The sequence below is a fragment of the Streptomyces sp. A3M-1-3 genome, from assembly GCF_024213665.1.
GTDB lineage: Bacteria > Actinomycetota > Actinomycetes > Streptomycetales > Streptomycetaceae > Streptomyces.
The window spans coordinates 1-53,856 of the sequence record NZ_JANAVP010000023.1; the positions used below are offsets into that span (position 1 = coordinate 1).

61 protein-coding genes and 2 pseudogenes are annotated in these 53,856 nt (G+C 70.2%); 34 read left to right on the top strand and 29 right to left on the bottom strand.

Annotated elements, in window-relative coordinates; all coding sequences use genetic code 11:
- The first annotated feature begins 181 nt into the window (after positions 1–181).
- Entirely contained in the window at positions 182–733 is a 552-nt protein-coding gene (locus tag NLX86_RS23840; RefSeq protein WP_254373816.1) for an N-acetyltransferase, read from the top strand.
- Between the two features lie 10 nt (positions 734–743).
- On the opposite strand, the gene NLX86_RS23845 is transcribed toward NLX86_RS23840, so the two are convergent.
- The 6 genes from NLX86_RS23845 to NLX86_RS23870 all read right to left on the bottom strand — a co-directional run bounded on the left by NLX86_RS23845 (position 744) and on the right by NLX86_RS23870 (position 8,038).
- Positions 744–2,312 carry a type IV secretory system conjugative DNA transfer family protein gene (locus NLX86_RS23845; RefSeq protein WP_254373817.1) on the bottom strand — a complete coding sequence of 523 codons (1,569 nt, stop codon included), beginning with the start codon at positions 2,310–2,312 and terminating at the stop codon, positions 744–746.
- Between the two features lies 1 nt (position 2,313).
- On the bottom strand, positions 2,314–3,780 hold the full coding sequence (locus NLX86_RS23850; protein WP_254373818.1) for an ATP-binding protein: 1,467 nt from the start codon (positions 3,778–3,780) through the stop codon (positions 2,314–2,316).
- A gap of 31 nt (positions 3,781–3,811) precedes the next feature.
- On the bottom strand, positions 3,812–5,359 hold the full coding sequence (locus NLX86_RS23855) for an SCO6880 family protein (protein ID WP_254373819.1): 1,548 nt from the start codon (positions 5,357–5,359) through the stop codon (positions 3,812–3,814).
- Positions 5,356–6,702, bottom strand: a complete 1,347-nt coding sequence (locus NLX86_RS23860) for a hypothetical protein (RefSeq protein WP_254373820.1) — start codon at positions 6,700–6,702, stop codon at positions 5,356–5,358. The genes NLX86_RS23855 and NLX86_RS23860 overlap by 4 nt, the downstream gene beginning before the upstream one ends.
- Entirely contained in the window at positions 6,692–7,537 is an 846-nt protein-coding gene (locus NLX86_RS23865) for a hypothetical protein (protein ID WP_254373821.1), read from the bottom strand. Before NLX86_RS23865 ends, NLX86_RS23860 begins: the two co-directional genes overlap by 11 nt.
- Before the next feature lie 192 nt (positions 7,538–7,729).
- Positions 7,730–8,038, bottom strand: a complete 309-nt coding sequence (locus NLX86_RS23870; RefSeq protein WP_254373822.1) for a hypothetical protein — start codon at positions 8,036–8,038, stop codon at positions 7,730–7,732.
- A 477-nt stretch (positions 8,039–8,515) separates the two neighbouring features.
- Between NLX86_RS23870 and NLX86_RS23875 the strand changes: the two genes are divergently transcribed.
- The 5 genes from NLX86_RS23875 to NLX86_RS23895 all read left to right on the top strand — a co-directional run bounded on the left by NLX86_RS23875 (position 8,516) and on the right by NLX86_RS23895 (position 11,901).
- Positions 8,516–9,025 carry a hypothetical protein gene (locus NLX86_RS23875; RefSeq protein WP_254373823.1) on the top strand — a complete coding sequence of 170 codons (510 nt, stop codon included), beginning with the start codon at positions 8,516–8,518 and terminating at the stop codon, positions 9,023–9,025.
- Between the two features lie 113 nt (positions 9,026–9,138).
- On the top strand, positions 9,139–9,552 hold the full coding sequence (locus NLX86_RS23880; protein ID WP_254373824.1) for a hypothetical protein: 414 nt from the start codon (positions 9,139–9,141) through the stop codon (positions 9,550–9,552).
- Entirely contained in the window at positions 9,549–10,871 is a 1,323-nt protein-coding gene (locus NLX86_RS34815; RefSeq protein WP_254373825.1) for an alpha/beta hydrolase, read from the top strand. The genes NLX86_RS23880 and NLX86_RS34815 overlap by 4 nt, the downstream gene beginning before the upstream one ends.
- 8 nt (positions 10,872–10,879) lie before the next feature.
- On the top strand, positions 10,880–11,341 hold the full coding sequence (locus tag NLX86_RS23890) for an alpha/beta hydrolase (protein WP_254373826.1): 462 nt from the start codon (positions 10,880–10,882) through the stop codon (positions 11,339–11,341).
- Positions 11,342–11,436: 95 nt separating this feature from the next.
- Positions 11,437–11,901, top strand: a complete 465-nt coding sequence (locus NLX86_RS23895; protein ID WP_254373827.1) for a hypothetical protein — start codon at positions 11,437–11,439, stop codon at positions 11,899–11,901.
- Positions 11,902–11,945: 44 nt separating this feature from the next.
- On the opposite strand, the gene NLX86_RS23900 is transcribed toward NLX86_RS23895, so the two are convergent.
- The 3 genes from NLX86_RS23900 to NLX86_RS23910 are packed head-to-tail and all read right to left on the bottom strand — an operon-like array spanning position 11,946 to position 13,225.
- The gene (locus tag NLX86_RS23900) at positions 11,946–12,185 is read right to left on the bottom strand and encodes a DUF397 domain-containing protein (RefSeq protein WP_254373828.1); all 240 of its coding nucleotides are present in this window, start codon (positions 12,183–12,185) and stop codon (positions 11,946–11,948) included.
- Positions 12,178–12,486, bottom strand: coding sequence for a DUF397 domain-containing protein (locus NLX86_RS23905; protein ID WP_254373829.1), 309 nt, complete (start codon positions 12,484–12,486; stop codon positions 12,178–12,180). Before NLX86_RS23905 ends, NLX86_RS23900 begins: the two co-directional genes overlap by 8 nt.
- On the bottom strand, positions 12,374–13,225 hold the full coding sequence (locus NLX86_RS23910; protein ID WP_254373830.1) for a helix-turn-helix transcriptional regulator: 852 nt from the start codon (positions 13,223–13,225) through the stop codon (positions 12,374–12,376). Before NLX86_RS23910 ends, NLX86_RS23905 begins: the two co-directional genes overlap by 113 nt.
- A gap of 198 nt (positions 13,226–13,423) precedes the next feature.
- Here NLX86_RS23910 and NLX86_RS23915 point away from each other — a divergent pair, with 198 nt between their 5' ends.
- From NLX86_RS23915 to NLX86_RS23930, 4 genes are all read left to right on the top strand, one after another.
- On the top strand, positions 13,424–13,858 hold the full coding sequence (locus tag NLX86_RS23915; RefSeq protein ID WP_254373831.1) for an ATP-binding protein: 435 nt from the start codon (positions 13,424–13,426) through the stop codon (positions 13,856–13,858).
- Between the two features lie 224 nt (positions 13,859–14,082).
- A complete protein-coding gene (locus tag NLX86_RS23920) occupies positions 14,083–14,652 on the top strand; it encodes a Uma2 family endonuclease (RefSeq protein WP_254373832.1) in 570 nt (189 codons plus the stop codon).
- A 93-nt stretch (positions 14,653–14,745) separates the two neighbouring features.
- Complete coding sequence (locus NLX86_RS23925) at positions 14,746–15,756, top strand: bifunctional lytic transglycosylase/C40 family peptidase (protein ID WP_254373833.1); 1,011 nt, start codon at positions 14,746–14,748, stop codon at positions 15,754–15,756.
- A gap of 222 nt (positions 15,757–15,978) precedes the next feature.
- A complete protein-coding gene (locus NLX86_RS23930) occupies positions 15,979–16,698 on the top strand; it encodes a phosphatase PAP2 family protein (RefSeq protein WP_254373834.1) in 720 nt (239 codons plus the stop codon).
- A gap of 80 nt (positions 16,699–16,778) precedes the next feature.
- Here NLX86_RS23930 and NLX86_RS35155 read toward each other — a convergent pair.
- Positions 16,779–17,120: pseudogene (locus tag NLX86_RS35155) on the bottom strand (sortase domain-bontaining protein); the annotation flags it as partial.
- On the opposite strand from NLX86_RS35155, the gene NLX86_RS23935 reads away from it, so the two are divergent.
- Positions 17,007–17,351, top strand: a complete 345-nt coding sequence (locus NLX86_RS23935; protein WP_254373835.1) for a hypothetical protein — start codon at positions 17,007–17,009, stop codon at positions 17,349–17,351. The pseudogene NLX86_RS35155 and the gene NLX86_RS23935 overlap by 114 nt on opposite strands.
- 29 nt (positions 17,352–17,380) lie before the next feature.
- On the opposite strand, the gene NLX86_RS23940 is transcribed toward NLX86_RS23935, so the two are convergent.
- Together NLX86_RS23940 and NLX86_RS23945 are read right to left on the bottom strand one after the other, a co-directional pair.
- Positions 17,381–18,187 (bottom strand): hypothetical protein, encoded by an 807-nt coding sequence (locus NLX86_RS23940; protein WP_254373836.1) that lies wholly within the window; start codon positions 18,185–18,187, stop codon positions 17,381–17,383.
- Between the two features lie 156 nt (positions 18,188–18,343).
- Entirely contained in the window at positions 18,344–18,505 is a 162-nt protein-coding gene (locus NLX86_RS23945; RefSeq protein ID WP_254373837.1) for a hypothetical protein, read from the bottom strand.
- Between the two features lie 124 nt (positions 18,506–18,629).
- On the opposite strand from NLX86_RS23945, the gene NLX86_RS23950 reads away from it, so the two are divergent.
- The gene (locus NLX86_RS23950) at positions 18,630–19,487 is read left to right on the top strand and encodes a hypothetical protein (protein ID WP_254373838.1); all 858 of its coding nucleotides are present in this window, start codon (positions 18,630–18,632) and stop codon (positions 19,485–19,487) included.
- Between the two features lie 117 nt (positions 19,488–19,604).
- Positions 19,605–19,775 (top strand): hypothetical protein, encoded by a 171-nt coding sequence (locus NLX86_RS23955; protein ID WP_254373930.1) that lies wholly within the window; start codon positions 19,605–19,607, stop codon positions 19,773–19,775.
- A gap of 49 nt (positions 19,776–19,824) precedes the next feature.
- Here the strand turns inward: NLX86_RS23955 and NLX86_RS23960 are convergent, their stop codons facing one another.
- The gene (locus NLX86_RS23960) at positions 19,825–20,187 is read right to left on the bottom strand and encodes a metal-sensitive transcriptional regulator (RefSeq protein WP_254373839.1); all 363 of its coding nucleotides are present in this window, start codon (positions 20,185–20,187) and stop codon (positions 19,825–19,827) included.
- 193 nt (positions 20,188–20,380) lie between these two features.
- Between NLX86_RS23960 and NLX86_RS23965 the strand changes: the two genes are divergently transcribed.
- Both NLX86_RS23965 and NLX86_RS23970 read left to right on the top strand, forming a co-directional pair.
- A complete protein-coding gene (locus tag NLX86_RS23965; protein WP_254373840.1) occupies positions 20,381–21,001 on the top strand; it encodes a DUF47 family protein in 621 nt (206 codons plus the stop codon).
- Positions 21,002–21,006: 5 nt separating this feature from the next.
- On the top strand, positions 21,007–22,005 hold the full coding sequence (locus NLX86_RS23970; RefSeq protein ID WP_254373841.1) for an inorganic phosphate transporter: 999 nt from the start codon (positions 21,007–21,009) through the stop codon (positions 22,003–22,005).
- A gap of 233 nt (positions 22,006–22,238) precedes the next feature.
- Here the strand turns inward: NLX86_RS23970 and pstB are convergent, their stop codons facing one another.
- The 8 genes from pstB to mshD all read right to left on the bottom strand — a co-directional run bounded on the left by pstB (position 22,239) and on the right by mshD (position 31,650).
- Entirely contained in the window at positions 22,239–23,015 is a 777-nt protein-coding gene (gene pstB / locus NLX86_RS23975) for a phosphate ABC transporter ATP-binding protein PstB (protein WP_254373842.1), read from the bottom strand.
- 32 nt (positions 23,016–23,047) lie between these two features.
- Positions 23,048–24,121: a phosphate ABC transporter permease PstA gene (pstA, locus tag NLX86_RS23980; protein ID WP_254373843.1), complete on the bottom strand. Its 1,074-nt coding sequence runs from the start codon at positions 24,119–24,121 to the stop codon at positions 23,048–23,050.
- Complete coding sequence (gene pstC, locus NLX86_RS23985) at positions 24,118–25,116, bottom strand: phosphate ABC transporter permease subunit PstC (protein WP_254373844.1); 999 nt, start codon at positions 25,114–25,116, stop codon at positions 24,118–24,120. The genes pstA and pstC overlap by 4 nt, the downstream gene beginning before the upstream one ends.
- Before the next feature lie 96 nt (positions 25,117–25,212).
- Entirely contained in the window at positions 25,213–26,349 is a 1,137-nt protein-coding gene (gene pstS, locus NLX86_RS23990) for a phosphate ABC transporter substrate-binding protein PstS (RefSeq protein WP_254373845.1), read from the bottom strand.
- 422 nt (positions 26,350–26,771) lie between these two features.
- Positions 26,772–27,191 carry an NUDIX hydrolase gene (locus NLX86_RS23995; protein WP_254373846.1) on the bottom strand — a complete coding sequence of 140 codons (420 nt, stop codon included), beginning with the start codon at positions 27,189–27,191 and terminating at the stop codon, positions 26,772–26,774.
- Positions 27,188–28,309 carry a CHAD domain-containing protein gene (locus NLX86_RS24000; protein WP_254373847.1) on the bottom strand — a complete coding sequence of 374 codons (1,122 nt, stop codon included), beginning with the start codon at positions 28,307–28,309 and terminating at the stop codon, positions 27,188–27,190. Before NLX86_RS24000 ends, NLX86_RS23995 begins: the two co-directional genes overlap by 4 nt.
- Positions 28,290–30,524 carry an RNA degradosome polyphosphate kinase gene (locus NLX86_RS24005; RefSeq protein ID WP_254373848.1) on the bottom strand — a complete coding sequence of 745 codons (2,235 nt, stop codon included), beginning with the start codon at positions 30,522–30,524 and terminating at the stop codon, positions 28,290–28,292. Before NLX86_RS24005 ends, NLX86_RS24000 begins: the two co-directional genes overlap by 20 nt.
- A gap of 199 nt (positions 30,525–30,723) precedes the next feature.
- The gene (gene mshD, locus NLX86_RS24010; protein WP_254373849.1) at positions 30,724–31,650 is read right to left on the bottom strand and encodes a mycothiol synthase; all 927 of its coding nucleotides are present in this window, start codon (positions 31,648–31,650) and stop codon (positions 30,724–30,726) included.
- Between the two features lie 161 nt (positions 31,651–31,811).
- On the opposite strand from mshD, the gene NLX86_RS24015 reads away from it, so the two are divergent.
- The 3 genes from NLX86_RS24015 to NLX86_RS24025 all read left to right on the top strand — a co-directional run bounded on the left by NLX86_RS24015 (position 31,812) and on the right by NLX86_RS24025 (position 34,629).
- Positions 31,812–33,635 (top strand): bifunctional UDP-sugar hydrolase/5'-nucleotidase, encoded by a 1,824-nt coding sequence (locus tag NLX86_RS24015; RefSeq protein WP_254373850.1) that lies wholly within the window; start codon positions 31,812–31,814, stop codon positions 33,633–33,635.
- A gap of 137 nt (positions 33,636–33,772) precedes the next feature.
- A complete protein-coding gene (locus NLX86_RS24020; protein WP_254373851.1) occupies positions 33,773–34,219 on the top strand; it encodes a helix-turn-helix domain-containing protein in 447 nt (148 codons plus the stop codon).
- Positions 34,220–34,227: 8 nt separating this feature from the next.
- Positions 34,228–34,629, top strand: coding sequence for a PIN domain-containing protein (locus NLX86_RS24025; RefSeq protein WP_254373852.1), 402 nt, complete (start codon positions 34,228–34,230; stop codon positions 34,627–34,629).
- Positions 34,630–34,635: 6 nt separating this feature from the next.
- Here NLX86_RS24025 and NLX86_RS24030 read toward each other — a convergent pair whose 3' ends face one another.
- The 5 genes from NLX86_RS24030 to NLX86_RS24050 all read right to left on the bottom strand — a co-directional run bounded on the left by NLX86_RS24030 (position 34,636) and on the right by NLX86_RS24050 (position 39,813).
- A complete protein-coding gene (locus tag NLX86_RS24030; protein ID WP_254373853.1) occupies positions 34,636–36,117 on the bottom strand; it encodes a HAMP domain-containing sensor histidine kinase in 1,482 nt (493 codons plus the stop codon).
- On the bottom strand, positions 36,114–36,827 hold the full coding sequence (locus NLX86_RS24035; RefSeq protein ID WP_254373854.1) for a response regulator transcription factor: 714 nt from the start codon (positions 36,825–36,827) through the stop codon (positions 36,114–36,116). Before NLX86_RS24035 ends, NLX86_RS24030 begins: the two co-directional genes overlap by 4 nt.
- 68 nt (positions 36,828–36,895) lie before the next feature.
- A complete protein-coding gene (locus NLX86_RS24040) occupies positions 36,896–37,858 on the bottom strand; it encodes a S1C family serine protease (RefSeq protein ID WP_254373855.1) in 963 nt (320 codons plus the stop codon).
- 104 nt (positions 37,859–37,962) lie between these two features.
- A complete protein-coding gene (locus tag NLX86_RS24045; RefSeq protein WP_254373856.1) occupies positions 37,963–38,985 on the bottom strand; it encodes a LacI family DNA-binding transcriptional regulator in 1,023 nt (340 codons plus the stop codon).
- Between the two features lie 24 nt (positions 38,986–39,009).
- Positions 39,010–39,813: a response regulator transcription factor gene (locus tag NLX86_RS24050; RefSeq protein WP_254373857.1), complete on the bottom strand. Its 804-nt coding sequence runs from the start codon at positions 39,811–39,813 to the stop codon at positions 39,010–39,012.
- Between the two features lie 330 nt (positions 39,814–40,143).
- Here NLX86_RS24050 and NLX86_RS35160 point away from each other — a divergent pair.
- From NLX86_RS35160 to NLX86_RS24080, 8 genes and pseudogenes are all read left to right on the top strand, one after another.
- A pseudogene (locus tag NLX86_RS35160) lies at positions 40,144–40,225 on the top strand (alpha/beta hydrolase); the annotation flags it as partial.
- Between the two features lie 103 nt (positions 40,226–40,328).
- On the top strand, positions 40,329–40,583 hold the full coding sequence (locus NLX86_RS24055; protein WP_254373858.1) for a MoaD/ThiS family protein: 255 nt from the start codon (positions 40,329–40,331) through the stop codon (positions 40,581–40,583).
- Positions 40,584–40,591: 8 nt separating this feature from the next.
- Positions 40,592–41,671, top strand: coding sequence for a hypothetical protein (locus tag NLX86_RS24060; protein WP_254373859.1), 1,080 nt, complete (start codon positions 40,592–40,594; stop codon positions 41,669–41,671).
- Between the two features lie 76 nt (positions 41,672–41,747).
- Positions 41,748–42,497: a DUF2993 domain-containing protein gene (locus tag NLX86_RS24065; RefSeq protein ID WP_254373860.1), complete on the top strand. Its 750-nt coding sequence runs from the start codon at positions 41,748–41,750 to the stop codon at positions 42,495–42,497.
- Positions 42,498–42,733: 236 nt separating this feature from the next.
- Entirely contained in the window at positions 42,734–42,841 is a 108-nt protein-coding gene (locus tag NLX86_RS35165) for a putative leader peptide (RefSeq protein ID WP_374213951.1), read from the top strand.
- Positions 42,842–43,018: 177 nt separating this feature from the next.
- Positions 43,019–43,858, top strand: coding sequence for a sulfurtransferase (locus NLX86_RS24070; protein ID WP_254373861.1), 840 nt, complete (start codon positions 43,019–43,021; stop codon positions 43,856–43,858).
- A 47-nt stretch (positions 43,859–43,905) separates the two neighbouring features.
- Complete coding sequence (locus NLX86_RS24075; RefSeq protein ID WP_165330787.1) at positions 43,906–44,193, top strand: DUF1416 domain-containing protein; 288 nt, start codon at positions 43,906–43,908, stop codon at positions 44,191–44,193.
- 706 nt (positions 44,194–44,899) lie between these two features.
- Positions 44,900–45,157, top strand: a complete 258-nt coding sequence (locus NLX86_RS24080) for a DUF3099 domain-containing protein (RefSeq protein WP_254373862.1) — start codon at positions 44,900–44,902, stop codon at positions 45,155–45,157.
- Positions 45,158–45,170: 13 nt separating this feature from the next.
- Here NLX86_RS24080 and NLX86_RS24085 read toward each other — a convergent pair whose 3' ends face one another.
- Positions 45,171–45,533: a DsrE family protein gene (locus NLX86_RS24085; protein ID WP_254373863.1), complete on the bottom strand. Its 363-nt coding sequence runs from the start codon at positions 45,531–45,533 to the stop codon at positions 45,171–45,173.
- Positions 45,534–46,003: 470 nt separating this feature from the next.
- Here NLX86_RS24085 and NLX86_RS24095 point away from each other — a divergent pair, with 470 nt between their 5' ends.
- The 5 genes from NLX86_RS24095 to NLX86_RS24115 all read left to right on the top strand — a co-directional run bounded on the left by NLX86_RS24095 (position 46,004) and on the right by NLX86_RS24115 (position 50,116).
- Positions 46,004–46,816: a hypothetical protein gene (locus tag NLX86_RS24095; protein ID WP_254373864.1), complete on the top strand. Its 813-nt coding sequence runs from the start codon at positions 46,004–46,006 to the stop codon at positions 46,814–46,816.
- Positions 46,813–47,679, top strand: a complete 867-nt coding sequence (locus NLX86_RS24100; protein ID WP_254373865.1) for a hypothetical protein — start codon at positions 46,813–46,815, stop codon at positions 47,677–47,679. Before NLX86_RS24095 ends, NLX86_RS24100 begins: the two co-directional genes overlap by 4 nt.
- 340 nt (positions 47,680–48,019) lie before the next feature.
- Positions 48,020–48,592, top strand: a complete 573-nt coding sequence (locus NLX86_RS24105; RefSeq protein ID WP_254373866.1) for an FABP family protein — start codon at positions 48,020–48,022, stop codon at positions 48,590–48,592.
- A gap of 78 nt (positions 48,593–48,670) precedes the next feature.
- On the top strand, positions 48,671–49,111 hold the full coding sequence (locus NLX86_RS24110) for a transcriptional repressor (protein ID WP_254373867.1): 441 nt from the start codon (positions 48,671–48,673) through the stop codon (positions 49,109–49,111).
- Between the two features lie 21 nt (positions 49,112–49,132).
- On the top strand, positions 49,133–50,116 hold the full coding sequence (locus tag NLX86_RS24115; protein WP_254373868.1) for a folate-binding protein YgfZ: 984 nt from the start codon (positions 49,133–49,135) through the stop codon (positions 50,114–50,116).
- A 20-nt stretch (positions 50,117–50,136) separates the two neighbouring features.
- On the opposite strand, the gene dtd is transcribed toward NLX86_RS24115, so the two are convergent.
- Positions 50,137–50,574, bottom strand: coding sequence for a D-aminoacyl-tRNA deacylase (gene dtd, locus NLX86_RS24120; RefSeq protein ID WP_254373869.1), 438 nt, complete (start codon positions 50,572–50,574; stop codon positions 50,137–50,139).
- A gap of 157 nt (positions 50,575–50,731) precedes the next feature.
- On the opposite strand from dtd, the gene NLX86_RS24125 reads away from it, so the two are divergent.
- From NLX86_RS24125 to NLX86_RS24135, 3 genes are read left to right on the top strand one after another with little or no spacing between them, the layout of a single operon-like run.
- Positions 50,732–51,316: an ABC transporter substrate-binding protein gene (locus NLX86_RS24125; protein WP_254373870.1), complete on the top strand. Its 585-nt coding sequence runs from the start codon at positions 50,732–50,734 to the stop codon at positions 51,314–51,316.
- A 41-nt stretch (positions 51,317–51,357) separates the two neighbouring features.
- The gene (locus NLX86_RS24130) at positions 51,358–52,329 is read left to right on the top strand and encodes an asparaginase (RefSeq protein WP_254373871.1); all 972 of its coding nucleotides are present in this window, start codon (positions 51,358–51,360) and stop codon (positions 52,327–52,329) included.
- Between the two features lie 24 nt (positions 52,330–52,353).
- Positions 52,354–53,598: a GNAT family N-acetyltransferase gene (locus NLX86_RS24135; protein ID WP_254373872.1), complete on the top strand. Its 1,245-nt coding sequence runs from the start codon at positions 52,354–52,356 to the stop codon at positions 53,596–53,598.
- 18 nt (positions 53,599–53,616) lie between these two features.
- Here NLX86_RS24135 and NLX86_RS24140 read toward each other — a convergent pair whose 3' ends face one another.
- The gene (locus tag NLX86_RS24140; RefSeq protein ID WP_254373873.1) at positions 53,617–53,805 is read right to left on the bottom strand and encodes a hypothetical protein; all 189 of its coding nucleotides are present in this window, start codon (positions 53,803–53,805) and stop codon (positions 53,617–53,619) included.
- Between the last annotated feature and the right edge of the window lie 51 nt (positions 53,806–53,856).

Genomic DNA, 53,856 nt, shown 5'->3' on the forward strand with positions numbered 1-53,856 from the left:
GAAGCTAAGCCTTTCAGCGCCGATGGTACTGCAGGGGGGACCCTGTGGGAGAGTAGGACGCCGCCGAACAATCATTGTGGGAAAGCCCCGCACCTTATGGTGCGGGGCTTTTCTGCGTTCTGGGGTCGGGCTCGGGGCGAATTCTGTTGCGTGCGGCGGCATGCCGGGGTTCTATCGGCTTATGGAACACGTCATACGAGCCGTCAGAGCCGAGGAATGGCCCAGGGTCAGGGAGCTGCGGATCGCCGCGCTGGAGGATCCAGCCGCGCCGGTCGCTTTCCTGGAGACCCGCGAGCAGGCCGTCGCGCGGCCGGATTCCTTCTGGCAGAAGCGGACGGCCGGCGCGTCGCACGGCAGGGACAGTCGGCAGTTCGTGGCCGAGGGCCCGGACGGTACGTGGGATGGCTCGGTCGTTGTCCTCGTGGAGGAGGCGGGCACCCGCGGCTTCTTCGGTGAGGAGATTCCTGTGGCCCAGGCGCACCTGGTCGGCGTCTTCGTACGTCCGGAACAGCGCGGCAGCGGGCTGACCCATGCGCTTTTCGACGCCGCGGTCCATTGGGCCTGGTCGTTGGAGGAGCCGAGGATGGCCCGGGTGCGGCTCTATGTCCACGAGAGGAATGAACGCGCCCAGGGGTTCTACCGGAAGTTCGGCTTCGTACGCACCGGGGAGTCCGTCCCCGTTTCGGGTGACCCTGCAGCTCTGGAGCTCGAGCTGGCCCTCGCGCGCCCCTGACGAGCGGAAGCTACGCCACCGGCAGGGCGCCGTGTGGCCAGCGGGCGCGGGCCTGTTCCTGCGAGCGGAGCAGGGCGAGGGCCGGCAGCCCCTGGGCCGGCCCGGCCGTCAGCAACTCCGGGAGCTGGGGAAGCGGAGCGACGGCCGCGATGTCGTCGAGGACGAGCGTGAGTGGTGGGTCGAGCCGACCGTCGGATGACCGTGCGGCCATGTGGCGGCCGTGCTCGACCACGCTTGATGCGAGTGCGGTGAGCAACGGCATCGCGCCGGGACGCGACCGGGGATCCTCGATAGCTTCACCCACCAGGTAAAGAGTGCCCCCCTCGTCCACGAATGATTCCAAGGTGAGCGAATCAGTTCGGTTCGGTGTGCAAGCGTCGCGGATATGGATCGAGGAGAGGGCGGAGAGGGCCCGGGCCGTCAACTCCTGGGCGATCTCGCGGCGTTCCGGATGCGCGGTGAGTGCCGACTCGAGTTCACCCGCCGACCCGGACGCAGCCTTGGGGTGCGTGCGGAGGATGCGTACGGGTTCATGCGCACTGTTGCCCTGCGCCCACCGGTGGACCAGCTTGAACGGCCGGTCGTCGACCGCCGCGGCGTGCAGCCAGCACCGCAGGAGCGTTTCCGCCGCGTCCGCCACCGCGGCGTCGAGCCGGGCCGACGGGCGTACTGGCGCGAGCAGCGCGACGGCGCGTGCGGCGGCGACCTCTCGGGTCTCGCAGCCGGCGCTGGGCGACCAGTGCAGGCGGGCAGGGGTGTCGCACAGGTGCGAGGGGTCGTAGACGAGTACGGGGCCGAGTTTGGCGCGGGCGTCCTTCGTCTCTGCCCAGAGGGTGGGGTCGGAGGTGACGACGAGCGCCGGACCCTCCGCGTCCGCGATGGCCCGCAGCGCGCGGGGCCGCCGGTCGCCCGCCGGGCCGTACAGCACCACTGCTGGGCGGGGCGCGGGTACGGCGACAGGTGCGGGGGCGGGTGCCGGGGCGCCTGCGGCGCGGGGCTGCTCCCACCCGACCGGCCCCTGCGCGGTGGCCGCCGGGTGCGGCTCGGCCTCCGGCGGGACCGGGGCCGATACCGGGTCCGGCAACGGCACCGGCACCGGTGCCTGCCGCTCCCGTGCGACCAGTCCGGCCGCCTCGACCGGTGCGACCGCTTCGGCCGGTGCGACCCCCGCATGCGCCGCCGGCGCGGTATCCCCGTACGTATCCGCATCCCCCGCGCGGCGGTTCGCCCGTACGACCCTCCAGCGCGCCAGCACGCCCATCACGAACACCGTCGCCACGACCAGCACCATCAGCTCGCTGATGAAGATGCCCCAGAACAGCCCGTACCCCGAGAGCTGTTCCGCGGCCGTGTCCGGCCACGCCCCCGCTATGTCGCGCGGCTGCGCGACCAGTGCGCGCATCGCCGCCGGCGTACGGGCGAACGTGACCGTCGACGGCCAGGCGCCGCGCGCGAACTGCGCCGCGAGGCCCGTGGCCGTCCAGACCAGCAAGGTCAGCCCGAGCAGGAAGGCGAGCAGACCCACCAGCAGCGAGTCCGGGATGCCGCGTTCTCCAGGGCGGTTGTCACGGTGGGGCATGTCAGGCCACCGTTGATTCCGAGGACTCGTTCAGCTGCTGCTCGATAAGAGCGGCTCGGCGCTCCGCCTCCAGTTCCGCGGCGCGTACGTGCTCCGGTACGTCCTCCGGCCCGTCGTGCAGCCTGTCGTGCAGCCCGTCCTGCAGATGCTCGGGGAACTCCGGGGCCGAGTTCTCCGTCATCGCGCGGTCCGTGAAGACCAGCGGCCGTTCCGCCTCCGTGATCAGGTGTTTGACGACCTGAACGTTTCCGTTGACGTCCCAGACCGCGATACCGGGCGTCAGGGTCGGGATGATCTCGACCGCCCACCTCGGCAGCCCCAGCACCCGTCCCGTCCCCCGCGCCTCGTCGGCCTTCTGGGCGTAGATCGTCCGGGTGGACGCCATCTTGAGGATGGCCGCCGCTTCCCGCGCCGCCGCGCCGTCCACCACGTCCGACAGGTGGTGGACCACGGCGACGAAGGACAGACCGAGCCGTCGGCCGAACTTCAGCAGTCGCTGGAACAGCTGGGCCACGAAGGGCGAGTTGATGATGTGCCAGGCCTCCTCGACCAGGAAGATGCGCTTCTTCCGGTCCGGACGGATCCAGGTGTGCTCCAGCCAGACGCCCACGATCGCCATCAGGATCGGCATCGCGATCGAGTTCCGGTCGATGTGGGAGAGGTCGAAGACGATCAGCGGCGCGTCCAGGTCGATGCCGACGGTCGTCGGCCCGTCGAACATGCCCCGCAGGTCACCGTCGACCAGTCGGTCCAGCACCAGCGCCACGTCGAGGCCCCACGCCCGTACGTCGTCTATGTCGACGTTCATCGCCTCGGCCGACTCCGGCTCGGGGTGGCGGAGTTGTTCGACGATGTCCGTGAGGACGGGCTGCCGCTCGACGATCGTCTCGTTGACGTACGCGTGCGCGACCTTCAGCGCGAAGCCGGACCGCTCGTCGAGCCCGTGCCCCATCGCGACCTCGATGATCGTACGGAGCAGGGCCAGCTGGCCCGTCGTCGTGATCGCCGGGTCGAGCGGGTTGAGCCGGATTCCGCCGTCGAGCGCGGCCATCGGGTCGAGCCGGATGGGAGTTATTCCCAGCTGCGCCGCGATGAGGGCCCATTCGCCGACCCCGTCCTCGCCCTGCGCGTCGAGGACGACGACCTGCCGGTCGCGGAAGCGGAGCTGGCGCAGGACGTACGTCTTCTCCAGCGCCGACTTGCCGTTGCCGGACTCGCCGAGGACCAGCCAGTGCGGGGCCGGCAGCTGCTGTCCGTACAGCTGGAAAGGGTCGTAGATATAGCCTTTGCCGCTGTAGACCTCGCGCCCGATGATCACGCCGGAGTCGCCGAGGCCGGGCGCGGCGGTGGGCAGGTAGACGGCCTGCGCCTGGCCGGTCGATGTGCGTACGGGCAGCCGCGTCGTCTCCACCTTCCCGAGCACGAAGCTGGTGAAGGCGTCCGTCAACGCGGACAGCGGATCTCGCATGCGGCTCTGCCCCAATCTTCTCGGTCTGGAGTCAGCGGCGGATGCCGGTGGCGAACGGCAGGGTGTTCACGAAGGCGCGGTGGTGCTCGCGGTCGCACCACTCCAGCTTGAGATACGACTTGCCGGCCGATGCTCTGATCGTCCGCTTGTCGCGAGCCAGCGCCTCCGGCGAACGCGAAGACACCGTGATGTACCCGACAAGGTTCACTCCTGCCGCACCGCTGGCGAGATCTTCACCCCTCTGGTCGAGTCGCCCGTAGGCCGCGATGTCGCGCGGGTCGACGGTCCGGTTCATCTTGGCGGCGCGGCTCGCCTCCGCCTCGTCGTTCGTCTTCTCGGTCAGCATCCGCTCGATGGCGACCTCGGTGGGTTCGAGGTCCATACAGACGGCGACCGTGCGGATGACGTCGGGTGTGTGGACGAGCAGCGGCGCGAGGAAGTTGACGCCCACCGGGGTCATCGGCCATTCCTTCACCCAGGCCGTCGCGTGGCACCAGGGCGCGCGCGTCGACGACTCGCGCGTCTTGGCCTGGAGGTAGGTGGGCTCCATCGCGTCCAGCTCGGCGGGCCACGCGTTGCGCTTGGTCATCGCCTGGATGTGGTCGATGGGGTGGTCCGGGTCGTACATCGAGTGCACGAGAGAGGCGAGCCGGCCCTGGCCGAGCGGCTGCCGGACCCGGATGTCGGCCTCGGCGAGGCGCGCGCAGATGTCGGTCAGCTCGCGGGCCATGACGACGGCGAGGCCGGCGTCCTTGTCGAGCTTGCGCCCCGCCCGGGGGACGGCGCGGGCCATGGCGTCCGCCTCGGCGGCCAGTTCGCGGGTGTAGTGCATGCAGGCGACGAGGTACGCGCGGTGCTGCTCGCTGGAGGTGGACACCATCGACTGGAGCTGGTCGTACGAGTCCCGGAGCCAGCCGGGGGCGTTCTGGTCGCCGCGCTGCCCCACGTCCTTCGCGTGGGCGTCGGGGTCGGCGGGCAGGGTGCGGGCGAGCATCTGAAGGCGCGTCACAAAGCCGTCGCCGTTGGCGACGTGCTTGAGGAGCGTGCCGAAACGGTCCACCAGGGCTTCCTGGTCCTCGCTGTCGCGCAGTCCGACGCCCGGGCCCTCGATCTCGATGGCGGCAGTCACGGTCCGCCGGTCCGCGTGCAGCAGTACGGCGATCTCGTCCGGGCCGAAGGGCGCGGCGAGCCAGTTGATCCGGCCGATGCCCGGCGGTGGCCCGACCTCGACCTCATTGCCGTCGGCGCGTACACCGGCCTCCATGGCGCCGGAACGGTAGGCGGTGCCGCGGCGGAGACTGCGCTTGTAGCTGCGGTTGACTTCGAACCACTTGTAGAAGGTGCGGTGCTTGTACGGGAGGTACACGATGGCCAGCGCCACCATCGGGAAGCCCATCAGCAGCACGATGCGCAGGGAGAGGACGGGGACGATCAGCCCGCTCATCATGCCGAGGAACGCGCCGCCGATGATCAGCGCGATCTCGCCGGTCTCGCGGTTCTTGCCGACGATCGCGTTCGGCCGGGCCCGGCCGATCAGATACGTACGGCGGGGCGCGACCGGATGGGACTGGGTCGTCAACGCCCTTCACCTCCCGTGGTGCTGGTGCTGGAGCTGGAGCTGGAGCCGGATGTACGGGGCGGGGGTGCGGCGGAGGGGACAGTTCCGCCGCCCACCCCGTTTCCCGGATTACGGGAACTGTGCGCCGCCACGCCGCCCGAGAGCGGGTTGGCCGGCCGGGACTGTGCCCCCTCGCCGCTGTTGCCCCGGTCCTGGCCGCCGCCGCCACGACTGCTGTGCGTCTTGATGCCCTGCGAGACGAGGGCGGCCGGAGAGCTGATGACGGCGGCGGCCTTGGAGCCGTCGGTGGCCTGCTTGCGGTTGGATCGGGCGGAGGAGATCTCGTCTCCGAAGCCGGGCACGAAGCGGTAGATCATCGCCGAGGCGAAGATGGCCAGCAGGATGATGGCGAGCCCGGAGACCACGGCGGAGAAGGCGTTGGGGCCGTCGTCGGCGGAGAGGGCTCCGGCGAGCCCGAGCACGATGACGATGACCGGCTTGACGAGGATCACCGCGATCATGATCCCGGCCCAGCGCCGGACGTGGCCCCACATGTTCTTGTCGACCAGACCGGCGTAGACGGCGGTGCCGAGGAGGGCGCCGACGTAAAGGAGGGCGGCCCGGATGACCAGCTCCAGCCAGAGCACGCCGGCGGCGAGCACGGTCACGAGCGCGACGACGATCAGCATGATCGGCCCGCCGCCGATGTCGTCGCCCTTCTTGAGCGCCTCGGCGAACGATCCGAAGAAGACGTCGGTCTGCCCGCCGGTGCCGGAGGAGATGACCTCGGTGACGCCGTCCGTGGCCGAGACGATGGTGTACAGGATCAACGGGGTGAAGGCGGACGCGAGAACGGTCAGCCAGAGGAACCCGATCGCCTCGGAGAGCGCGGTGGCGAGCGGCACGCCGCGGATGGCGCGCTTGGCGACGGCGAGCAGCCAGAGGACGAGCGTCAGCACGGTGGAGGCCGCGAAGACGACGGCGTACTGGCGCAGGAACGCGGCGTTGGTGAAGTCGACGGTGGCGGTGTTCGTCACGGCGTCGGACAGCTTGGTGACGATCCACGCGGCGGCGTCGGCGCAGCCCTTGGCCAGCGAGGAGAGCGGATCGAGCTGCTCCATGGGATCCCCGGGCGCGCGGCGGGCGGGGCCGGTTCCGGCTTCGCCGCTGTCGCAGTATTCGCGCGCGGGACCCGCGATGAGTTCGCACGGATCGCTGCTCTGGCCGGGAGTCGGCGTCGGAGTGGGCGTGGGCGTCGGGGTGGGCGCGGCGCCAGCTCTGGCTGCGAAGACGAAGGCCACGGTCTGGAGAGCCACCAGTGCGGCGGCGATCCTGCGCATAAGGTGTCGGGGGCTACCGGGCATATGTGAACCCTCCGAATTCGTTGACCGCGCCGCTGATCTCATCGGATCCGGACACGGCGTTGTCGCCGGTGACCGGAGTCGGTCCTTCCTTCTGACTGGTGTCCAGGACCTTCCAGTCGGACCCCACCCACTTGAGCTGCACCGTCACGGTGAACCAGCCGCTTGTCACGGGCTTGGTCGACTTGTCGCCCGTCAGTCCGAAGAGGCCCGCACACCAGACGTCGACCTTGGCGCTGCCGCTGCTGTAGTTCTGGACCTTCGTCCCGGCGGGAATCGTCCGGCTGACGAACGTCGACCCGGTGGGCGCTCCGCCAACGGCGCTGAGGCCGATCTGGGCAAGGAACGACGGAGAGTAGTCGGCGTCGAAGCCGGCCTGGAGCCTGCTCAGCGCGCTGGGATCGGCGATCGTCTGCACGATCTTGTGCCGACGGGATGTGTTGAACATGCCGTCAGAACCCAGCGCCACCGCGTAATTCGCGGCGGCGGACTGCGCCCCCTGCTCATTCCTCGCGAAGCCCGACGCGATCGTGCCGTTCTTGCCCTCCACCGGCTTTACGCCCGTCGCCGCCGTCGGGCCGCTTTCCGCCCGCTTCGTGCCGGCACCCTCCGTGGCGGCGGTGTCGTCGCCGCCACCACGGTTCGCGAACGCGATAGCCGCGATCAGCAGCGCCACCACGCCCACCACCGCCGCCATGCCCCGCGAGTTCCGTACCGGGCGGCGGGCACCGCCGTACACATCGCCTCCGGGCGCCTCGGGGAGGCGCGTGCGGGTCTGGCCGGAGCCGCCCACCCTGTCCATGCGGTCGCCGAAGCCGTGCTCGTCGTCGTGGCTCATACCGCGTGGGCCCCCTCAGCCGTGTTCGGTTTCGCGTCGTAGTACGACGGTAGCCGCGCTGGTTTCCGCGCGGGCGCGGAGTGGTGACTCGACATCAGGGAGACGCATCCTCTGCCGGTGGGCACGACGGACGGGTGGTGTTGGGGTGGTCCGGGCGGGAGCCCGGTGAGGACAGGCAGGGACTCGCCGGGGCTAGACGGCCATCCCGTACACGATGGTGAAGAGGGTGCCGAGGGATCCGATGATGAAGACGCCGGTCAGGCCGGCGACGATCAGGCCCTTGCCCTGCTCCGCGCTGAAGGTGTCCCGCAGAGCCGTCGCGCCGATGCGCTGCTTGGCGGCGCCCCAGATCGCGATACCGAGGCAGAGGAGGATCGCGACGGCCATGACGACCTCGATCATTACCTTTGCCTCTGCACCCAGGCTCCCGAACGGCCCCCAGTTGGGGGCGATTCCGCCGATGATGGTGGTGATGTCGCCCTTCTCGGCTGCCAGGATCATGTAACTCACCGCCCCTGTTGGGTAGTTCCGTAGCCCCGTGCCCGACGGCAGGGGTCACGACTATCATCGCTGATGAACCGCGCTCGCATGTCGACTTGGCGGCTGTCTTTACCCGATCCCGTGTGTGTCGCCGGTCGCACGACCCTGACCGGGCGCGTACCGGCGGATGCGGAGCCGCCTATGGTCACTCTGTGTATCACGCGGGGTGACGCCGGGCAATGATTGGCGGGAGGGGGAAAGATGTCGGCCGCGTGGGGGAGCCGTTCGGGTTGCCGCGTGTCCCGAGGGACGCGGGTTGCGTTGTACGGGGGTTGATGACCCGGGTCCTGGGCCATCCGTGGCCTCGTTGGACCAATGCGCTGACATATCCGCGCCACTCGGCCTCTTCTCCCGATGAAGCGACAGGCAACGAGGGATGCTCCCCATGGCCTCCGGTCTCCGGAGCAGCTAGCGATTCGGTTCGACAGAGGAGCTTCTATGGGTCCTGAAACCAGGACTGGTCGGCGCGCGCGGCTGGTCGGCGCTGTTGTCGTGCCGCTCGCATTCATGCTTGCCGGGATCTCGAATCCCGCCCTGGCCGTCGCACAGCCCGCCGACAGCCCCGCCGACTCGGCTCCCGCCAGTGAAGCGGGGGCGCCGGTGACGGGAGGCCCTCCCGCTCCTCCCGCTCCACCGGCTGCACCGTGCAACGACATCGACTCCATCGTGGTCTCGCGCTTCGAGGAGTTCACCGCCGTGATCAACCGCGGCAGGGTCTTCGCCGGCCGCCGGACGCTCGTCCCCCGAGGGCCGGTCTTCTGGCAGAACCTCAGCACGAATCCCCGATTCCCCCGAGGCGCGTGCAACGTGACCGTCCTGGCCCAGGGCAACGACGTGTGGGTCCGAGTCCTGACCACCGCCGGCCGCTTGTACGAGACGCACTGCGACGCGCCTGGGCTGACGCTCTACTGCGGCGAGCGCTGGGGCACGGTGAACCGGCCGATCTAAGCCGGCCCCGTGCCTGAGCCCCTCGTCGTGGGCTGTTCTGTCGAATTCGACGGGTCGCCGTCGCCTCGGCTAACTTCGCGGAAGCAATGGTCCACATAGCGGGGGAGAGGCGCGTGGCGCTCAACGCGAAATGGGGGGAGCTGTTCGGCGACGACAGCCCCGGCGCCAGGATGACTCTGGCTTCGACCGACGGACCGCCAGGCGCCGGGAACACCGGAGGCGGACCTGACCTCGAGGTCAGCGAGGGTCCCTGGACCACAGCTGCCGGTGTCGCGAACGCCCTGAACACCTCCTCCGCCTCCGCCCTCACTGAACTGGACACTGCCTCGGAAGGCATAGCCGGAGGTGCGGCGGGCTTCACCAGCACTCCGGCGCTGGAAGAGGTCCGTACCTCCTGGAAGGGCCGCCTCGCCTCCGTACGCGACGAGTGCCTTCGCCTCGAGGGTGCCCTCAAGTCCGCGGGTAAGGAGTTCGGCGAGCAGGAGATCAGGAACAAGAAGCGCTTCGAGGGGCAGGCTTCGAAGTGACCACATGGCAGCACTTGCGCGATGTGAAGCTCTCGGAGTACGAGGACGCGGCGGACGGCTGGGGCAAGGTCTCGACTCGCGCCAACGCGGCCAAGGACCGAGTCGACAACGAGATGCTCGGCAAGCTCCGCGAGACGCAGACGGGCGACACTGCCACCACGGCCATCGGCAATCTGGCCCGGCTCAGCCGCAACTACCAGTACATCCATACTGAGTGCGGACTGATCCGCACCGGCCTGAACGGACTGGCCGCCGAACTGGCCGCGCCTCAGAAGAAGCTGAAGCAGGCTCTCGAGGACGCCGAGAACCTCAAGTTCTTGGTAAACCCCGACGGTTCGGTCGAGTACCCCGCCTCCCCCCTTACGCCAGTCCCACTCGCCCCCACCGGCACTGCCACCCCCGGCGCCCCCGTCCCGCTCCTGCCCGGAAAGGCGGAGGGCGGCGCCGACCCCAACAAGGGCAAGGCCGAGGACATAGCCGAGCGGATCGCCGGCGCGGTCCGGGAAGCCGTCGAGATCGACGGCCGGTACGCCGGGGTTCTGCGCAAGCTGAAGACCACCGACGGGCTCGAGGTCTCTAACGAGATGCTCGCGGACGCCGCCCGGGATACCAGGGACCTCCAGAAGGCAGCCGGCAAGTACGCCGACGACTCGAAGATACCCAAGGACAAGTCGGCAGCCGAGAGCGCCGAGTGGTGGAAGGGCCTCACCCAGGAGCAGCGGGACGAGTACGCAACCCTCTACCCCGCTTCCGTCGGCGCCCTCGACGGCATCCCGTCGACCGTCCGCGACGACGCCAACCGCATGGTGCTGGCGGAGACGCGGGCCCAGGCGCAGCTTGATCTGGACAGACTGGGCCCTGAGCCCTCCAAGTACATCCAGAACCCGAACGGCTCCTACCCGGCGGCTCTCAAGAATCCAGCCTGGGACAAGTGGGAGAAGGACGGCGGAACACGCCTTCGGGTGGAGCTCAAGGGCATGGACGCGATCCAGAAGCGGTTCGATGCGCCGCCTTCGGCCAACCTGCCCGAGGCGTACCTCCTCGGCTTTGACTCCCAGGGCACCGGCCGCGCGATCATCGCCAACGGCAACCCGGACACGGCCGACCACACCGCGGTGTACGTACCCGGCACCACGACAAAGTTGGAGACCATCAACGGGGACATCAACCGGATGACCGAACTGTGGCGCGAGGCCAACTCCCAGGCTCCGGGCGAGACCACCTCGACCATCACCTGGCTCGGTTACGACGCCCCGCAGAGAGCATCGTTTCCGACGCGACGGAGAAGCGGTGGGCGTACGACGGCTCCCCCAAGCTGAACTCCTTCATGGACGGTCTCGAAGCCGCCCAGGGCGGCGCCGACAATAGCCACACCACCGTCATCGGCCACAGTTACGGCTCCACGGTGGTCGGTGATGCCTCCAACAAGGGAGATCTGTCCGCCGACGACATCGTCGTCGCAGGCAGCCCAGGCATGATGGTCGGCGACGCTGACGACCTCGACGTCGGCAGGGACCATGTGTGGTCCGAGGCAGCCTGGAACGACCCGGTACCGGCCGGCGGCAAGGTGGCCGAGCTCGGCGGCTACAAGTGGACTGTCCCGACCTGGAACGGCATCCCCTTCAATGCGGGGTACATCCAGGTGGTGCCGTCCGACGAGGCCTTCGGTGCCCACCGGATGGACGTGGACACCAGCGGACACAGTGACTACTGGAATCGCGACTCCCTGAGCCTGAAAAACCAGGCCTTTGTAGTCACCGGGAAGTACAACCGAGTGGAAGAGGACTAGTGACCCGGATCGGCAGCAAGGGTAGGCGCCGCGCATGTGGCGCTCTCACTTCCGCTCTCGCCCTGGCAATCATCGCGACGGGATGCTCGAAGGACATGGACGATCTCGGCTACACCCCCACCACGCTCGGCGTCGAGGAGGCGCGGGCGAAGACCAAGGCTGTCTCCAGTCAGATTTTCGACATGATCGGCATTAAGCAGGGCAAGACAAGCGAGCCTGGCCCCGGCGTCTCGACCTGCGCCGAAGACCCTGAGCGCCTCTTCATGTCGCGTCACCCGTGGTCGATCTATGGAGTCTCGGAAGACGAGCTGAAGCGGGGCTTTGCGCGACTCAAGGAGAGCCTGCCCAACAACGGCTGGAAGATCGTCGAGTACGGCCCGAACAGGAGCGCTGCCAAGACCCTGGAACTCACTGCAGACTCCGAGAAGGAGCGCTTCTCGATCAACGCGGAGCTGCATGTCAGCGGAGACTCGCGAGAGAAGCAGCCTCTGATCCTGGTGCACGTGGTCTCCGGCTGCTACCGCGCACCCGAGGGCACGGACCTCAACGGCATCTACTGAGCCTGACGACGTGTGCCGTGCCGGGTGCCGCTCCGGCACGGCCTCTATGCGACCGCGCCCTGGCCATCGAGTTCCGCGAAGTGGTCGAACTCGCCGGCCAGCACGCCCTTCACGAACGCGTCCCACTTGCGCTGGGTCGTCGTGACGACGTTGTCCGGGTCGCTCGTCTCGCGGATGTAGATCAGCCCGTCCGGCCCGGCGGCGATCTCGATCCACGGCCCGGGCCCGTCCTCGCCCTCGGGCGCGGCCCTGGTCCAGGTGAGGTCTGCGGGGATCTCAGACATGGTTCTCCTTGATGGCGCGGAGGAGGGCGGACCAGGTGTCGGGGTCAGTCAGGAGTATGGACCCTCTGGGGTCGCTGCTTTCAGTGAGTCTGACCGTCCGGTCGGGCGCTGCGGCGACGTGTACGCAGGATTCGCCCTCTCCGCAGTAGGACGACTTCTGCCAGCTGTCGGCGAACACTGGTCTCCCTTCACAGGCTCTTGGCGATGGTGTGGATGAAGTCTCGTGATTCCGCCGCGTCGAGAGCGATCGCCTCCAGGCGGGCGAGGACTTGGCGGTACTTGTTGAGCTGCGCCTCGGCATCGAGCAGCGTCATGCCGTGGGACTGGTCCAGCTGGACCGTGTCGAGCTGCGGCACCGGGCCGTGTACGTAGTAGACGGGCTGGCCGGCGCCGGGATACGCACCCGCGTCGAACGGGATGACCTGGATGGTGATGTGATCGCGCTCCCCCATCGCGAGCAGTTGGAGCAGCTGGTTCCGGGCGATGGCCGGGCCGCCGAACTTCATGCGCAGTGCCGCTTCGTGGATGATCGCCCGGTACGGGGCGGGGTCCTCCCGGAAGAGAACCACCTGCCGCTTGATACGGAACGACATCCGATGCTCGGCCTCGGGCGGTGACAGATCGGGAACGACCTGGCGGAAGACCTCGCGGGCGTGGTCCGCGGTCTGGAGCAGGCCAGGGATGCCCGAGGTGTGGGCGGTACGCAGCTCCTTGCCGTGATGGTCCAGTTCCGCCAGGTCGAGCAGACCGGCGGACAGGATTTCCCGGTACTCCTCCCACCAGCCGCGCTTGCGATCGCCGGTCATGGCGGCGAGGGCCTCCACGAGCGCGGGGTCCGGGCACGAATAGTTACAGGAAAGGGTGCGTACGCGGTCGGCGCTGACTCCGTAGCGGCCGGCTTCGATGTTGCTGATGCGCGCCTGGTTGCCGCCCAGCAGTGCGGCTGCCTCCGTGGCGTTGATCCCCGCACGCTCACGCAGCTTGCGCAGCTCGGCACCGAGCCGTTGACGGCGGGCCGTTGGCGTAGAGCTGGACGTCATCAACCCCTCCCTGGACAGGTCACCCACACGAGGGTACCTGGCATGCAAACCAGCAGAATCGTGGAATTCATTCCATGAAGCGCTCTAGCGTGTGAACCAGGCCACCCGCCTGGAAGAACCCCGCTCGACGGAGCGACCTGGTCACCGGGCAACGCAGTGCACACCACAGCCAACTTCCCTCCGTGATCGGAGACTTCCATGGCAACCGTATCCCCGCCCTGGGCCTACACCCTCCAACTCCCGCACGATCCCCGTGCGCCCCGCATCGCCCGCACCACCCTCCGGGCGGTCCTGCGGACCCACGGCATGACCGAACTCGCCGACACCGCCGAGCTGTTGGCGAGTGAACTGGTCACCAATGCCCACCGGTACTCCGACGGTCCGTACATGCTCCGCCTCCGGGCGATGGAGTACGGCCGGCTGCGGGTGAGCGTGTGGGACAGCAACCCGGACATCCCGGCCCCCTTCGGGGACGGGGTCCCGTCCGGTCCGCCGGGCGATCTCGCCGAGCGCGGGCGAGGGCTCCACCTCGTACGGCTGTGCGCCGACAACTGGGGCGCGTACCGGCTCGGGGACGCGGTGTCCGGCCGGGCGGGGAAGCTGCTCTGGGTGGAGTGTGATCGTCACGCGTAGGCCGTTGTCAGTGCGGCCGCCTATCGTGACTGTGTGTAGTGGAGTGGTCGCCTGTGAGGGGAGTTGGAATGGCAGACAAGGAACAAGGGCTGCGGGTGAGGCCCTGCAGCCGTCCGCATGCGTCGGCAGCCCAGTACGGTGGAATCACCCCTGCGCGGGATGCGGGACCTCCCCCCGAACCCGCCCGCGCAGCTCCTGAGTCGCAGAGACGGAGGCCACGAACCATGCACGTTCCTGTCTTGCGTCCGCGTCCGGGGAATCTGCGCGAGGTCGCCGAGAAGATCGAAGAAGCGACGGGCCTGCGCGTGCAGGTCCTGGGAGGAAGCCTCGTGATGTCCCCAACCCCGCGCGGCAAGCACGCGGGTGTGATCCACCGGCTTGAGCAGGCGATCAGGCCTTCGCTGCCACCGGCGCTCGTGGCGGTCGAAGTGGCGTCCATTGAGATGCCCGACGACCCTGACGACTACGTGACCCCCGATCTCACCATCTGCCCGGCCGACTTCCTCGAGTCCGACGACTGGTTGATCGACCCGCGCGACGTCGAGCTCGCCGTCGAGGTGATCTCCAAGTCCGAGAAGGTCCGCGACATCACGAGCAAGCAGGACTGGTATGCCGTTGCCGGAGTGAAGGCCCTGCTCGTCATTGACCCGCGCCAGGGAACATGGGCTCTGCACACCCGGCCGGAGGACGGCCGCTACGAAGAGGCCCTGCGTGGGAAGTACGGCGAGACCGTCCCGCTTCCCGCACCGCTCGCGCTCGATGTGGAGACCGGACGCTTCCCGCTGTACGGATGACGACTCCCACTGGTCACCGGCCAGGCCGAAGGGGCCGACACGACCAGGGGCGAAACGGCAGTGAATCCGGCCCGGATGGGGGAGGGTTGAGGGGTGCGGAAATTCTGGGTTGGCGGTGGGATCGGGATCGGGTTGTGCCTGAGCTTCCTCGGGCTGCTCGTCGTCGGGACGTACTCCGCCGCCGCGAGCCTGGCCGCCGGGGGTGGCGGGCGGGCCGTCGGGCTGGCCAAGGGGGCCGTGCCCGCGTTGTACCAGCCGCTCGTACAGAAGTGGGGCAATCTCTGCCCCGCCATCAATCCCGCGCTGCTGGCCGCGCAGTTGTACCAGGAGAGCGGCTGGAACCCGAAGGCCAAGAGCCCCGCCGAGGCCCAGGGCATCGCGCAGTTCATTCCGGGGACCTGGGCCGTGCACGGCCTCGACGGGGACAACGACGGGGACCGGGACGTCTGGGACCCGGCCGATGCGATTCCGTCAGCCGCTTCGTACGACTGCAAACTGGCCGGATACGTCGAGGATGTGCCGGGCGATCAGACCAAGAACATGCTGGCCGCCTACAACGCGGGCGCGTACGCGGTCATCAAGTACAAGGGCGTGCCGCCCTACCGCGAGACCCAGAACTACGTCAAGGTCATCACCACCCTGGAGAAGAGCTTCGCGCGGCCCGTCGGGCGCGTCGCGCCCTCTCGGCAGGCCGCCGGGGCCATCTACTTCGCGCAGAAGAAGCTCGGAACGCCGTATCTGTGGGGCGGGAACGGGACCACAGATCAGGGCGGGCGGTTCGACTGTTCCGGGTTGACCAAGGCCGCGTACGAGACGGTGGGAATCGAGCTGCCGCGCGTCGCCAACGACCAGTACAACGCCGGGCCGCATCCGTCGCGGGACGAGTTGCTGCCCGGTGACCTCGTCTTCTTCTCGGACGACCTGAACAACTCGCGCGCGATCCGGCACGTCGGGCTGTATGTCGGTGGCGGGTACATGATCAACGCGCCGTACACCGGGGCCGAGATCCGCTTCGACAAGATCGATACGCCGGACTACTTCGGCGCCACGCGGGTCACCGAGGATGGCGCGAAGGCGCTCCCGAAGACCTTCCCCGCCGCGTGACAATCCGGGTGACATGGCTTGAACTCTCCGTAAAACGGTGGCCCTGAGCTGCGGCGATGTATCTCTCTTCGATAACGTCTGAGTGATCGTTCGGTGGAGAGCGGAACGTACCCAGCAGGCCGGGCGTTCCCTGGTACCAGTGACCGGCACGACCACGGGGGTTGATGGAGAGGGCGCACGCCGGAGTGCGCCCGCAGGCGACAAGGCAAGGGGCCGCAGCAGATGGCTGGACTCGCGACAGATGGGTCGAACCCCGACGTCAGCCTGCTCTACGACATCAACGGACTGGCGGTGGACGCGCCCCGCTGGTTCGACCGCGTGATGGAGTTCGCCGGCGAGTACGGAATCCTGCTCGCCCTGGTTCTGCTGGTGCTCTGGTGCTGGTGGAGCGTGCGCCGGCGGGAGGACGAGGCCCAGGCGGTGTCCTCGGTCGCCGGGCTCGTCTGGGCACCGCTCGCGGCGGGTCTCGCCGTCCTCGTCAACATTCCGATCCGCGGATTCGTCGAGCGGCCCCGGCCGTTCGTCGGACACCGGGGGCTGGAGGTCCTGGTGTCGGGGAAGGCGGACTACTCGTTCGTCAGTGACCACGCGACGTTGGCCATGGCCATGGGTGTCGGTCTCTTCGTCGCCAACCGGAGGTTCGGCCTCGCCGGGATCGCCCTCGCGGTCGTCGAGGGCTTCTGCCGCGTCTACCTGGGCGTGCACTACCCGACGGACGTGATCGGCGGCTTCGCGCTCGGCACGGCCGTCGCGCTGCTGCTCGCGCCGCTCGCCATGGCGCTGCTGACGCCGGTCGTGTCGGCGGTCGCGCGGTCCGAGCGGGTGGGACGGCTCGTCCGGGCGAAGGGCGCGGGCCGGTCGGACGAGTCGGAGGAGCCCGGGCGGGCGACACCGCTGGACATCCCCGAGCCGAGATCCGAGGACAACGACCTGGCCGCCTGAGCCGGCGTCACCACGGCGGTCAGCGCCGCGCTGACGACGATGTTCGAGTCCCAGTGGCCGCCCGGGCCGATGGCGCCGCCGCAGGTGATCAGCCGTAGCTCCGGGCCGGGGACGGGACCGTAGACCCGCTCCGTCGGGAACCGGTCCGTCCGGTACGTCTCGACGCCGGTGACCGTGAAGCGCATACGCTGCCCGTCCCCGCGCTCCGCCTCGATCAGATCCCCCACGCCCACCCGTCCCAGCCGTGCGAAAACGGCGTTACGGAAGCCGTCCCGGTCGCCGGTGCCCTCCGCCGACGGGGCGTCACGGTGACCCACCAGGACCGCGGGACCCGGCCCGCCGGGGGGTGGGCCCAGGCGGTACCAGCCGACCTTCATCGCGTCCTCGAACTCCGGTACCTCCAGCGTCCCGTGGTCGTCCAGCCCGAGCGGCAGGACCGGCGCGTCGAGGCCGAGGGCGGGGATGCGCAGCCGCACCGGGGCGGTGGGGCCGGCGGCGGGGACGGCGCCGCGTTCCCCGGGCGGGTGCGTGGCGTAGAGGTTCAGCAGCAGGGCCGCCAGCGCGCACAGCGCCGAGGCCGTGAACACCGCCCGCACCGCCCTGCCGCCCCTGCCGCGCCCGCCGCCGGCGCTGCCGCCCGGCCTGCCGCGTGACCTGTGGCCCGGCCTGCGGCGCTTGCGCTTCAGCGGTGCTCGCCGGCCCTTCGGCGGTGGTGGGCGCGCAGCCACAGTCCGGTGCCGGCCGCGGCGGCCGTGGTCGCGCCGATCGCCAGCGTGAGGTCGGCCGTGCTGTGCCCGGTACGGATGGCCGCGCCGTTCGCCGAGTGGTCGGCTCCGCCGCCCACCGCCCCGGAGGGCGTGGCCCGCAGTGCGCCGTCGGGCGGGGAGGTCTGCCCGGAGTCGGCGGGGGGCTCGCTCGCCGGGGCGGTGGGCGGCGCCGTGGTGGACCCCCTGGCCGCGGTCGAGGAAATCGTGGGCAGCTGGGAGGCCGCCCCGCCGGGGGCATCCCCGGCCGCCGTGCCGGCCGGTGCGGGCCTCAGCGCGCTGCCGTCGGCGGCGACCAGGCTCCAGCCCGGCACGTCCTGGCCGGTGGGCCGGCCCGGCCGGTCGTCCCGGTGGTAGTACAGCGGGTGGGTGTTGTAGATGACCTGCGGCTGGTCGGCGCCTTCCGCGTCCGTGACGGTCTGCGCGGTGTCTCCGGTGATGCCGGCCGCCTTGGTGGGATAGCCGATCGCCGCCGGCCAGGTCCTCGCGCACCCGCCCGCGCAGCCCGGCAGGTCGGGCTGGTCCGCCTCCCGCAGGTAGAGCGGGTTACCGTCCCGGTCGGCCAGCGCCATGCCGTCGGGGATGCTGATCAGCGTCAGCTCTTCCGGCTCGGTGGGCTTGTCCACCGCCGCTGCCGGTCCGCTGCCCACCGCCAGTACGCCCATCGCCAGTACGAGCGTGGTGGCCGTGGCCGCGGTGAGCACGGCTATTCGGGGTTCTTGCATCGGCTCCGCCCTTGCAGGTTCGGGTCGTCCCTCTCCCTACAGGGCATCCGTACCGGGGCCGGTCGGCCAGCGGGCGTGGTCCGTATGGGCTACGCCGGCGCGGCGGGGGTGTGTTTCGGCCACTTCTGCCGGTCGCCGCGGAACGGCTTCGCGCGGTCAGGCCTCCGTGCTGTGGACCGTCGCGTCCTGGCGGGCTCTTTCGCGGGAGCGGCGAGCCGGGCCCTTCCAGCCGCAGGTGCAGTGGGCGATGCAGAACGCGCCCCGCTCGCTGGTGCTGGTGCGGTGTTCCGGGGCGTTCGGTGGGGCTTGGGGAAGCACGTCTTCACCGTACCTGGACGGGGGGGTTCTCCGGAGCGGGCGTGACGACCTCAGGCAGTAGTCGTTAAGCGGAACGGGTGGGGACTCGGGCAGGCAGCGGTTCGGAGTTGGGGGTTGGCAGGCGATGGTGGTGCAGCAGCACAGGCGCAGAGGCGGGGCTCTTGCCCTCGTGGCCGTGGCCGTGGCGGGGGCGGTGGCGACCGCCGGATGTTCGGTCGGCCCTGACGCCTCGGCCGAGGACCGGAGCGGCGCGGACGCCGTGGACGCCGTACGCCGGTCCGCCGATGTGCTCACCGGGACGGGGAGCGCCAAGGCCCGTACGTCCATGGAGATGGCGACCGGCGGGACGCGGGTCACCATCCGGGGCGAGGGCGGCTTCGACTTCCGGCAGCGGATCGGGCAGCTTGCGGTCATGCTCCCGAAGGATCCGAGCGGCAAGGAAGGGCACCGGCCGATCACGGAACTGCTGGCTCCTGGTGCGCTGTACATGAAGAACCGGGGAGCGGGCGTGCCCGCCGACAAGTGGGTCCGGGTGGACACGACCACCCTGTCGGACGGGAACCTGGTGACCGGCGGGGCCACCGATCCGCTCGCCGCGGCCGAGCTGCTCCGGGGCGCGCAGGCGGTGACGTACGTCGGCGAGACCGATCTGGCCGGGGCCAAGGTCAGGCACTACCGAGGGGTCACCGACATCGCGCGGGCCGCTCGGGCCGCGTCACCGCAGGCGCGGGGCGCGCTGGCGGCAGCGGCGAAAGGGTTCAGCAAGGACACCGTGCCGTTCGACGCGTATCTCGACGAGCAGGGGCGGCTGCGCAAGGTCCGGCACCAGTTCAGCTTCGTGAGCGGGAACGGGAACGGGAAGGGGAAGGGCGCCGGTGCGGTGGCGGTCGCGTCGACGACGCTGCTGTACGCGTTCGGGGCGCCGGTGAAGGTGCAACTCCCCGCGGCCCGGGACATCTTCGCCGGGAAGATCGCTGACTGACCGGGGAGCCCGGCATGGCCGGCCGGACACCCCCTAAATGGTCCGTCCGTGCCATGCGCGGTGTGTGTCCCGCTCCCTACGCTAGGAAGTCGACGACGGCAGGAAGAGGTGATGCACGTGACTCCGGCACGCGGTACGGCAGTTCAGGATCACGTGGCCCTCGCCGAGATCGAGCTGTGCGGTGAGTTGATCATCGCGGCGTCCGCGGCGGACGAGGAGCGGCTCAGCGCGGACCGTATCGACGAGGTGCTGAAGGTCGCCGCGGAGCAGGCCGACCATCGGTTGTAGGGCTGCGGGGGGCGCCCCGGTTCCGGCTTCGCCCCCCGCCCCGAGGTCGTCAGGTACGCAGCAGGCGGGCGATGGCCTTCGTGGCCTCCTCGACCTTCGCGTCGATCTCCTCGCCGCCCTTGACGGCGGCGGCGGCGACGCAGTGGCGCAGGTGCTCCTCCAGGAGCTGGAGGGCGAAGGACTGCAGTGCCTTCGTGGACGCCGATACCTGGGTGAGTATGTCGATGCAGTACACGTCCTCATCGACGAGCCGCTGCAGCCCGCGGATCTGGCCCTCGATCCGGCGGAGCCGCTTGAGGTGCTCGTCCTTCTGCTTGTGGTAGCCGTGCACCCCCGCCTCGTGCGCCGAGGGCGCTTCGTGCCCGGAGGGCGCTTCGGTCGTCGTCGCGCCGGCCGCTTCGGTGGTCGTCATCGCGTCCTCCCGTTGTCTTTCAAGGGGTTGCATACCCCTCGTGGGTATATGGTAACGAATGGTGCGGATCGGTCGGGGGCCCCTGCCTACAGCGGCGTCCCATGGGCGACACTGGGGTCTTGCCGGTTAGCCGTGGCCGGATGATGCGCCTAGCATCACCCTGACCAAATCCAATGCACCCCGAGGACCCCACGTGCGCTTTCGTCTGACCCCCAGGGAGACGAGCTTCTACGACATGTTCGCCGCGTCAGCGGACAACATCGTCACGGGCTCCAAGCTCCTGATGGAACTGCTCGGGGCGGACTCCTCCGCCCGGGCCGAGATCGCGGAGCGCATGCGGGCAGCGGAGCACGCGGGGGACGACGCCACCCACGCGATCTTCCACCAGCTGAACTCCTCCTTCATCACGCCGTTCGACCGCGAGGACATCTACAACCTCGCTTCTTCGCTCGACGACATCATGGACTTCATGGAGGAGGCCGTCGACCTGGTCGTCCTGTACCAGGTCGAAGAGCTGCCGAAGGGTGTCGAACAGCAGATCGAGGTGCTGGCGCGGGCGGCGGAGCTGACCGCCGAGGCGATGCCGCATCTGCGGACCATGGACAGCCTCACCGAGTACTGGATCGAGGTCAACCGGCTCGAGAACCAGGCCGACCAGATCCACCGCAAGCTTCTCGCGACCCTGTTCAACGGCAAGTACGACGCCATCGAGGTGCTCAAGCTCAAGCAGATCGTTGATGTGCTCGAAGAGGCTGCCGACGCGTTCGAGCACGTCGCGAACACGGTGGAGACCATCGCGGTCAAGGAGTCCTGAACCTCGTGGACACCTTTGCGCTGATCGTGACCATCGGCGTCGCGCTCGGCTTCACGTACACCAATGGCTTCCACGACTCCGCGAACGCCATCGCGACCTCGGTGTCCACGCGGGCGCTGACCCCGCGCGCGGCGCTCGCGATGGCCGCGGTGATGAACCTGGCCGGTGCGTTTCTGGGCAGCGGGGTGGCCAAGACGGTCAGCGAGGGTCTGATCGCGACCCCCCAGGGCGCGAAGGGGATGGGAATCCTCTTCGCCGCGCTGATCGGCGCGATCGTGTGGAACCTGGTGACCTGGTACTTCGGGCTGCCGTCGTCCTCCAGTCACGCGCTCTTCGGCGGCATGGTGGGTGCGGCGATCGCCGGCGGGACGGATGTGATCTGGACCGGGGTGCTTGAGAAGGTCGTCATCCCGATGTTCGTATCGCCCTTCGTCGGGCTGATCCTGGGCTATCTGGTGATGGTCGCGATCCTGTGGATGTTCCGCAGGTCGAACCCGAGCAAGGCGAAGCGAGGCTTCCGGATAGCCCAGACCGTTTCGGCGGCGGGCATGGCGCTCGGCCACGGTCTCCAGGACGCCCAGAAGACCATGGGCATCGTGGTGATGGCGCTGGTCATCGCCGATGTGGAGGACCAGGGAGACGCGATCCCGGTCTGGGTCAAGATCGCCTGTGCGGTGATGCTGTCGCTCGGAACGTACGCGGGCGGCTGGCGCATCATGCGGACGCTGGGCCGGCGGATCATCGAACTGGACCCGCCGCAGGGCTTCGCGGCGGAGACCACGGCCGCGTCGGTGATGTACACGGCGTCCTTCATGTTCCACGCGCCGATCTCGACCACGCATGTCATCACCTCGGCGATCATGGGTGTGGGCTCGACCAAGGGGTCGCGCGCGGTGCGCTGGGGCGTGGCCAAGAACATCGTCATGGGCTGGTTCATTACGATGCCGGCGGCCGCGGTGGTCGCCGCGCTGAGCTTCTGGGTCGTGAACCTGGCGTTCGGCTGACGTGTCGCGGTGCGGTTCGCGGTGCGGTTCGCGGTGCGGTTCGCGGTGCCGCCCCCGGCTGGGGGTCCGGGGGTCGCCCCCGGGGGATGCAGCTGGGTCGTGAACCTGGCCTTCGGGTAGCCCCCTGCAGACCCCGTACGAAAAGTGGGCCCGCCCCCTGGGAGAGGGGGCGGGCCCTTCGTCCTGCGGTGGCACCGCCATGCAGCACCGCAGGACGGCTCTGAGCCGACTGCTTATCCGAAGCGGCCGGAGATGTAGTCCTCGGTCGCCTGGACCGAGGGGTTGGAGAAGATCCGCTCGGTGTCGTCGAGCTCGATGAGCTTGCCGGGCTGGCCGACCGCCGCGAGGTTGAAGAACGCCGTGCGGTCCGAGACGCGGGCCGCCTGCTGCATGTTGTGCGTCACGATGACGATCGTGAAGCGCTCCTTCAGCTCACCGATCAGGTCCTCGATCGCGAGGGTGGAGATCGGGTCGAGAGCGGAGCAGGGCTCGTCCATCAGCAGGACCTGCGGCTCGACCGCGATCGCGCGGGCGATGCACAGACGCTGCTGCTGGCCGCCGGACAGGCTGGAGCCCGGCTTGTTCAGGCGGTCCTTGACCTCGTTCCAGAGGTTGGCGCCCTTCAGGGACCGCTCGACGATCTCCGCGAGCTCGCTCTTCTTGTACGAGCCGTTCAGGCGCAGCCCCGCCGCCACGTTGTCGAAGATTGACATGGTGGGGAACGGGTTCGGGCGCTGGAAGACCATGCCCACCGTACGGCGCACGGCGACCGGGTCGACGCCCGCGCCGTAGAGGTTCTCGTCGTCCAGCAGGACCTTGCCCTCGACGCGGCCGCCCGGGGTGACCTCGTGCATCCGGTTGAGGGTGCGTAGGAAGGTGGACTTGCCGCAGCCGGACGGCCCGATGAAGGCGGTCACGGAGCGGGGCTCGACGGTCATGGAGATGTCGTCGATGGCGAGGTGGCTGCCGTAGTAGGCGGAGAGGCCGCTGACGTCGATTCGCTTGGCCATGAGGTTCACATCACTTTCTTGTAGCCGCGGTGTCAGCGACCGGTCTTCGGGGCCTTCCAGCGGGCTATGCCGCGGGCCACCAGGTTGAGGATCATGACGAAGGCGATCAGGACGAGGGCTGCCGCCCAGGCCCGGTCGACGGAGGCGTCGGTGCCGACCGCGTACTGCTCGTACACGTACAGCGGGAGCGACGACTGGGCGCCTTCGAAGGGGTTCGGGTTGATCAGCTTCGTACCGAAGACGAGCAGCAGAACCGGGGCGGTCTCGCCGGTGATACGCGCCACCGCCAGCATCACACCGGTGGTGATGCCGCCTATAGCGGTCGGCAGGACGACCTTGAGGATCGTGCGCCACTTGGGGACGCCCAGGGCGAGGGATGCCTCGCGCAGCTCGTTCGGGACGAGCTTGAGCATCTCCTCGGTGGAGCGGACGACCACCGGCATCATCAGGATCGCGAGGGCCATCGCGCCGGCGAATCCGGAGGGCCCGAAGCCCAGCATCAGATTCCAGGTGGCGAGGATGAACAGACCCGCCACGATCGACGGGATGCCCGTCATGACGTCGACGAAGAAGGTGACGGCGTGCGCCAGCCTTCCGCTCCCGTACTCGACCAGGTACACCGCGGTGAGCAGACCGATCGGCGCGGCGATCAGGGTCGCGATGCCGACCTGCTCCAGGGTGCCGAGCAGCGCGTGGTAGACGCCGCCGCCCGCATCCGTGTCGAGCAGACCGCTCATGGAGTGCGTCAGGAAGTACGGGTCGAGGACCTTCACACCCTTGCTGATCGTCACCCAGGCCAGCGAGAGCAGCGGGATGACGGCGAGGATGAAGCTGACCCAGACGATGCTGGTGGCGACCCGGTCCTTGCCCTGGCGGCTGCCCTCGACCTTGGTGGTGATCGCGTAGGTCGCGAGCACGAAGATCAGCGCGGAGAGCATGCCCCACTGGACCCGGCTGTGCCAGCCGGCGGCCAGGCCGAGGCCGCAGCCCGCGGCGACGGACCCGACGGCGATCGCGGCCGGGGCCCAGCGCGGGAGGCGGGCGTGGGAGAGGGACGTCGGGCGTACCGGGGTGGCGGGGCGCTTGTCCTGAAGGGTCTGGCTCATGCGTTGGCCCCCGAGTACTCCTTGCGGCGGGCGATGATCCACCGCGCTGCGCCGTTGACCAGCAGAGTGATGGCGAAGAGTACGAGGCCGGAGGCGATCAGGGCGTCGCGGCCGAACTCGTCGGCTTCGTTGAACTTCGCCGCGATGTTCTGCGCGAAGGTGCCGCCGCCCGGGTCGAGCAGGTGGCCGGAGATGAGGAAGCTGGGGGAGAGCACGACGGCGACGGCCATCGTCTCGCCGAGCGCGCGGCCCAGGCCCAGCATCGAGGCGCTGATGATGCCCGAGCGGCCGAACGGCAGGACCGACATCCGGATGACTTCCCAGCGGGTGGCACCGAGGGCCAGTGCGGCCTCTTCGTGTGCCTTCGGCGACTGGAGGAAGACCTCACGGGTGACGTTAGTGATGATCGGCAGGATCATGATCGCCAGCAGGATGCCGACGGTGAACAGGTTGCGGGCGACGCCTTCGCTCGTCCGCTCGAAGATGTACGTCCAGCCGAGGTACTCGTTCAGCCACTTGTTCAGGCCGTCCAGGTACGGGACCAGGAAGACGGCACCCCAGAGGCCGTAGATGATGCTCGGTACCGCGGCCAGCAGGTCGACGATGTACGCGAGCGGACCGGCCAGCTTGCGCGGCGCGTAGTGCGAGATGAAGAGCGCGATGCCGATCGCGACCGGCACGGCGATCGCCATGGCGATGACCGAGCTGACGACCGTTCCGTACGCGAGGACGGCGATGCCGAAGATCGGCGGGTTGCCGGCCGGGTTCCACTCGGAGGTGGTCAGGAAGTTGCCTGAGTCCTTCGAGATGGCGAGCGAGGCGCGGTAGGCGAGAAAGGCCGCGATGGCGGCCATGATCACCAGCAGGGTGACGCCGGAGCCCCGGGACAGGCCCAGGAAAATCCGGTCACCGGGACGCGTCGCGGCCCGGCTCTTGCGCTTGGCGCGCGGTTCCGCCGGCGGCGGGGCTGCAGTGGTTTGGGTAGCTATATCCATCGGTCTTCTCCGGTCTGCGGAGCCGGGGAGGCTCCTGGCGGCGGTGCACCGGAAGGCGCGGCCGGCCTCGGGTTACGGGGCCGGCCGCGAATCGGATCAGGACAGGGTGGGAACGACCTCGCGGACCTTGGCCGCGATCTCGGCCGGGATCGGCGCGTAGCCGGCGTCCGAGAGGACCTTCTGGCCCTCGTCGCTGATGGCGTAGTTCAGGAACGCCTTGACGGCGGGCAGCGTCTCGGCCTTGTTGCCCTTGTCGCAGGCGATCTCGTACGTCACCAGGACGATCGGGTAGGCACCCTCGGCCTTGGTGGCGTAGTCGAGTTCAAGGGCGAGGTCGTTGCCGGTGCCCTTGACCTTGGCGGCGGCGATCGCCTTGGAGGCGTTCTCCGAGGTGGCCTCGACCGGGGCGGAGGCGCCGGTGCTGATCTTGACCGCGTTGATCTTGCTCGCGGTCGCGTAGGACAGCTCGAAGTAGCCGATGGCACCGTCGGTGCCCTTGACGCCCGCGGCGACACCGGAGGAACCGCTGGCGGCCTGGCCACCGGCGGCGAGCCACGACTTCGACTTCGGGTCGTGCTTCCACTCGGCCGGGGCGGCCTTGCTGAGGTACTTGCCCAGGTTCTGGGTGGTGCCCGACTCGTCAGAGCGGTGGAAGGCCTGGATCGCGGTGCTCGGGAGCTTGACGCCCGGGTTGAGCTTGGCGATCGCCGGGTCGTTCCACTTGGTGATCTTCGAGTCGAAGATCTTGGCGAGGGTCGGGGCGTCCAGGACGAGGTTGTCCACGCCGCTCAGGTTGTAGCCGATCGCGACCGGGCCGCCGACCATCGGGAGGTTGATGCCCTGGCCGCCCTTGCAGATCTTCTTCGAGTCGGCGACCTCGGTGTCCTTCAGCGCGGAGTCGGAACCGGCGAAGCCGACCTGGCCCTGGTTGAACTTGGTGATACCGCCACCGGAGCCGATGGGCTGGTAGTTGATCTCCACGCCGGCACAGGCGGCCTGGAAGTTCTTGACCCACAGGTCCATGGCGTTCTTCTGCGCGGACGAGCCGGCCGCGAGGAGCTGGCCCTTGGCGTCGTCGCACTTGATGTTGCTGGCGGCCTTCGTGTTGCCGCTGCCCGTGCCGCCCGTGCCGGTGTTGTCGTCCGAGCCGCACGCCGTGAGGACCAGGGCGCCGGAGACGGCGAGGGCGCCGAGCGCGGTGGCGCGAAGCCGGTTCTTGCGCTGAAGCTTCACTTTCGGGTGTTCCTTCCAGGAGCCGCCGGTCTCTGTCGGGCGGCGTGCGAAGAGTCGTATGCGTCGGGCTTGTATGCGTCGTGCCCGGCTGGAACCACTGTGTGCCTGCGGCTCGCACCGTGCACTGCCGAAACTAGGCAGAACAGGTGAAGCGGCCGACGGGGGTGAGTGAACGGAGGGTGAACCGTGGCGGACGGCCCGGTGCGTCCGCCAGCAGGCCGGCTCGACGGAGACGCAATTGGCGTCGGACGACGGACTCCCAGACTGGTGAGCCCACGATCGGGGACTGGGACCACGCCGACGACGCCGACGAGTGCACCTACGAAATGTGGAAGTGCATCATGACCGACGTCCAGGCGAATCGTCTGCACAGGGGCATGAGGCAGGAGCAGGCGCGGCAGCCCGAAGGGGAGATGCCAGGCTCAAGGCGCCAGGTGAAGGGCGTTGAGTAGAGCTGTGACCAGTTCCCTGTCTCTGTTCTGCGTGAGGCGGCTACGCGCCGCAGCGGGAGCCAGCCACAGCATCTGGTCGACCTCTCTGTTCGGCACGAACTCACCACCCGTGGCTGCGGCAGCCCAGTAGCGGACTTCCTTGGGGCGGCCCTCGACCAGGTACCGGGCGGTGGGCAGCTCCGACCCCAAGTCGCACGTCATGCCGGTTTCCTCCAGCACCTCGCGCAGGGCCCCGTGCCGAGCGTCCTCCTCACGCTTCAGCTTGCCTTTCGGATGCGACCAATCTGCCCACTTTGGTCGGTGGACCAGGGCGAGTTCGATCCCGTCGCCAGAGGGGGAGCGTCGCCAGAGAACGCATCCCGCCGCGAGAACCACTGAGTCGCCGTTCATGTCGCCGCCACCGTGCTCCGCTGCCAGAGCTGCTGGAACGCGAAGCGCGCCGCCTCCACCTCGTGGCGCTGGTCCGCGTGGAGCACGCCCAGCGCGTACGCCGTCGCCGGGGCGATGCGGGGCGTACGGGCCGCCGCCGCGGAGGCCGCCGCGGCCTCCGCCGCGTCGCGGTGCCGGTCGAGTGCCTCGCTCGCGCCGGCCAGCCGGGCCGCGTCTGTGCCCAGCACCTCCTGGGCGTACCGGTGCAGCCGGAGCAGCAGGCGGACCTGGTGCCAGGGCGCGTCCTGCTGCTCGCTCGCGGGCGCGGAGGCGAGGCCGTGGACGAGCGCCTCGGCGTTGTACGGGTGCGCGGCGCGGCCCAGCGGCAGCGTGGCCACCGCCTCGGCGAGGCGCGCCTCGACCCGTGCGGCGAGCGGCGGCAGCGCGTCGTACGGGTGCGTGGCCTCCGCCGGGGCGAGGGGCACCTCGGAGGCCAGTACGGCCACCGCGTCGGCGACGGCGTGGAACCGGGACGAGCCCAGCGCCTGCAAGGCCGCCGAGTGCGCCCGGGTCCGGGCCAGGGTGAGCTGCCGCTCCAGCAGCGCTCCGGCTCGGGCGGCCCCGACGGTGAGCGCGCCGGGCTTCCCGCCGGGGGACGGGCGCCGGGTTGTGCCGGGCTCGTCGGCCGACGAGCCCGGAGGGGTGCCGGGGCCGCCGGGCCCGGGTGCCGGCCGGTCGCCGCCCCGGGCGGTCGGGGCGGGCAGGACCGCCCACGCGTCCGGCACCTCGGTACGGGCGGGGGGCAGGTGCTGGGCGCCCGAGAGGCGGTGCAGTGCTTCCAGGAGCCGGTCCTGGCGTGACGCGTAGGCGTGTTCCAGCGCCAGGGTGCCCGAGAGCCAGGCGAGCTCCGTGCGGAGGCCGTCCGCCCAGCCCTGGTCCGTCAGGGGCCGGAACGTGTGCAGAGTGCCGCTGATACGGCGGGCGGCGCGGCGCAGCGCGCGGGCCGCCTCCGAGGCCTCCGCCGCGGCCACTCCGCTCTCGCCGTGGAGGCGCAGGCTGCGGAGGAACTCCGTGGCCTGGCTCTGCAGGTATTCCGTAAGCGCGTCACCTGCGGTGGAGTCATGGTGTTGCTGAGCCACGCCGGCGCCTCCGGGCGTCAATGAGCATCTCCTGTACGTGCCGCAGCGGCTGACCGTCCGCGTCCGAGCCGTGCCGGTTCCAGCTGCCGTCCGGGCCGAGGTGCCAGGACGCCGTGGAGTCGGACATGCCGGTTTCCAGCATCCGGTCGAGTGCCGCGCGGTGGGCCGGGTCGGTGACCCGGACCAGTGCCTCGATCCGGCGGTCGAGGTTGCGGTGCATCATGTCGGCGCTGCCGAACCAGACTTCGGGCTCGCCGCCGTTGCCGAAGGCGAAGACCCGGGAGTGCTCCAGGAAGCGGCCGAGGACGGACCGGACCCGGATGTTCTCCGAGAGCCCGGTGACGCCGGGGCGCACCGCGCAGATGCCGCGTACCCAGATGTCGACGGGGACGCCGGCCTGCGCGGCGCGGTAGAGCGAGTCGATGACGGCCTCGTCGACCATCGAGTTGACCTTGATCCGTACGTACGCGGGGCGGCCCGCGCGGTGGTGCTGGGCCTCCTTGTTGATCCGCGAGATCAGGCCGTCCCGGAGGGACTTGGGGGCGACCAGCAGCCGCCGGTAGGTCTCGCGGCGCGAGTAGCCGGAGAGCCGGTTGAAGAGGTCGGAGAGGTCCGCGCCGACCTGCGGGTCGGCGGTGAGCAGGCCGAGGTCCTCGTACAGCCGGGCCGTCTTGGGGTGGTAGTTGCCGGTGCCGACGTGCGAGTAGCGGCGGAGGGTGTCGCCCTCCTGGCGGACCACCAGGGACAGCTTGCAGTGCGTCTTCAGGCCGACGAGCCCGTACACGACGTGGCAGCCGGACTCCTCAAGCTTGCGCGCCCACTTGATGTTGGCCTGCTCGTCGAAGCGGGCCTTGATCTCGACGAGTACGAGGACCTGCTTGCCGGACTCCGCGGCGTCTATCAGGGCGTCCACGATGGGCGAGTCGCCGGAGGTCCGGTACAGCGTCTGCTTGATGGCCAGGACGTCCCGGTCGCTCGCGGCCTGCTCCAGGAAGGCCTGGACGGAGGTCGAGAAGGAGTCGTACGGGTGGTGCAGGAGCACGTCCCGTTCGCGCAGCGCGGCGAAGATGTCGGGCGCCGAGGCGGACTCGACCTCCGCCAGGTCGCGGTGGGTGCCGGCCACGAACTTCGGGTACTTCAGCTCGGGCCGGTCCAGCGAGGAGATGCCGAAGAGGCCGGTCAGGTCCAGCGGGCCGGGCAGCGGGTACACCTCGGCGGCGGAGACCTTCAACTCCTGGACGAGGAGGTCCAGTACACCGGGGTCGATGGACTCCTCGACCTCCAGGCGGACCGGCGGGCCGAAGCGGCGCCGCATGAGCTCCTTCTCCAGGGCCTGCAGGAGGTTCTCGGCGTCGTCCTCCTCGACCTCGAGGTCCTCGTTCCGCGTCACCCGGAACATGTGGGTCGCCAGCACCTCCATGCCGGGGAACAGCTCCTCCAGGTGCGCCGCGATGACGTCCTCCAGCGGGACGTACCGCTGCGGCGAGGCCTCCAGGAAGCGGGACAGCAGCGGCGGCACCTTGACCCGCGCGAAGTGGCGGTGGCCGCTGACCGGGTTCCGTACCACCACGGCCAGGTTCAGCGAGAGCCCCGAGATGTACGGGAAGGGGTGCGCGGGGTCCACGGCCAGCGGGGTGAGGACGGGGAAGATCTGCTGGCGGAAGAGCGTGAAGAGGCGCGCCTGCTCCTTCTCGGTCAGCTCCGGCCAGCGGATGAGGTGGACGCCCTCCTCGGCCAGTGCCGGGGCGATGTCCTGCTGGTAGCAGGCGGCGTGCCGGGCCATGAGCTCGCGGGACCGGTTCCAGATCAGTTCCAGCACCTCGCGGGGCTGGAGGCCGGACGCGGAGCGGGTGGCGACACCGGTGGCGATACGGCGCTTGAGGCCGGCCACCCGGACCATGAAGAACTCGTCCAGGTTGCTGGCGAAGATCGCGAGGAAGTTCGCCCGCTCGAGGAGGGGGGTCGCCGGGTCCTCGGCGAGTTCGAGCACCCGCTCGTTGAACGCCAGCCAGCTGCGCTCCCGGTCCAGGAAGCGGCCCTGGGGGAGTTCCGCGCCATCGTTGTCGGCCTCTTCGTACCCGTCCAGGTCGGCGTCGAGGTCGGGCTCCAGGTCGGACACGACCGCCGCGACGGTATGCGGGCGGTGCGCGGCTATGGAGCCGACGGACGGCTGGGCGTGCTGGATCGGGACCTCGGCGCTGGGCTGCTGGCTCATATGTCCATTGTTCCGCGCGCGGGGCGGTACAGGCGCGTCGGAGGCGGCCGGGGTGAGGTGAAAGCTCCCGTTGGGTGGGGTGACAGCGGGCTGCATCCACCGAGGTTCGCAAGCGCGTCTGAATGGCCGGTAACGGCGACATGACATGCAGGAAGCGTTGCCCCGTCTCCCCGAGGGCCTGATCCGGCGGATCGGGACGTCAGGATTCGGTGCGGTACATCAGGTCCGTCTCGTGGGTGGCGAAGCCGAGGCGTTCGTACACCGTCAGCGCGGCCGTGTTGTCCGCGTCGACGTACAGCATCGCGGCCGGCAGGCCCTGCGCCGCCAGGTGGCGCAGGCCGACCGAGGTGAGGGCCTTGCCGAGGCCGCCGCCCTGCGCGCCGGGGCGGACCCCGAGGACGTAGACCTCGCCGAGCTGCTCCGCGGCGTGGATCTTCGTCCAGTGGAAGCCGACGATCTCGCCCCCGCGCTCGGCGAGGAAGAAGCCCTTCGGGTCGAACCAGGGCTCCGCCTTGCGGTCGTCGAGGTCGCGCTGGGTGAGCGAGCCCTGCTCGGGGTGGTGCGCGAACGCGGCGGCGTTCACGGCGAGCCAGGCCGCGTCGTCCTCGCCCGGCACGAAGGTACGGATGGTGACGCCGGGCGGCAGCACCGGCTCCGGGATCGGCCCGCCGTCGTTCAACGGGCGGCGCAGCTGGCGCAGTTCGCGGAAGAGGGTGAGGCCGAGGACCTGGGAGAGGTGCCGGGCGGCCGACTTGCCGCCGTGCGCCCAGACCCGCAGCCGCTTGCCGGAGGCGGCGAGCAGCGCGGCGCCGAGCGCCCGGCCGTGGCCGCGGCCGCGGGAGGAGGGGTGGACGACGAGCTCGGCGGCCGGGGCCTCGACCGGGTCGGTGTCCTCCAGCTGCGCGTACCCGGCGAGCCGGCCGTGCTCCGTGAGCAGGAGGTGCCGTACGCCTTCCCGCCTGCCGCCGCGGAGCTGGAGCCTGCCCTGCTCGGAGACGGCCTGCATGCCGTCGCTGCGGGCGGCCTCGGCCAGCAGGTCCAGGACCGCCTGTGCCTGTTCGGCGGTGAGCTCGTCGAGGGTCTGGATCTGCCGGCCGGGCTCCAGAGCTGCTGCTGCGTCAGTCATGAGTACGAGCCTACGGCGAGAGAGCCCCGGCCCCCGCGCCCGGCGTCACACCTTTCCCGCAACCTCCTCGTAACCCTTGACCCCCTGTCGCGCTACGCGCGTTGACCATAGGCTGCGCAACGCAATTCCATAGTTGTCTCGCTGTCCGCAAAGGGGAACTGATGTCAGCGACACCACAACGGCCCGGCAGAATGCGCCGGTTGACCTTCGGCGCAGTGGCGGTCGCAGCCACGGCCGGCGCCCTGGCCGCCGCCGCTCTTCCGGCGGGGGCCGACAGTGGTGACCGCCACGGCGGGGGATACCACCACAAGCCGTCGCGGACCGTCGATGTGCAGCTGCTGTCGTTCAACGACCTGCACGGCAACCTGGAGCCGCCGGCCGGCTCGGCCGGCACGGTCACCGAGAAGCAGGCCGACGGCACGACCAAGGTGATACCGGCCGGTGGCGTCGAGTACCTGGCGACCTCGCTGCGCAAGGCGCGCGTGGACCACCCGTACTCCGTCACCGCGGCCGGCGGCGACATGGTCGGCGCGAGCCCGCTGCTCTCGGGGCTCTTCCACGACGAGCCGACCATCGAGGCGCTCAACAAGCTGAAGCTCGACGTGTCGGCCGTGGGCAACCACGAGTTCGACGAGGGCGCGGTCGAGCTGGCCCGCCTGCAGAACGGCGGCTGCCACCCGGTCGAGGGCTGTTACGAGCAGGGCAAGGAGTTCGAGGGGGCCGACTTCCCCTACCTCGCCGCGAATGTGACGAAGGAGAAGACCGGCCGGCCCGTCCTCGCGCCGTACACGGTCTGGAAGAAGAACGGCGTCAAGATCGGCTTCATCGGAGTGACGCTCGAGGGCACTCCGGACATCGTCACGGCCAATGGCGTCAAGGGCCTGAAGTTCCACGACGAGATCGAGACGGTCAACAAGTACGCCAAGAAGCTCGACCGCATGGGCGTCAAGTCGATCGTCGCGCTGATCCACGAGGGCGGCTCGCCCGCGTCGACGGCGTACAACTACGACTGCGACTCGCCGGGTGCGGGCGACGGCATCTCCGGTCCGATCGTGGACATCGCCAAGGGCATCACGCCGAAGGTGGACGCGCTGGTCACCGGCCACACCCACCAGGCCTACGTGTGCACGGTCCCGGACCCGTCCGGCCGGCCGCGCATGGTCACGTCGGCGTCGTCGTACGGCAAGCTCTACACGGACACCACGCTCACCTACGACCGCCGCACCAAGGACATCGTCCGTACGTCCGTGAAGTCGGCGAACCACGTGGTCACCCGCGACCAGGAGAAGGCCGCGGACATGACCTCGCTCATCGAGCGCTGGAACAAGCTGGCCGCGCCGATCGCCGGCAGGCCGCAGGGCTTCATCTCGGCCGACATCAACGGGCGCGGCTCGACGGCCCCGGAGAAGCCGCTGGGCGACCTGATCGCGGACGCGCAGCTGGAGGGCCTGGCACCGGCGGACAAGGGCGGGGCGCAGCTCGCTCTGATGAACCCGGGGGGCATCCGCTCGGACCTCGTCTACAAGGCGAGCGGCAGCGAGGGCGACGGGGTGGTGACGTACGGCGAGGCGTTCACCGTGCAGCCGTTCACCAACATGATGAACGTCGTGGACCTGACCGGCGCGCAGCTGATCACCACGCTTCAGCAGCAGGTCAGCGGCTCGAACGAGGCCTCGCCGAAGATCCTTCAGGTCTCGAAGGGCTTTACGTACACGCTGGACCTCACCAAGACGGGCGCGGCCCGGATCGTGGACGGCTCGGTGAAGCTGAACGGCGCCGCGATCGACCCGGCCAAGACCTACCGCGTCGCGGTGAACGAGTTCCTGGCGGGCGGCGGTGACGGCTTCACCGTCCTGAAGGAGCACAAGAACAAGCTGGTCGGCGCGTCCGACCTGGAGCTCTTCAACGCCTACCTGGCGGCTCACTCGACGGCGTCCGCGCCGATCGCGCCGCCGGCGGCGGACCGGATCACCGTCGTGAAGTAGGCACGTCGTACGGCGGCGGGGCGGCAGGCACGATGCCTGCCGCCCCGCTTTCGTGCGCATCCAGCGGGATCCGCCACGGTGACTTGCGTTTCTTTCGAATTCTGCCATGCTGGGAGTCATCCATCAGGGAGGACGCCATGCGCAGCACAGTCGAGGACACGACGCTCCTGCCCCAGCACCGGGCTGAGATCGCGGAGTTGCGTGCGTTCCTGGACAAGGCGCCCCAGGTGTCCGAGCCTGCCGTCCTGCGCGGCCCTGATGGCACTGCGAGAGCGCTGCCGGCAGAGGTGTACGAGGCACTGCTCGTCGTCGTCCGGGCGCTGTCCGAGGGCAAGGCCGTCACCGTTGCCCCGGTTCACACCACGCTGACGACGCAAGAGGCGGCGGATCTGCTGGGAGTCAGTCGCCCGACCTTCGTCAAGATCCTCGACCAGGGCGGGATCCCGTTTTCCCGGCCCGGTCGCCATCGCCGTGTCAGGCTCGCTGATGTCCTGGAGTACCAGAAGCTACGCCGCACCAAGCGGCGTAGCGGCCTGGACGAACTCGTAGATCTGACCGAGGAGTCCGGCCTCTACGGCAACTGAATACCCGGATGGTTGACGAGGCCGCCGCGAAGCGGCTGGTCGACGTGATGGCAGCGGCGTTCCCCGACAGCGCGGTGACTGGCTATGACGCGCTGGTCCCCGACATGCGGAATGACCACAAGGATCGCCATGTGCTGGCCGCGGCGGTGAGGGGAGAGGCTCACGCCGTTGTCACGCTCAACGTGCGCGACTTCCCGGACGAGGCCACCGGTCCGTACGAGGTCGAAGTGCTGTGCCCCGACGACTTCCTGCTCGATCTCCTCGACCTCGCCCCCGCGGAGGTGCTGGCCGTGCTTCGTCGGCAGGCCGCAGGCTACCGGCGGGAGCCTCGTGATCTGCACGGCCTGCTCGACCGCGGCGCCTCCGGAGGCGCCGCCCAGTTCGCGGCTGAGGTGAGGCGCCGCCTCTGACGCCGGTCAGTGCGGCTCCGGCGCGGGCGGTCGCGTCGGCGCTCCCGGCAAGGTGATCACCGCCCGCGTGCCGCCGCCGTTCGCCGGGCGCAGCGCGACCGCGCCGCCGGCCTGCTGGACCGTACGGGCCACGATGGACAGGCCGAGCCCCGAGCCGGGCAGGGCGCGGGCGGACGGCGAGCGCCAGAACCGCTCGAAGACGTGCGGCAGCTCCTCGGCCGGGATGCCGGGGCCGTGGTCGCGTACGGACAGCTCGCCACGGCGCAGGGCGACCTCGACCGTGCCGCCGGGCGGGCTGAACTTCACCGCGTTGTCGAGGACGTTGACGACGGCGCGTTCGAGGGCGGCCGGCTCGGCCCGTACGTACCAGGGCCGCAGGTCCGCCGTGATCGTCAGCTCCGGCCCGCGCAGCCGGGCCCGCTCCAGCGCGGCCTGCGCGATGTCGTGCAGCGCGACGACCTGGAGGGGACCGGGGCCGGCGGCGTCCGGGCGGGCCAGCTCCTGGAGGTCGCCGATCAGCGAGGCCAGCTCGGTCATCTGCGCCGTGACGGACGCCATGAGCGCCCGGCGGTCCTCGGGCGGGAGGGCCCGGCCGGTCTCCTCGCTGCGCGCGAGCAGCTCGATGTTCGTACGCAGAGACGTCAGCGGGGTGCGCAGCTCGTGCCCGGCGTCCGCGATCAGCTGCGCCTGGCGGTCGCGGGAGGAGGCGAGGGCGGCGGTCATGGAGTTGAAGGACCGGGAGAGGCGGGCGATCTCGTCCTCGCCCTCGACGGGAATCCGGACGGTCAGGTCCTCGGTCCGGGCCACATGCTCGACGGCCCCGGTCAGCTCGTCGACGGGCCTGAGCCCGGTCCGGGCGACCCAGAGGCCGGTGACCCCGGCTCCGCCGACTCCGAGTCCCGAGACGACGAGCAGCAGCAGCGCGAGGTCGTTGAGTGTGTTCTGAGTCTCCCTGAGGGAGAACGCGATCATGACGGCGGTGTCCTCGTACACCGCGGACCCGGGCACGGCTGTCGCGGCGACCGTCAGCACCCGCACGGCGTTGCCGTCGCGGTCCGTGCCGTTGCGGAACGCCGCGACGGACGGGTCGCCGTCGGCCGCCACTTCCCGGTCGCCGTCCTCGACCTGGATGACGGGGCCGGCGGAGTCCACGAAGACACAGGCCTTCCCGCTCGCCTGCACGAGCTGGAAGTAGTAGACGGTCCGCGGTGGGCCGAACTCGGGCTTGGGCGCCGGGGCCTGGCTGCAGTCCGTCAGGGTCGGGCGGATCTGGCTGAGCTGATGAAGCGGACGGTTCTGGCCGGCGAGTTCCGCATCGATCTCGCCGTACAGCTTCCCTCGGACGATGAGCCAGCAGACGACCGAGACGACGGCCACCGCCACCGCCACGGCCGTCGCCACCAGCAGCGCCAGCCGGGAGCGGATCGGCAGTGCGCGGAAGCGGCGGAGGGGGCGGAGGGGGCGGAGAGGGCCGAGGGGGCCTCTCACTCGGCGCCGCCCGCTCGCAGGGCGTACCCGACGCCCCGCACCGTGTGCACGAGGCGCGGCTCGCCGCCCGCCTCCGTCTTGCGGCGCAGATACATCACGTACACGTCCAGCGAGTTCGAGCTCGGCTCGAAGTCGAAGCCCCACACCGCCTTCAGGATCTGCTCGCGCGTGAGCACCTGCCGCGGATGCGCCAGGAACATCTCCAGCAGCGTGAACTCGGTCCGGGTCAGCTCCACCGGCCGCCCGCCCCGGGTGACCTCGCGGGTCGCCAGGTCCATGCGCAGGTCGGCGAAGGTCAGTACGTCGGACGGCGGCCCGCCGGCCACCGACCCCGCGTACGAGCTGCGCCGCAGCAGGGCCCGGATCCGGGCGAACAGCTCGTCCAGCTCGAACGGCTTCACCAGGTAGTCGTCCGCGCCCGCGTCCAGACCGGTGACCCGGTCACCGACCGTGTCGCGCGCGGTGAGCATCAGTACCGGCGTGGTGGACCCGGCGGCGCGCAGCCGGCGGGCCGCGGTCAGGCCGTCCATCCGGGGCATCTGGATGTCCAGGACGATCAGGTCCGGCTGGTACGCGGCGGCCTTCTCCAGCGCATCCAGACCGTCGGCGGCGACCTCGGTCCCGTACCCCTCGAAGGCGAGACTGCGCTGCAGGGCCTCCCGCACGGCGGGCTCGTCGTCGACGATCAGGATGCGCTCGGCGGAGCTCATGGGGGTCTTCCTCGGATTCGTCGCGAGTCGGTGCTTACGTGTTCTCAGCCTCGCACGAGGCCGGTAAATCAGGTGTTCGAGCCGCCGCGCAGGGCGTCCAGGTCGGCCTTGACCGTGTTCACGGGGATCGCGAAGCCGAGGCCGACGCTGCCCGCGGTCGAACCGCCGGCCGAACTGGGCGAGTACATGGCGGAGTTGATGCCGATGATCTCGCCGTTCATGTTGATCAGGGCGCCGCCGGAGTTGCCGGGGTTGAGCGAGGCGTCGGTCTGGATGGCCTGGTACGTGGTCTTGGACGACCCGGTGTCGCCGTTGAACTCCTGGCCGTCGAACTCGAACGGCCAGCCGCCGCCCTGCTGCTGTTGCTGCTGCCTGCCCGGGTCCTGCTCCTTGGCCACGGTCACATCCCGGTCCAGGGCGGAGACGATGCCGCTGGTGACGGTGCCGGTCAGGCCCTCGGGCGAGCCGATCGCGACGACCTCGTCACCGACGTTGACGTCGTCCGAGTCGCCGAGGGTGGCCGCCTTCAGGCCACTCGCACCCTTCAGCTTGATGAGGGCGAGGTCCTTGCCGGGGTCGGTGCCGACGACCTCGGCGTCGTACGTCCTGCCGTCGCTGAGCCGCACCTTGACGGAGGACGCCCCGGCGATCACATGGTTGTTGGTGATGATCTCGCCGTCGCTCGTGATGACCACGCCCGAGCCGGTGGACTGCCCGGAGCCGGAGGTGGCGTTGATCTCGACGATGCTCGGGCCGACGGCCTGCGCGACTCCGGCGACCGTTCCGTTGCTGCTCTGCGCCACGTTCGTACCGCTGATGCCGGTGCCGCCGGCGTCCTGCCGGCCGGCCAGCTCCTGCACGGCGGCGGCCGTACCGCCACCGACTGCCGCCGCGGCGATCGCGACCGCGGCCAGGAGGCCGACCGGCCGCCTGGCGCGCCGCCGGCGGCCGGGCTGGGCGGGTGGCGCGGGGGCGTACGCGGGGGGCGGCGGGTAGTACGGCTGCTGCTGGGGGTACTCGCTCTCGGTCATGTACAGACTGTCGCGAGGCTTGATGAGAGCTTCCTGAGCGCGCGCTGAGAAGCCCGACAGAACCCTGTATGCCCGATATAAAGACGATCAGGTGTGCGGGAAGCTCAGGCGCAGCCGCACGAGCGGCGGACCACCAGCGCCGACGGGAACTGCTTCAGCCGCTCCCGGCGCGAGCCCATCACCCGCAGGCCGTCGTCCAGCACCAGGTCGACCGCCGCGCGGGCCATCGCCGGGCGGTCGGACGCGACCGTCGTCAGCGGCGGATCGGTGAGCGCCGCCTCCTTCACGTCGTCGAAGCCGGCCACCGCCAGTTCGCCCGGTACGTCGATCCGCAGCTCGCGCGCCGCCCGCAGGACGCCGATCGCCTGGTCGTCGGTGGCGCAGAAGATGGCCGAAGGGCGGTCGGGTCCGGCGAAAATGCCGAGCGCGACCTGGTAGGCGTCGTAGCGGTTGTACGGGGCCTTGAACAGGCGGCCCTCGGTCGTCCGCCCGGATTCCCGCATGGCGCGGCGCCAGCCTTCGACGTGGTCGGCCACCGGGTCGCCCACCGCCGGGGTCGACTCGACGCCACCGAGGCAGGCGACGTACGGGTGACCGTGCTCCAGGAGGTGGCGGGTGGCGAGCTGGGCGCCGCCGATGTCGTCGGTGACAACGGCAACGTCGTCGATCGCCTCGGGCCGCTCGTGCAGCAGGACGACCCGGGCGTCCCAGGCCTCGATCTCCGCGGCGGCGCGCTCGCTCGGGCCCTGGCTGACGAGGATCAGCCCGGAGACCCGCATACCGAGGAAGGCGCGGAGGTAGTGCACCTCGCGCTCGTCCCGGTAGTCGGAGTTGCCGACGAGCACCATTTTCCCGCGCTCGGCTGCGGCCTGTTCGACCGCGTGCGCCATCTCCGCGAAGAAGGGCTGCCGCGCATCCGGGACGATCATGCCTATGAGGTCGGTGCGCCGCGATGCCATGGCCTGGGCGACCCGGTCGGGCCGGTAGCCCAGGTCCTTGATCGCGGCGAGGACACGCTCGCGCGTGGCCGGGGCAACCGGCCTGGGTCCGTTGTTGATGACATAGCTGACGACCGCGGTAGAGGTACCCGCCAGTCGTGCCACATCATCCCGCGTCACCTTGGCCACGCGCGGCAGTCTACGCGGGGTGACCTACCTCTGGGCAGGGCGTACTGCCGGTTCGAGCTGCTCGGCTCTGTCCTCCGTCCGGGGGACGGGCGAGGCCGCCGGGGAGGAAGTGGCGGATGCGGCCTTCGCGCGAGCCTCCTCGGCCGCGCGTTCGACCTTCTCCGGCGCGACGAAGCGGTACCCGACGTTCCGCACGGTGCCGATCAGCGACTCGTGCTCGGGACCCAGCTTCGCGCGCAGCCGCCGTACGTGGACGTCGACCGTCCGCGTACCGCCGAAGTAGTCGTAGCCCCAGACCTCCTGGAGCAGCTGGGCGCGGGTGAAAACGCGGCCCGGGTGCTGCGCGAGGTACTTGAGCAGCTCGAACTCCTTGAAGGTCAGGTCCAGGACCCGGCCCTTGAGCTTCGCGCTGTAGGTGGCCTCGTCCACCGACAGATCGCCGTTGCGGATCTCCATCGGAGAGTCGTCGGAGGTGATCTGCTGGCGGCCCATCGCGAGCCGCAGCCGCGCCTCGACCTCGGCGGGCCCTGCGGTGTCGAGCAGTACGTCGTCGATGCCCCAGTCGGCGGTGACGGCGGCGAGGCCGCCCTCCGTCACGACGAGGATCAGCGGGCAGCCGGGTCCGGTGGACCGCAGCAGCTGGCACAGCGACCGGACCTGCGGAAGGTCGCGGCGGCCGTCGATCAGGATGACGTCGGCACCAGGGGTGTCGACGAGAGCCGGCCCTTCGGCGGGGGCCACCCGCACGTTGTGCAGAAGCAGGCCAAGAGCGGGCAGCACCTCCGTCGACGGCTGGAGGGCATTGGTCAGGAGCAGCAGAGAGCTCATCGACGGCCACCTGCCCAGGTCATGCGGTCATGCACGGTTCGCTCGCCCATTACGTCGGTTCCTCCTCCTCGGTCCCTGCGAGTGGGGGCACCACCCAGGCGGAGCCTGGGGGAGTATGTGGCACTGCTTAGTAGGAGTACGGTCCCCGCGCCCTGGGGTCCGCCACGCTTACGACTGTTCGTGCTCTGTTCAACGTACTGAATGCACAAAAGGACCCGGGGGCAACGTTGCCCGGATCCTCTCCCCAGCAGAATAGCCCACATGAGTTCCGGCGCAGAGGGCGAACTCCCCGGATCACCTGTCGGCTCGATCACTCCGCATGGGGAGCGCGGGGGGCGCACGGAAGCGCGTACCGATGCGGTGGCCGCAGTGAGCGCCCCCGCCCGCTGGTACTGACCGGGGCACGGCTCCCGGCGGAGGCGGTCCCGCTGATCGCGGGCTGGCTGGTCCGGGAGTAGCTCCTCGCGTGGCCCATCATGGAGGACGGCACACCCGCCGACGAAAGGAACGAGTCCATGGCAGCGGGAACCATCCGCTACTGGGCGGCGGCCAAGGCCGCCGCCGGGACCCATGAGGAGCCGTACGCCGCGCGGACGCTCGCCGAGGCGCTCGACGCGGTGCGCGAGCGGCACCCCGGGGAACTGACGCGGGTGCTGATGCGGTGCTCGTTCCTCGTCGACGGTGACCCCGTGGGGACGCGCAGCCATGAGACGGTACGGCTGGCCGAGGGCGGCACGGTCGAGGTGCTCCCGCCGTTCGCAGGAGGGTGACCGCGAGCATGAGTAACGAGCAGCAGCATCATCAGTACGACGGCTACGACCCGTACGGTCAGCAGGGCCAACAGGATCCCTACGCCACCCAGACGTGGCAGGCCGACACCTGGGACACCCAGTACCAGCCCGTGGCCGACGCCACGTATCTGCCGCCGCAGGGCTCCCACCCGCTGCCGCCGGAAGCCCCGGCGCCCGTGGCGTACCAGCACTACCAACAGTACGAGACGTACCAGCGGTACGAGCCGGCCCCCGAGGCAGCCCCCGAGCCCGCTCCCGCGCCCGTCGCCGACCCCTCGTACACGCCCCCCACCACCGCCGGCGACGCCCGGATCACCGACGCGCAGCGGGCCCGCGCCGAGGGGCGCTCGCCGATCATCGACCCGGGCATGCAGCCCGCCGGGCTGACCGCCGTGCTCGCACTGCTGCTCGCCGGCGCCGCCGCCATCGGCTCGTACGCCCTGCTCGTACCGCTCGTGCTCCTGCAGGCCGTCACCGCCGCCGGCTGGTTCCGGCTCAACGGCATGTGGCCCGCCCGGCAGGGCATCGCGCTCGCCTTCGCGGGCGGTGTGACCGCGGACATCGCCCTGCTCGCCGTCTCCGAGCAGTACGCGCCCGCCGCGCTCATCGGGACGCTCGGCGTGTGGGTGCTGCTCACGCTCGTACTCCAGCTGCGCAACCGGGCCTCTGCGGACGAGCGCATGTACGGCCTCACGGCCACCATCACCTCGGCCGCGCTCGCCGTCGTCGCGGCCGGACATCTGGCGGCGAAGCCGGACGCGGTGACCGTCGGGGCCGTGGCCGTCGCCGTGGCCACCCTCGCCCGCGCCCTGCCGCTGCCGACAGCGGTCTCGGTCGTCGTCTCGCTGCTCGCCGCGGCGGGCTCAGGCATCGCGACCGGCGGGCTCACGAGCATTGGCGCGCCGGGCGCGCTGCTGGGGCTCGCGGCCGGTGTGTGCGCGCTGATCGGGCTGCGCGTGGCCGCGTACGACTACCCGTCCCGGTTCGTCCACATGACGGCGGGCGTGGCGCTGCCGCTGGCCGCCGCGGCCCCGGCCGTCTACCTGATCGGCCGGGCCATCGCATAGGTGACCGGGTTAGGCTCGCGGTCACAGGAGGCTCGGGGCCTGGGGCCCGAGCCGAGAGGGTGGGGGAACGAGAGCAATGCGCGCACTGCGGATACTGCTGATCCTGGCTGTGGTGCTCGGCGGCATTTTCGTCGCCGCCGACCGTTTCGCGGTCAACTTCGCGGAGGACGAGGCAGCCGGCAAGATCCGGTCCAGTCAGGGGCTCGGTGCCCAGCCCGAGGTGTCCATCAAGGGCTTCCCGTTCCTGACCCAGGTCCTGAGCTCGTCGCTGGACGAGGTCGACGTGAGCCTCGACGGCATCACCGCCAGCGCGGACGGCCACGCGGTCCAGGTGACGGAGGTCCGGGCCGAGCTGCGGGATGTGCGCATCGACAGCAGCTTCTCGTCCGCGACCGCGGGCCGGGCCACCGGGTCGGCGCGTATCTCGTACGCCGACCTGGCGAAGTCGGCGCCCAAGGGCGCGACCGTCAGCTACGCCGGGCCCGAGCGGGCCGGCCGGGGCGAGGTCAAGGTCTCCGGTCCGCTGAAGGAAGTCCTGGAAGGCGCGGGCATCGAGGTTCCCGAGGTGTTCCAGGGAGCGCTGAAGGGCCGCACCTTCACCACGTACAGCAAGGTCTCCATCGAGGGCGGCGACACGGTCCGCCTGCGCTCCGAGTCCCTGCCCGCTCTGCCGCTGCCCGGCCTGAAGGACAAGATGCGGGAGGTCGTCGACTACGACCTCAAGATCGACGGACTGCCGTCGACCATCGCGCTGAACACCGTCACCGCCTCGGAGGACGGTCTCCGGTTCTCCGGTACGGGGACGGGCGTTTCGCTGACCGGCTGAGCCGACGCCGGCTGGAGAGGCCGACGGGCGGACGGGCCGGCGGGCGGGCGGACGGGCGGACGGGCCGGATGGTGAGACGGCGCTGTCCGCTCCGCAGAAGGGTGAGCGGACCCGGCTGCCGGAAAGCCGGGTCACAGCTGCCCCGGCGGCCCACCCGTCCCGCATCGCGGACGATCTCGTCTCAGCATCCGACACGCCGGTGACATGTCCGCCGATACGTCCCTACGATCAGACCCATGCAGAGCTTTATTAGCGGTCTCCGACAGCGGGGACAGGCGGACCTTACGAAGCGGCGGGCAGTAGACCTGTGCCGCGTCGCCGCCATGCTCTGTCGCACCTTCTGAGCGGGACTGACGACTCCCGTATACCGCAGGCCATCTGGCGGCCGCCCCCCGCGTGACCGCACCTGCCCCTCCGCGCCTCCGCCGACACCGGAGACCGCGAGCGCGCACCCGTATCCACGCACGGCAGCACCAGCACCGCGCACAGCCCCGCCGCACACTGCCCCGGAGGAGAACAGCATGAGCCGCAGCGAAGTCCTGGTAGACGCCGACTGGGTCGAGGCCCACATCGACGACCCGAAGGTGGTCATCGTCGAGGTCGACGAGGACACCTCGGCCTACGAGAAGAACCACATCCGCAACGCGGTCCGCATCGACTGGAAGAAGGACCTCCAGGACCCGGTCCGCCGCGACTTCGTCGACCAGGAGGGCTTCGAGAAGCTCCTCTCGGCGAAGGGCATCGCCAATGACGACCTCGTCGTCCTCTACGGCGGCAACAACAACTGGTTCGCGTCCTACGCGTACTGGTACTTCAAGCTCTACGGCCACGAGAACGTCAAGCTCCTCGACGGCGGCCGCAAGAAGTGGGAGCTCGACTCCCGCGACCTGGTCGACGCCGTGCCCGAGCGCGCCACGACCACGTACAAGGCCAAGGCCCAGGACACCTCGATCCGCGCCTTCCGTGACGAAGCGGTCACCGCGATCGGCAGCCTGAACCTGGTCGACGTGCGCTCGCCCGACGAGTTCAGCGGCAAGCTGCTCGCCCCGGCGCACCTCCCGCAGGAGCAGTCGCAGCGTCCGGGCCACATCCCGACCGCCCGCAACATCCCGTGGTCGAAGAACGCCAACGACGACGGCACTTTCAAGTCGGACGACGAGCTCAAGGCCCTCTACGAGGAGGAGCAGGTCGACCTGTCGAAGGACACGATCGCGTACTGCCGTATCGGCGAGCGCTCCGCGCTCACCTGGTTCGTGCTGCACGAGCTGCTCGGCCAGCAGAACGTCAAGAACTACGACGGCTCGTGGACCGAGTACGGCTCCCTCGTCGGCGTGCCGATCGAGCTCGGCGCCAACAAGTAACTCCCGGGCCTCCCCCGGACCTCCCGACCCGAAGGACGTAAAGACATATGTGTGGAGCGCAGGCCGGCGGCCCCGACGCCTCGACGATCAAGCCCGGTGAGACCACCATCCAGGGCCAGGTGACCCGCGACGGCGAGCCCGTCACCGGTTACGTCCGCCTCCTGGACAGCACCGGCGAGTTCACCGCCGAGGTCCCGACCTCGGCGACCGGACAGTTCCGCTTCTACGCGGCCGAGGGCACCTGGACGCTGCGCGCCCTGGTGCCGGGCGGCACGGCGGACCGTACGGTCGTCGCCCAGACGGGCGGACTGGCGGAGGTAGCCATCGCCGTCTGACGGCGAAGGCGAGACAGACCGGCCGAAGGGCCGCACCCCAGGGGGTTGGACGCCTTGGATTCGGGGTGTGGCCCTTCGCGCCGTTGGCCTCCGTGTTCTTCGGCCGGATGGGTGACCTTCCGCCCGGCGGTTCGTTGAGTTGTTCGACGGCTGGCTGAACGACTCGACGGTTGGAGGGGGCACCATGGCGGAGCGCTCAGCGTCGGGATTGCGCGTCCTGACTCCCCTCGGCCTGTTGCCTCCTCAGGGGCGTTGGCCCTCAAGACCCGGCTTCGGCTGTCGGAGCGCGATGAACTGCTTCGGCCGTCGTGATCGGGAGGCGTGGCCCGGGGCTGGGCGCGCGGCGCAGGGCAGAGAAGACCGTACCCCGCAAGCGGACGGAAGCCGCCCGACCTCGTGCCCAGGTGCGCGGTGGGGCCGGTACGGAAGACCATCGCCCTCTCGTGTTTCCCACCCAGTCCGGCCCTGGCCGCGCAATAAGGACCGTCGCCCGGCCCGAGGAAGGTGCACGTGATGCACCTCGCCGACGGCCTCCGGCTACGGCCCAGCCTGCCCAAGACCGTGCGGGGCGGGCCGCTGACGTGTGGACCTGGGTACAGGTTTCGCTCACGTTCAGTGCCTGAGAAACGGTTGGACGCCTTGGATCGGGGTGCGGCCCTTCGTGCCGTCGTGGGCCATGCGGGTCTTGCGGGCCTACGCTTGAGGTATGTACGCGCGACGCCGGCGCGGTTATTTCCTGATGATGGGCGGATGCATCGTCCTCTTCGTGTCCGCCTGGGCCGTCGTGCGCCTGTGGTCCGTCCCGGTGGCCGTCGGGATGTGCTTGGTCGCCATGCTGATCCCGCCGGTCGCGGCGATGATCGCCAACCGGCGGGGGCCCGATGACCGGTGGTGGGACGACCCGTCCGGGGATCCGAAGTCCGACGAGTGGTGGGACGAACTCGACGGCAAGAAGCGCTACTAGGCCGGGACAGGACTTAGTACACGAGGGCCTGGACGCCGTCCGGCATGATCTCGCTGACGAAGACCTGCGCGCCCGCGATCCGTACGCCCTCGATCACGTCCTTCTCGGTGATCTCGCGCCGCGCCGCGCACTGCGTGCACAGGGTGATCCGGCCGGCCGCCAGGAGCGAGTCGATCAGATCGGGCAGCGGGGCGGCGTGCGGCAGTTCGAACTCCGCGGCGCGGCCCGGCAGGGCGAACCACGACGACTCTCCGGTGAGCCACAGCGACACCTCGACCCCGCTGGCGACGGCGACCGCCGCCACGGTGAAGGCCTGCGAGCAGCGCTCGGGCGCGTCGGCCCCTGCGGTCACCTTGATCACGAGCTTCTTCGCCATGTACCGAACTGTAATCGTGCGCGGTACAACCAGGTTCACCCCCAGCGGGTCTGCTCTGTGCGCAGGTAACCGAACCTGCGGGTCAGGTCTTGTGGGGGACCCTTTGGAAGCAGTAGAAACCGTTGCGCGGAAACCGCGCAGACGGGGCCGTACAACCCTGATCATCGCCGGTGCGGCGGTGCTCGGCGTGCTCGCGGGCACGGTCACGGGTTACGCCATCCAGTACGACCGCGAACCGACGCCGCTCCCGGCGCTGTCCCAGCCGGATCTGAAGCAGCCGAAGGCGGTGCCGGCCGGCACGAACACCACCGCGCAGTCGGTCAACGTGAGGCCGGCTACGAGCCGCTGTACCAGTCCAGGGTCATCGCGTGTCGCGGTGATGTGGCCATGGAGATCTGGTACGTGAACAACACCCGCAGGATCTCCGAGAAGGCCGTGATGTCCCTCGCCGAGCAGCAGCTGGAGCGCCTGTGACCGAGCAGCCGGCCATCCCGCCCACCCCGCCCACCCCGGGCTCGAACATGCCTGTTCCCGAGATCCTCGGCACCCCGAGGGAACCGCGCAGGATCAACCGCAGGCTGCTCGTCGCAGTGTCCGGCGTGCTGGCCCTCGGCGTCGTCGCGGGCGGCGGCGTCTGGGCACTGGACACGCTCGGCGACGCCGACCGCACCGCGACCACGGTCGTCTGGGCAGAACCCCCGCAGGGCAAGGACGGGGCGGCCGAGTCCAGGAAGCCTGCAGGGCTGGGTGCCAGCCTGCTGCCGGTGGCGTACCAGTACAAGCTGGGGCCGGACATCGGCGCACACGGGAACGACACGGTCCTCAGCCGGAAGCAGGCGGTCGCGATCTTCAAGGAAGGCTCGCGTGGCCTGCCTTCCGCGCAGCGCAACAAGCGCAGCAAGGCGATCGACAAGCTGCGACTGCAGGGTCTCGCGCTGCGCAGCTATGTCTCGCTCGACGGCGGGCTGATTGTCGAGACCAAGCTTGCCCAGATCGAAAATGCCAAGAACGGCCGGAAGCTGGCCGCATTCCAGAGCGAACTCGCGGACGCCCTCGGCATCTTCCGCAAGGGCCCCGCCATCCAGGGCTTCAAGAACGCCAAGTGCTTTCTCATGCCCAAGGTCTCCAAGGCGAAGCTCGACGCCATGTTCTGCAGTGCATACGAGGGCGATGTCCTGGTGAGCATGACCGCGTACGGCGTCAAGCCGCTGGACACCGCAGCTGCTGCCGAGCTTCTGCGCCGGCAGCTGGACCATCTGAACTCTCCCGGGGAGTACGTGTGACCGACGAGACATCCACGGCATCCCTGGTGCCCGAGGTGAACCCGTTCGCGCCGCCGGCCGAAGGCGGAACGCCGGAAACCGCCGCCCCCGGGCCCACAGCCGACCGGCGCGCCCTGCGCGCCGCGCTGCGCTGGACAGCGGCCGTGCTCGCCTTCGGCGCGCTCGGCGGCGGTGTGGCGTACGGCATCGCCGCGCAGGAGCGTGCCGACGTCCCCGGGCTCTCCACCCGTGACGACGGCCGCTGGGCGTACCCGAAGCTGACGAAGCCGGTGCTTCCGGCCGGTGCGACGCAGCCGTTCGACAAGGAGAACCCGGGGCAGGTCCACTACGCGGACCTGGGCGATCTGCTGCTCCCGGCGCCCGGGGGCGCTCGGCCCGACAAGGCGCTCCAGGGCGAGAAGGGCCGGGTCCCCGTCGACCGCTTTCTCTCGGAGTACGAGAAGGAGGAGCGGGCCGACCTGAAGCAGGACCTCACCGACGGCGGGCTCCGGCACGTCGTGGCGCGCGGCTGGACCATGCCGGATTCCACCAGCACCCGGATCTATCTGCTGCGTTTCCACACGGCCGCTTACGCCGAGCAGTTCGCGGGCGACCACCTGGGCGGGGATCTGGAGGCGGTCCTGCCGGTGAACGGGGTGGACGAGTCGGCTCCGCTGGACGAGCAGTACCCGACTGACGCGACCGTCCCCTCGACCGATCGCGATGTGTACGACGAGGCGGCCCCCCGCGGGCCGCAGCATGTCCGGCACGCGTACATCCGCGCCGGCGACACCTTCGCGCTGATCGTGCAGTCGAGGAAGGGCACGGCCAACGCCGTCCCCTTCCACCAGACGGTCGTCCTGCAGAACCAGCTCCTCGGCTGACCCCCGGACCCCCGGCCGGGGCGCGTGGGGTTGACCTCACAGAGAGCACCGGGCCTCGGGCGACGCTGTGCTGTCCCGGGGGCGACGCCCGGACCCCGGCCGGGTGGCGCGTGGGGTTGACCTCACAGAGAGCACCGGGCCCTCAGGCGACTAAGCTGGGGCCCGGTTCCGTACCGCCGCCCTATACATCGTCCGAGGAGCACCCCGTGCTTGAGGCAGTCTTCACCTCCCTGCTGGTCCTGGTCTGCGTCGGCGTTCTCGCCTTCACCGTCCTGGCCGTGAAGAAGCTGTACCAGGGTCAGCGCTGACCATCCCCCCTCTACAGATCGCCTGAGCACCCATGATCGAGATTCCGTCCGACCTCCACCCGGACCTCGTCCCCCTCGCCTTCCTCCTCGGCACCTGGGAGGGCGCGGGCGTCTCCGACTTCCCCGGGGCCGAGAAGTGCAACTTCGGCCAGGAGGTCACCTTCAGCCACGACGGCCGTGACTTCCTCGAGTACGTCTCGCATTCCTGGGTGCTCGACGCCGAGGGCGAGAAGGTCAAGCCGCTGGAGTCGGAGTCCGGCTACTGGCGGATCGACAAGGAGCGCAAGGTCGAGGTCGTCATGGTCCGCGACCAGGGCATCGTCGAGGTCTGGTACGGCGAGCTGGCCGACCGGAAGCCGCAGATCGACCTGGCCACGGACGCGGTCGCCCGCACCGCGGCCTCCGGCCCGTACACCGGCGGAAAGCGTCTCTACGGCTATGTGAAGAGCGACCTCATGTGGGTCGGCGAGAAGGCCACCCCCGAGGTCGAGCTGCGCCCGTACATGTCGGCGCACCTGAAGAAGGTCGTCACCCCCGAAGAGGTCGCGTCGTGGGCGAAGGACGTCGGCGACCTGCCGGACGACGGGATTGCCTTCTTCCGTTAGGCATCGGCCAGGCATCCTCGTTGAGGGGGATCACCGGACGCTCGGTGGTCCCCCTCACGCCTGCCTACACTGGGGCTTGTGGTGAGCACCGACTGGAAGAGCGATCTGCGGCAGCGCGGTTACCGGCTGACTCCGCAGCGGCAGCTTGTCCTCGAAGCCGTCGACACCCTTGAGCACGCGACCCCCGACGACATCCTGGGGGAGGTGCGCAAGACGGCCTCCGGCGTGAACATCTCCACCGTCTACCGGACCCTGGAGCTGCTGGAGGAACTGGGACTCGTCTCGCACGCACACCTCGGCCACGGCGCCCCGACGTACCACCTCGCGGACCGGCACCACCACATCCACCTGGTGTGCCGCGACTGTACGAACGTCATCGAGGCCGATATCGAGGTCGCCGCCGACTTCACCGCCAAGCTGCGCGACACCTTCGGCTTCGAGACCGACATGAAGCACTTCGCGATCTTCGGGCGCTGCCGGAGCTGCACCGCCAAGGCGGCCGCGCCGGACCCGTCGTAGGCAGGTCGTAGGCTTACGCCTATGCAGCGACATTCAACGCGTAGTCCCCTGCTTTCCCTGCCCGGCGCCGTTCCCGCCGAGGGACGGGACGAGGGTGTCGCCGCGCATTACGGCGACCTCTTCCGGGAACAGCGCGCCCTCGCCGACGGCACCGGGTTCGTCGATCTCTCGCACCGCGGTGTGGTCACCGTCACCGGCGACGACCGGCTGAGCTGGCTGCATCTGCTGCTCACCCAGCACGTCAGCGAGCTGCCCGCCGGGCAGGCCACCGAGGCGCTGATCCTCTCGGCCCACGGGCACATCGAGCACGCGCTCTATCTCGTCGACGACGGTACGACGGTCTGGATGCACGTCGAGCCGGGCACGCAGGACGCGCTGATCGCGTACCTGGAGTCGATGAAGTTCTTCTACCGCGCCGATGTCGCCGACCGCACGGACGACTTCGCCGTGGTCCATCTGCCGGCCGGTTCGATCGCCCCGATCCCGGACGGCACCGTTGTGCGGGAGACCGCCCACGGCCGGGACCTCTTCCTGCCGCGCGCGGAGCTGGAGTCCTTCGCGGCCGGTCCGGCGAAGCCCGCGATCGGGATTCTCGCGTACGAGGCGCTGCGCATCGAGGCGCACCGGCCGAGGCTGGGCATGGAGACCGACCACCGCACGATCCCGCACGAGCTGGGCTGGATCGGTACGGCCGTCCATCTGCAGAAGGGCTGCTACCGGGGCCAGGAGACGGTCGCCCGCGTCCACAACCTGGGGAAGCCGCCGCGCCGGCTGGTCTTCCTGCACCTGGACGGCAGCGAGGTGCACCTGCCGGGCCACGGCACGCCGATCCGGCTCGCCGCGGACGGCCCCGAGGGCCGCCAGCTGGGGTTCATCACCACCTCGGCCCGCCACCACGAGCTGGGCCCGATCGCGCTGGCCCTGGTCAAGCGAAATGTGCCGGTGGACGCCGAGCTGATCGCCGACACCACGGCGGCGGCCCAGGAAGTCGTCGTCGAGCCCTGACGGCCTGCCCGTCCTCAGTCTCAGACCTCGATCAGGACTGTGAACGGGCCGTGGTTCGTGAGCGAGACGCGCATGTCCGCGCCGAACCGGCCCGTCGCCACCTCCGCACCCAGCGTCCGCAGCTGTGCGACCACCTCGTCGACCAGTGGCTCCGCCACGTCCCCGGGCGCGGCCGCGTTCCAGGTGGGGCGGCGGCCCTTGCGGGCGTCCCCGTAGAGAGTGAACTGCGAAATCACCAGCAAGGGCGCATTCACGTCGGAGCAGGACTTCTCGCCCTCCAGGATGCGCAGCGACCACAGCTTGCGGGCGAGCTGCGCCGCCTTCTCCGCCGTGTCCCCGTGGGTCACTCCGACCAGTACACACAACCCTTCGCCGACGATCTCGCCGACCACTTCCGCCGCGGGCTCTCCCGCCACGACGACGCTCGCGCCGTCCACCCGCTGAACCACTGCACGCATGGGGCCCATCATGCCGTGCGGCCATCCGGGGCCGATCGGGGGCAGTGCGCCTGCGTCCGCGCCACGGAGAGTGGCACGATGCATGCAGGCGGTGCTTCCCCTCGGCCCTTCGGGCCCGGGGAGACCCCCATGCACCGGTCGAGGGGACGGAAGACGCATGACTACATCTGGCACCGGGCAGCCCCCCGGTCCCGTACCGACGGCCCGTACGACCGCGGCACGACCACCGGCGCAGCGGACCGGCGGCTCGCTGCCAGAGCCGCCGCGGCACGATCTCGCGGTACTCCGGCTGCCCGAACTGCGCGCGCTGCGCCGCGAGTCGACGCAGCACGAGGCCGACCTCAGCTATGTCCGGCGGCTCCTGCAGGGCCGCATCGACATCCTGCGCGCCGAGCTGGCCCGCCGTACGGGCCCGGAGGTGCCGGTCGTCGACCGGCTCTCGGAGATCCTCGCCGACGCACCGTCGAGCCACCGGACCTCGGCCCGGCACGTGACGCTGGGCACCCCGCACAGCGAGGAGTACCGGCTGCTGGCCGCCGAGATGCTCGCCGAGGTCGAGCTGTCGGACCTCGGCGCCCGTACCGACGACGAGCTGCACAGCGCGATGGGGCGGCTCGTACGGTACGAACAGCAGGTCTCCCGGCGCCGTCAGCTGCTCCAGCGCACGGCCGACGAGTGCAGCGCCGAAATCACCCGCAGGTACCGTGAAGGCGAAGCGCAGGTGGACGACCTGCTCGCGTGACCCAGTACCAGCGTCCCAGGCCGGAAGCGAAAGGCCCCACGATGACCAGCACCGAATCCGCTATACCCGCGGCGATACCCCCGGTCCTCGCCGAAGTCGTACGATCCGGCTTCGTGGAGGGCCACCACCGGGGCTCGCTGGTGCTGCTGGCCGCCGACGGCGGCGTCGAGCTGGCGCTCGGCGATGTGAACCGGCCCGTCTTCCCGCGCTCCAGCAACAAGCCGCTGCAGGCGGCCGCGGTGCTGCGGGCCGGGCTCGGGCTCAGCGGTGAGCGGCTGGCGCTGGCCGCCGCGAGCCACTCGGGGGAGGGCTTCCACCTCGACCTCGTAGAGAAGATGCTCGCCGAGCACGGCCTGTCCGCCGCGGATCTGCGAAACCCGGCGGACCTGCCGCTGGACCCGGCCGAGGCGGAGACGTACCTCGCGGCCGGCGGGGTCCGCGACCGGGTCACGATGAACTGCTCCGGCAAGCACGCGGCGATGCTGGCCGCCTGCGTGCTGAACGGCTGGCCGCTCGACTCCTACCTGGACCCCGGCCACCCCTTGCAGCAGCTGGTCCACACGGGTGTGGAGTCCGCGTCCGGCGAGCGGGTCGCGGCGGTCGGTACGGACGGCTGCGGCGCCCCGCTGATGGCGATCAGCCTGACCGGTCTGGCCCGTGCCTTCCGGCACTTTGTCCTCGCGGATCCTCAGACGCCCGAGCGCCAGGTCGCCGACGCGATGCGCGCGCACCCCGAATACGTCGCCGGCACCCGCCGGCCCGACACCTGGCTGATGCGCGAGGTGCCGGGCGCCCTGTCCAAGATGGGCGCGGAGGCGGTTCAGGCGGTGGCCCTCGCGGACGGCCGGGCGCTGGCCTTCAAGATCGACGACGGCTCGGGGCGCGCCCTGGGGCCGGTATTGGCGCGGGCGCTGGCGCTGCTGGGCGTCGATGCCCCGGTGGTGTCCCGGATCGCTGACGCGCCGCTGCTGGGCGGCGGCGGCAGGGTCGGCGAAATTCGCGCGACCTTCTGAGGGGGCCTCGCCTAGCGTGGCCGTATGAGCCTGGACGTCCGCACTGTCACCGAGTCCGAGTTCCCCGACTGGTTGCGCGCCCTGAACACCGGATTCCTCCGGCCGCCGGTGGTCACGGACGAGGAGGTCGAGGGGCGCAGGCCGCACACCGATCTCTCCCGGGCGCGGGGGGCCTTCGAGGCGGGCCGCTGTGTCGCCACCTTCCGGTCGTTCGCCCAGGAGCTCACCGCCGTCGGCGGTGCATCGCTGCCGGCGAGCGCCGTCTCCGATGTGACGGTCTCGCCCACGCACCGCCGCCGCGGGCTGCTCAGCCGGATGATGGCAGCGGACCTGGCGGCGGCAAAGGAGCGCGGGGACGTCGTGTCGACGCTGATCGCCGCCGAGTACCCGATCTACGGGCGGTACGGGTACGGCCCGGCCACCTGGACCACCGAGTGGGAGATCGACGTCCCGCGCACCGGCCTCGATCCGCGCTGGGCCGGTCCCGGCGACGGCGGCCGGATCGACCTGGTCGACGGTGTGGAGGTACGGAAGACCGGCCCCGGACTCCACGAGCGGCTGCGGGCGAGCCGGCACGGCGTGGTCAGTCGCGACGAGCGCTACTGGAACCTGAACACGGGCCTCGACCGACTGCCCGGCCATCCCTGGGCCGAGCCCTTCTATGCGGTGTACCGCTCGGCCGGCGGCGAGCTGGAGGGCCTGCTCGCGTACAAGGCCGACGACACCTGGGGCGAAAGCAAGCTCCCGCAGAACACCGCCACCGTGCTCGACATGATCGCGGTGACGCCGGCCGCGGAGCGTGCCCTGTGGCACTTCCTCTGCTCGGTCGACTGGATCACCAAGGTCCGGTCCGGTTTCCGCGCCCCGGACGACCTGCTTCCGCTGCTGCTGCCGGATCCGCGCGCGGCCCGCGTCGTCACGCACGCGGACCTGCTCTGGGTGCGGCTGCTGGATGTCGTACGGGCGCTGGAGGCCCGTACGTACCCCGTACCCGGCACGCTCGTCCTGGAGGTCGAGGATTCGGCGGGGCTCGCGGGCGGGCGCTTCCGGCTGGACGCCTCGCCGGAGGGGGCGGTCTGCGCGCCGGCCACCGAGTCGGCGGACCTCACGCTGGCGGTGGGGGAGCTGGGGGCGCTGTACCTGGGGGACGAGTCGGCGGTGCGGCTTACGGCGCTGGGCCGGGTCGCGGAGGAGTCCAAGGGCGCGGCGGCGGTTGCGGACGCGCTTTTCCGTACGCCGAGGCGCCCTTGGTGCCCGGACATCTTCTGAGGCGCGGTGTGCCGCACCTCAGCCGAGGACCGGCTGGACGAGCAGGACCAGTACCACGGCCCCGATGCTGAGGCAGGCCGTGTTCTTGGCCTTGATGCCGACGGTGAGCAGGGCGACGGCGACCAGGCCCATGGCCCCGAACTGCCATTGGATGACTTCTTCGAGGGCGATGGCGAGGCCGGCGAGGAGGAGAGCGATGAGCGGCATTGCGGTCCCTCCCTGGGTGTGCGGCGAGTTGGCGACCAACTCCACCTGAGT

Bases quoted from the DNA above. Each gene is read 5' to 3' on its own strand.
- NLX86_RS24135 (WP_254373872.1), top strand. From the start codon at position 52,354: ATGAGCCTGGACGTCCGCACTGTCACCGAGTCCGAGTTCCCCGACTGG.
- pstB (WP_254373842.1), bottom strand. From the start codon at position 23,015: ATGGCCAAGCGAATCGACGTCAGCGGCCTCTCCGCCTACTACGGCAGC.
- NLX86_RS23860 (WP_254373820.1), bottom strand. From the start codon at position 6,702: ATGCCCGGTAGCCCCCGACACCTTATGCGCAGGATCGCCGCCGCACTG.
- NLX86_RS23890 (WP_254373826.1), top strand. From the start codon at position 10,880: ATGGACGGTCTCGAAGCCGCCCAGGGCGGCGCCGACAATAGCCACACC.
- dtd (WP_254373869.1), bottom strand. From the start codon at position 50,574: ATGCGTGCAGTGGTTCAGCGGGTGGACGGCGCGAGCGTCGTCGTGGCG.
- NLX86_RS23930 (WP_254373834.1), top strand. From the start codon at position 15,979: ATGGCTGGACTCGCGACAGATGGGTCGAACCCCGACGTCAGCCTGCTC.
- NLX86_RS23845 (WP_254373817.1), bottom strand. From the start codon at position 2,312: ATGCCCCACCGTGACAACCGCCCTGGAGAACGCGGCATCCCGGACTCG.
- NLX86_RS24125 (WP_254373870.1), top strand. From the start codon at position 50,732: ATGACTACATCTGGCACCGGGCAGCCCCCCGGTCCCGTACCGACGGCC.
- NLX86_RS24130 (WP_254373871.1), top strand. From the start codon at position 51,358: ATGACCAGCACCGAATCCGCTATACCCGCGGCGATACCCCCGGTCCTC.
- NLX86_RS24055 (WP_254373858.1), top strand. From the start codon at position 40,329: ATGGCAGCGGGAACCATCCGCTACTGGGCGGCGGCCAAGGCCGCCGCC.
- NLX86_RS23900 (WP_254373828.1), bottom strand. From the start codon at position 12,185: ATGTCTGAGATCCCCGCAGACCTCACCTGGACCAGGGCCGCGCCCGAG.
- NLX86_RS24075 (WP_165330787.1), top strand. From the start codon at position 43,906: ATGTGTGGAGCGCAGGCCGGCGGCCCCGACGCCTCGACGATCAAGCCC.
- NLX86_RS24070 (WP_254373861.1), top strand. From the start codon at position 43,019: ATGAGCCGCAGCGAAGTCCTGGTAGACGCCGACTGGGTCGAGGCCCAC.
- NLX86_RS24065 (WP_254373860.1), top strand. From the start codon at position 41,748: ATGCGCGCACTGCGGATACTGCTGATCCTGGCTGTGGTGCTCGGCGGC.
- NLX86_RS24005 (WP_254373848.1), bottom strand. From the start codon at position 30,524: ATGAGCCAGCAGCCCAGCGCCGAGGTCCCGATCCAGCACGCCCAGCCG.
- NLX86_RS23905 (WP_254373829.1), bottom strand. From the start codon at position 12,486: ATGCCGAGGCGCAGCTCAACAAGTACCGCCAAGTCCTCGCCCGCCTGG.
- NLX86_RS24085 (WP_254373863.1), bottom strand. From the start codon at position 45,533: ATGGCGAAGAAGCTCGTGATCAAGGTGACCGCAGGGGCCGACGCGCCC.
- NLX86_RS23870 (WP_254373822.1), bottom strand. From the start codon at position 8,038: ATGATCCTGGCAGCCGAGAAGGGCGACATCACCACCATCATCGGCGGA.
- NLX86_RS23940 (WP_254373836.1), bottom strand. From the start codon at position 18,187: ATGCAAGAACCCCGAATAGCCGTGCTCACCGCGGCCACGGCCACCACG.
- NLX86_RS23895 (WP_254373827.1), top strand. From the start codon at position 11,437: ATGGACGATCTCGGCTACACCCCCACCACGCTCGGCGTCGAGGAGGCG.
- NLX86_RS24080 (WP_254373862.1), top strand. From the start codon at position 44,900: ATGTACGCGCGACGCCGGCGCGGTTATTTCCTGATGATGGGCGGATGC.
- NLX86_RS24015 (WP_254373850.1), top strand. From the start codon at position 31,812: ATGTCAGCGACACCACAACGGCCCGGCAGAATGCGCCGGTTGACCTTC.
- NLX86_RS23920 (WP_254373832.1), top strand. From the start codon at position 14,083: ATGCACGTTCCTGTCTTGCGTCCGCGTCCGGGGAATCTGCGCGAGGTC.
- NLX86_RS23995 (WP_254373846.1), bottom strand. From the start codon at position 27,191: ATGAACGGCGACTCAGTGGTTCTCGCGGCGGGATGCGTTCTCTGGCGA.
- NLX86_RS24025 (WP_254373852.1), top strand. From the start codon at position 34,228: ATGGTTGACGAGGCCGCCGCGAAGCGGCTGGTCGACGTGATGGCAGCG.
- NLX86_RS23915 (WP_254373831.1), top strand. From the start codon at position 13,424: ATGGCAACCGTATCCCCGCCCTGGGCCTACACCCTCCAACTCCCGCAC.
- NLX86_RS23960 (WP_254373839.1), bottom strand. From the start codon at position 20,187: ATGACGACCACCGAAGCGGCCGGCGCGACGACGACCGAAGCGCCCTCC.
- NLX86_RS24020 (WP_254373851.1), top strand. From the start codon at position 33,773: ATGCGCAGCACAGTCGAGGACACGACGCTCCTGCCCCAGCACCGGGCT.
- pstA (WP_254373843.1), bottom strand. From the start codon at position 24,121: ATGAGCCAGACCCTTCAGGACAAGCGCCCCGCCACCCCGGTACGCCCG.
- mshD (WP_254373849.1), bottom strand. From the start codon at position 31,650: ATGACTGACGCAGCAGCAGCTCTGGAGCCCGGCCGGCAGATCCAGACC.
- NLX86_RS24040 (WP_254373855.1), bottom strand. From the start codon at position 37,858: ATGACCGAGAGCGAGTACCCCCAGCAGCAGCCGTACTACCCGCCGCCC.
- NLX86_RS24140 (WP_254373873.1), bottom strand. From the start codon at position 53,805: ATGCCGCTCATCGCTCTCCTCCTCGCCGGCCTCGCCATCGCCCTCGAA.
- NLX86_RS23950 (WP_254373838.1), top strand. From the start codon at position 18,630: ATGGTGGTGCAGCAGCACAGGCGCAGAGGCGGGGCTCTTGCCCTCGTG.
- NLX86_RS23910 (WP_254373830.1), bottom strand. From the start codon at position 13,225: ATGACGTCCAGCTCTACGCCAACGGCCCGCCGTCAACGGCTCGGTGCC.
- NLX86_RS24105 (WP_254373866.1), top strand. From the start codon at position 48,020: ATGATCGAGATTCCGTCCGACCTCCACCCGGACCTCGTCCCCCTCGCC.
- NLX86_RS24115 (WP_254373868.1), top strand. From the start codon at position 49,133: ATGCAGCGACATTCAACGCGTAGTCCCCTGCTTTCCCTGCCCGGCGCC.
- NLX86_RS23875 (WP_254373823.1), top strand. From the start codon at position 8,516: ATGGGTCCTGAAACCAGGACTGGTCGGCGCGCGCGGCTGGTCGGCGCT.
- NLX86_RS23850 (WP_254373818.1), bottom strand. From the start codon at position 3,780: ATGCGAGATCCGCTGTCCGCGTTGACGGACGCCTTCACCAGCTTCGTG.
- NLX86_RS23865 (WP_254373821.1), bottom strand. From the start codon at position 7,537: ATGAGCCACGACGACGAGCACGGCTTCGGCGACCGCATGGACAGGGTG.
- pstC (WP_254373844.1), bottom strand. From the start codon at position 25,116: ATGGATATAGCTACCCAAACCACTGCAGCCCCGCCGCCGGCGGAACCG.
- NLX86_RS23840 (WP_254373816.1), top strand. From the start codon at position 182: ATGGAACACGTCATACGAGCCGTCAGAGCCGAGGAATGGCCCAGGGTC.
- NLX86_RS35165 (WP_374213951.1), top strand. From the start codon at position 42,734: ATGCAGAGCTTTATTAGCGGTCTCCGACAGCGGGGACAGGCGGACCTT.
- NLX86_RS24050 (WP_254373857.1), bottom strand. From the start codon at position 39,813: ATGAGCTCTCTGCTGCTCCTGACCAATGCCCTCCAGCCGTCGACGGAG.
- NLX86_RS24035 (WP_254373854.1), bottom strand. From the start codon at position 36,827: ATGAGCTCCGCCGAGCGCATCCTGATCGTCGACGACGAGCCCGCCGTG.
- NLX86_RS24060 (WP_254373859.1), top strand. From the start codon at position 40,592: ATGAGTAACGAGCAGCAGCATCATCAGTACGACGGCTACGACCCGTAC.